The organism is Paraburkholderia ginsengiterrae (assembly GCF_001645125.1).
GTDB lineage: Bacteria > Pseudomonadota > Gammaproteobacteria > Burkholderiales > Burkholderiaceae > Paraburkholderia > Paraburkholderia ginsengiterrae.
The window spans coordinates 1-55,951 of sequence record NZ_LXKA01000143.1 but is presented as its reverse complement, the minus strand read 5'-3'; the positions used below and the strand labels follow the sequence as shown (position 1 = coordinate 55,951).

The following is a 55,951-nucleotide window of genomic DNA, read 5'->3' as shown; positions in this document are numbered from 1 at the left end:
GCTCTTCAGTGATCTCTTCAATTGGCGAAAAGGCATACACGCCCGAGTTGTTCACGAGAATGTCCAGCCGGCCATACGTTTCGATCGCCGCGTCGACAATGCCTTGTGCGTCCGCTGCTTTGGAGACGTCGCCCGCCACGGCCACTGCCTTGCCGCCCGCCGCGGTGATATCCGCGACCACGCCGTCGGCGCCCGACCTGCTCGACGCGTAATTCACCACCACCGAGGCGCCTTGCGCAGCCAATGCCTTTGCAATCGCCGCGCCGATGCCTTTCGATGCACCGGTGACCACCGCGACCTTACCTGTGAGCTTGCTCATCATCGTTTCCTTTCAAATGGATTCGCGCCGACGTGCGGGCGCACTACCGCCGAAGACAATGTAAGCATCTCGGGGGCACGGATAAAGTGGTCGAAAGCGAACAGATACGTTACGTGAGCCGAACAATCGGTCGCCCTCGCCCCTCAATTCACCGCATCGAAGTGAAGCCGTTGAAAAACGAGCGCGCATTCGCGTCGAGCGTCTCGATGTGATAGCCGCCTTCCTGCACGATCAAGGTCGGGAGTTTCTGCGCGCCGAGCCGGCCGCCGAGCGTGCCGAAACCTTCGGTCGTCACGGCTACCAGCGCTTGCGGATCGTCCTTGTAGATGTCGAAGCCCAGTGCCACCACGAGCGCCTCGGGCTGAAAACGCGCGACCACGCGCAGCGCCGCATCGAGTTGCTCGAAGAACACCTCTTCCGATGAACCGTGCGGCATCGGCAGATTGACGTTGTAACCCTCGCCCTGCGCCACGCCGCGCTCGTCCTCGAAGCCCGCCACCGCCGGATAGAAATTCGTAGGGTCGCCATGGATCGACACGTACAACACATCGTCGCGCCCGTAGAAAATTTCCTGAATGCCCTGGCCGTGATGCATGTCGGTGTCGAGTATCGCCACGCGTGCGTATTTCCCGCGCAAGGCCTGCGCGGCCACCGCAGCGTTGTTCAGATAGCAGAAACCGCCGGCGGCTTCGGCGCGCGCATGGTGGCCCGGCGGGCGGCATAGCGCGTAGGCCTCGCCAGCACCGTCGAGAAGCGCCTGCGCGCCGGCCAGCGCGCTTTGGGCGGACCAGTACGCGGATTCATACGTATCGGCGCCGATCGGGCAACTGCCGTCGGCCTGATAGCGCCCGGCCTGCGCGAGTATGCCGCGCAGCGGATTGTTCTCGCGGATATACACGTTCGACATCACTTCGTCGCCCCAGTCCGCGGGCATCTTTTTCCACTCGCGGTGCGCTTCCTCGAGGAAGCGCAGATAGTTCATGCCGTGCACTTCGGCGAGCGGCGCCGTGCCGAAATCCGCGGGTTCGCGCACGTCGAAGTCGAGTTTCCTGACCGCTTCCACGAGCCGCAACGCACGCTCGGGCACTTCTTGCGCCGTGCGCATCTGGCCGCGCGAAAAATAGCTGCGCGGATGGTGCTTCAATTGCGCGGGATGAAAAAACGTCTGCATGTTCTGCTTCCTTTGCTTCAAGCTTCAAGCTTCAAGCTTCAAGCGTGCGCCGGTGCGACCACTGTGGCACGCGCCAGCACCGCATTGATCAACACGTTCGCGCCGGCGGTTACGTCGTCGGGTAGCGCGTCTTCGGCTTCGTTGTGCGAGAGTCCGTTCACACAGGGAATGAACACCATGGCGCTCGGCACGTGCCGCGCCAGATGAATCGCATCATGCCCCGCACCGCTGACAATACGCTTATAGGCATAACCCAGCCGGCGCGTCGCGTTGAGTGGATTCAGCGCTTAAGCAGCAGCTTGATCTGCACCGTCACGCTGGCCAGCACCGCCAGCGCGCCGAGTGTATCGAGAATAACGGGCCACATGACTTTGCCCTCCTTGTTCGCTCACGTCACGGATTAAACGAATGCGCGCGCCGACAATTCCACGCCCAGTGCGAGCAGGCAAACAAAAAAACATCGGCGAAAAGTGATCCCGCTAATGCACCCGCGCACGCGCTGTCCGATCCACATGCCCACGAGCGCCGGCACCACGGCGAAGAGCGATGCGCGCAGATCGTCGATCGCAAACGCGTGCTCCCGTGCGAGGCCGATCGCGAGCGCAATGGTGGAGACGGTGAATGAAAGCCCGAGCGCCTGCACCAGTTCTTCTTTCTGCAACGCCAGCCCTTGCAGATAAGGCACCGCCGGCACGACGAACACGCCGGTGCCCCCGGTCACGACGCCCGTGACCGCGCCGATCACCGGCGACAACCAGCGTTCGTGCCGCGCGGGCACCGGCAAGTGCCACGCGAGCAAGCCGGCCGCTGCGTAAAGCATCAATGCGGCGCCGAGGCCGGCCACCGCCCAAACGCCGCCCCCGCCGGCGATGAACGACGCGGCCGCGACCGTTCCGGCAGTAATGCCTGCCATCATCGGCCACAGCCGTCTGGACAGCGCCCGCACGTCCGGCCCCGCGAACAGTTGCCAGACGTTCGTCACGAACGACGGCACCAGCAGCATCGCGGCGGCCTGCGCGGGCAGCATGAGCGTGCCGAGCACGCCCATCGCGACAGTCGGCAGGCCCATGCCGGTCACGCCCTTGACGAAACCGGCCACCACGAAGGTCGCGCCGATCACGCCGGCGTTCATCGCAAGCGAAGAGATCATCGGATCGGTGTTGTTGATGTGATGTCAGCGATTTTCGATCGCCGCAAGGCAGGCCACAATGCGTAAGATACGTACTGTGCCTTAGGCTGGGACGAAGGCTCAAACCCAGGCTCAAACCCAGGCTTAAACCCAACCTTAAACGCAGGCTGCAACCTGGCCCGTAACCGAGGCAGACAACCCACTACCGGCTCCCGCTCAAACGGTCCTCCATGCGCTTCGACCTCGTCGATCTACGGCTCTTTCTGCACATTCTCGATACCGGCAGCATCACGCACGGCGCGGCGCGCGCGAACCTGTCGCTGCCCTCGGCGAGCGCGCGGCTGCGCGGCATGGAAGACACCTTGGGCATGCCGCTGCTCGAACGTGGCCGCCGCGGTGTCGAATCCACGCCGACCGGCGACACGCTCGCGCATCATGCGCGGCTCGTGTTGGGGCAGATAGAAAGAATGCAGGGCGAACTTGGCGAGCATCAGGAAGGCCGCAAGGCCTGCATCCGCCTGTGGACCAACACGGCGGCGATTACCGAATTCCTGCCTTCCGCGATCGGCCTCTTTCTGCGCAATCATCCCAACGTGCAGATCGATCTGAAGGAGCGCCAAAGCAGCGAAACGGTCAAGGCCGTGCTTACCGGCGCAGCGGAAATCGGCATCATTTCAGACGCGGTCGAGCACGGCGCATTGCAGACCCTGCCCTTTGCCGTCGACAAACTGGTGCTCATCACGAGCCGTGACGATGCGCTCGCGACTCGCCGCCGCGCCACGCTCGCGGAGGTGGCCGAGCGCGAATTCATCGGCCTGAGCGCGGATAGCGCGCTGACGGCCTATCTGGGTGAGCGGGCGCTGCTCGCCGGCCAGAGCCTGCGTGTGCGAACCCATGTGCGGACTTTCGACGCGATCTGCTGCATGGTCGAGCAAGGTGCCGGCGTCGGCATCGTGCCGGCCACGGCGGCGAAGCGCTATCGCGGCACGCCGGGTATCCGCACGATCGAGCTGACCGATAGCTGGGCCACGCGGCAGTTGCTGATCTGCATGCGCGAGCTGAATGCGATGGCGCGTCCGGAAAAGGCGTTGGTGCGCCATCTGGCGGGAGTCTGACCGCGGCGCGGGCAGCGCTGCGACGCAGTTGTAGGGCATGGCGTCACGGTCGCTTGCGTTCACGCCGCGCTTTGACAAGGTGCCGCCTGCGCGGCACCTTCAGCCTGCTGCCGCGCCTACCGGTCGTCGTCCCGAATCGACGATGCGTGCCGGCACAACGCGCGCACTTCAACCGCCATATACGGAAAGAGCGGCAACTGGCTCAGCACATCATGCAGATGTGCGGGGCTCTCCACGTCGAACACGCTGATATTCGCGTAGCGCCCGGCAATGCGCCACAGGTGCCGCCATACACCCTCCCGTTGCAACTTTTGCGACATCGCCTTCTCGTCGGCCTTCAGGCGCGCGGCACGTTCGGCGTCCATGTCGGGCGGCAGGTTGACGGTCATCTCAACGTGAAACAGCATACTGGTTCTCCTTTCTGATCATTGGGCCACGCATCAGGCCGCGGCGCGCAAGCGCTCGATTTCGGCGCCCGGCAGGTTCTCGCGCTCCTTGAACAGCGTGAAGTCGAAATCGATCAGCGCGAAGTTGCCGTCCACGCCATACGGTTTGCCTTCGGCGCCCTCGGCCTGCTTGACCGCCGGCACGAGGCCGTCGCGCGTGGCGAACGCGAAGTCGTCCCACAGGTACGGATCGCCGTCGATGTTGATCTGCGTGGTCAGCTTGCGGAAGCCCGGCGAGGACACGAAGAAGTGAATATGCGCCGGACGATGCCCGTGACGGCCAAGCTGATCGAGCAACTGTTGCGTCTTGCCTTGCGGCGGCACGCTGTAGCCGACCGGCACGACGCTGCGGAAGCTGTACCGGCCTTCCGCATCGGTGCGGATCGAGCGGCGCAGATTGAAGGCCGGCTGCGACTGGTCGAAGTACGAGTAATTGCCGAGATGGTTCGCGTGCCACACTTCCACCAGCGCATGCGCCAACGGCTTGCCGTCTTCGCCAAGCACGCGACCGCGCATCACCAGCGTCTGGCCCGGATCGGTGCCGTCGTCGAGCCGTGCATGCCCGTCGGACAGCGGCGCACCGGCCACATACAGCGGACCTTCGATCGTGCGCGGCGTGCCGCCTTCAATGCCTGCCTTTGCCTCCGCTTCATCCAGGCGCAGATCGAGAAAATGTTCGAAACCGAGCCCCGCAGCCAGCAAACCCAGCTCGCCGCTCTTGCCGGCGTCTCCGAGATAGTTCAGCGCGGTCCAGAATTCAGCGGGCTGCACGTCGAGGTCTTCGATCGTATAGAACAGGTCCTGCACGATCCGGTTGACGATCTCCTTGGTGCGCGGATTGCCTTCGCTGGTGGCGCTGTCGTTGATTTTCTGGAGCAGCGCGTCGATAGCTTGCTTGTTCACGGGGTATCTCCTTCGTTTGATGTTCTGGATGACTAATGGATCACGGTTCAGAGTGTGGTAACGCTGGCGCCCTTGCGCGTGTCGCGCCGCAGGCGATCGATCTTGTCCCAGTCGAGCGTGATGCCCAGACCCGGACCTTCAGGCAGATGCAGGGAGAAGTTCTCGTAACGCAGCGGTTCGGTGAGAATTTCTTCGGTGAGCAGCAGCGGGCCGAACAGCTCGGTGCCCCACTTCAACTCGCCGAACGTGCTGAAGAGTTGCGCCGAGGCGATCGTGCCCACCGCGCCTTCGAGCATCGTGCCGCCGTACAGATCGAGATTCGCGGCCGCCGCGATCGCCGCCACGTGCGCGGCGCCCGCGAGGCCGCCGGATTGGGCGATCTTCACGGCGAACACATCCGCGGTGCGCGCACTGGCGATGGCGAAAGCGTCCGCCGGTCCGTGCAGCGCCTCGTCGGCCATGATCGGCACGAGTGCCAGGTCGGTCAGACGCTTGAGGCCCGCGCGGTTGTCCGCCGCAATCGGCTGCTCGATCAGCGTTACGCCGGCGTCGGCGAAACGCCGGCCGGCCCAGATCGACTCGGACTCGGTCCATGCCTGATTCACGTCGACCCGCACCTCGCCACGGCCGTCCAGCGCCTTTCTGATCGCGACGACATGCGCCACGTCGTCCGCCACCGCGCGCGCGCCGATCTTCAGCTTGAAGACACGGTGACGCTTCATCTCGAGCACCTGCGCGGCTTCGTCGATATCGCGCTGGGTTTCGCCGCTCGCGAGCGTCCACGCCACCTCCACCGAATCGCGCACGCGGCCGCCGAACAGCTCCGAGAGCGGCACGCCGACGCGCTGCGCCTGAGCGTCGAACAAGGCGGTTTCGAGCGCGGATCGGGCAAACCGGTTGCCCTGAAACAGTTCGCGCAGCTTTGCCATGGCGGCGCCCGGACGGGTCGCGTCCATGCCTTTGAGCAGCGGCGCGAAATATGTGTCGATATTGACCTTGATGCTTTCCGGGCTTTCCTCGCCGTAGGCGAGGCCGCCGATCGTGGTGCCCTCGCCCACGCCGACGATGCCGTCGGCGCACCGGATGCGCACCAGCACCAGCGTCTGACAGTTCATCGTTGCGACCGAGAGGCGGTGCGGACGGATCGTCGGGACGTCGACGAGAATCGTCTCCACGCTTTCGATCTTCACGGGTGTTGCTATCATTCGTTGCGCTCCTGAACTGCTTGACCGGGAGCCCCCATAGTAGAAACAAACCCGCGAAGCAGTCCAACACCGATTCAGACTACTTCCATACCTTGGAGGTATGCATGGAACTTCGCCAACTGCGCTACTTCATCGCGGTCGCGGAAGAAATGAACATCACGCGAGCGGCCAACCGTCTGCATATGACGCAGCCGCCGCTCAGCCGCCAGATCCAGCAGATCGAAGAAAGCATCGGCCTGGCGCTGTTCGAGCGCGGTTCGCGGCCGTTGCGCCTGACCGAGGCCGGGCGCATTTTCTATGCGCAGGCCAAGCGCCTCGTCGATGAAGCCGAAGAGCTCGCGCCACTGACACGCCGCCTTGCGCAACTGGCTGAGCGCGTCGTGATCGGCTTCGTGCCGTCCACGCTGTATGGCGCGCTGCCCGCTGTGATCCGGGCGTTTCGCGAGGCCGCGCCGCATATCGAGTTGTCGCTGATTGAAATGTTTACGATCGAACAGCTCGCGGCCCTCAAAGGCGGCCGTATCGATGTGGGCTTCGGCCGCCTGCGTTTCGACGACGCGCAACTCGCACGCGAAGTGCTCGTCGAAGAACGGATGATCGCCGCGCTGCCGCAAGACCATCCGCTCGCGCGCCAGAAGAAGCCGCTCACGCTGGCCGCGCTCGCGCAGGAAACCCTGATCGTCTACCCCAGCACGCCGCGTCCGAGCTACGCCGACCAGCAGCTATCCGCGATGCACGATCACGCGCTGGAGCCGAAGGCGATTCATGAAGTCAGGGAATTGCAGACCGCGCTGGGCCTCGTGGCGGCGCAAGTGGGTGTGTGTCTCGTGCCGGAAAGCGTGGAGGGATTGCGCGCGCACGGCGTGGTGTACCGGCCGATTCCGGCGGCCAAGGTGGCCTCGCCGATCATCATGAGCCACCGCTTGCAGGATGAATCGCCGACTACGGCGCTGCTGTGTTCACTCGCGCGGGATATTTTCATGCGGAGTTGACACGCTCGCGAGCGGGCGGCGTGCGATTGCCGCCCTGAAGGACGCGGGCTCGCATCCAATGATGTCCGTGAACCCCACGCGCCTCAGCATGATGCGCGACACCATCGCCGATGGATGCCGCCGCGCATCACCACTTCGGACTACTTTACGTCGAACTTGTAGTCGCCGTGCGTGCGATGCCCGTCTGAGGCCACCGCCACCCAATGCACCGTGTAGCGGCCGGCGGCAAGCGGCGGCAACGGCACTGAGATCACCGCCGGCTGATGCTCGTCGACGGCGGATTTCTGCGCGTTGACCTGCTTGCCGCTCGCGTCGGTCACCGTCAGCGAACTGAATGCCGGTTCAAGCGGCCCGTCGAACAGCACCCGCACCTGCGCGGGCGATGCCACCGTCGCGCCCGCACCAGGTTCCTGCTTCTGCGGAAACACATGTGCGAGAGCCGCGCCCGCGAATGCGAGGCCCGCGAGCAGCGTGGCCAGTTTCGTGGCGGCGCTCGTGCGTCTCGCGCGGCTGTTCTTCATCATGTCGTTCATTGTGTTTCTCCTGCGTTACTGGAACAGGGGTTTGCCGATCGTGGTGGGCGCAACGTCGTCGAAGAATACGTGCGCCTGGACCAGGATGCCCACGTGCGAACCGCTCGCGCGATTGATCGGCACCTGCGCTTCCACGCCGAACTGCCCGTACCGGTTGATCCAGATAAAGCCCGGATTGACCGTGCCGGTTGTCTGCCCCTGGCTGCGCGACAGCGGGATTTCCACCAGCGGGATCAGGTTCGCGAACGGCTGCGGCAGACCGGCATCGTGCACGTGCTGCTGCAGATACGGCAAGCTGTACTGCACCGTGAAGCCGTAGTTGAACGCGTTCGGCTGTCCTGCGCCGGTGGTGAGCGCCGGCGCCGCCTCCGCCGTGATGGCAACCGGGCGCAAATACGCGAGAGAATCAGGCAGATCGCCCATGCCCTTGCCGACATACACGGTCGGCGAGATCGTCGAGAAGTTGTCGGCGACCGCACGGCTGCCGGTCCCGCCGAGTTCGGCGTTGACCCCGACCGACGTCATGAATTCGTGCGCGTCGTTGACATACAACAGGTACTTCAAGCCGACGCCAAAGTTGCCAAAACCGCGCGCCGTCGGATTGTTTTGCATCTGATAGTTGCCGTCGACGGACACCGCGAGCCGTGACGTGATCAGTTTGTCGTACTCGAAGCTGAACGTGTTGATGCTCTGATCACCGTTGTCTCCGGGCACGCGTTGATGGCCGTACTCGAGGTTGGCTTCGTCGCCGACGCCGGGGTCGTCGACGGCCAGCGTCGAGGGAAAGACGCGATCGCCCGCAATCGCGTGGGCGCTAGCGAGCGTGGGCGCGCACAACAACACGGAAGCGGCGGCCGCGGTGAGCGACGCCGCGCGCAGCGATTTGCCGCTGCGCTTTGCCTGACTTTCCAGGCTTTGCTGGATTTGCATGGTTGATCCTGTTTCATCGAGAGTGACTATGCCGGCGCGCACGCCTCGAACGGACGTGCGGCGTCAGCCGCGATGCACTCGTGGCATCGCGCCTTGGTGACTCGAATCAGGATGGGAACGGTGGCGCGCGGGGCTGGGCGAAGGTGAGCGGTTCGGCCCGGCGAACGCTTTCGAAACGGGTCGCGACAGTGTGCTGCAGCGTCCGTACGGCGACGACGAACAAGCCCTCGACGCTCGGCATGACGGGCATGTGGGCGAGCAGGCTGCAATAGCCGCAGGCGTCGCTGTCTGAGGTCGCGGAGTGTTGGGCGGATTTGCCCAGGGACTGCCCGGGCGCGCCGGAAGTGAGCGCTGCTGCATCGGCCTGTACCGCCGCCAGCGGCGGCATCCCGCAGTACGCGCCGAGGATAGCGCCGGCTTCGTTGCGCGCAGCGAGCGTGTGCGAGATCGTCGGGGCGAGCGTGGCCATCAGGATCGCAAACAATCCCAGCCAACTGCCGATCTTCCGATAGAAACGACTCACGATGCGCGCGGCGACACGATGAAAAGCTGCGGAGAATTATGCCACGGCGAACCACACCTTTCGTGTGCTGGAGCGCTCGTTATGCCGGACATTCCGAAATACCCCGCCCCGGCCGCCCATGCTGCCCATCCTGCCCGCTGTGCCGTACGGCAAGGCGTTTCCCGCCCACCCGGTCAATAGAGCATACTGCCGACGCCAAACCCGCCGCCAACGGTACACAATGCGATCATCCAGGCATCCCGCACGGAGTGTCCATGAAAGCACCGCGCCCGCGTCCCCCGCATTTTCCCGGCGACCCGCACCATGCCGAATGGCGCGATCACACCGTGGCTTATGTGGTGGTGGCCGCGATCGTCGTGATCGTCGTCGGACTGATCGTCTGGCTAATCGATCCGGCGCCGCCCAGGACGATCACCATGAGCGCCGGCCCGCACGACAGCTCGTTTCTCGTCACCGCCGAGCAGTACAGGAAGATTCTCGCGCGCAACGGCATCACACTGAATGTGCTGGAGTCCGACGGCTCCGTGCAGAACCTGAAGCGCCTGCTGGACCCCGAGCAGCGCGTCGATATTGCATTGGTGCAAGGCGGCATAGCCGGCGGGCTCGACACCTCGTCGCTCATGTCGCTCGGCAGCGTTTTCTATATTCCGGTGGTGGTGTTCTACCGCGGCGCGGGCCTGAACCAGCTTTCGCAACTGGAAGGCAAACGGATCGCGGTGGGCCGCGAAGGCAGCGGTACGCGCATGCTGGCGCTTGCGCTGCTGAAGGCAAACGGCATTGTGCCGGGCGGCAGCTCGGTGCTGGTGCCGAGCGACGGTATGCAGGCCGCCACCCAACTGATAGCGGGCGACGTTGACGCGGCCATCCTGAACGGCGACTCGGCCACGCGTGACCTGATGCTGCGTCTGCTCAGGGTGCCGGGTATTTCGGTGATGGATTTCTCGGAAGCGAGCGCCTATACGCGCATCTTTCCCTATCTGAACGAGATCGACCTGCCGCCCGGCGTGCTGGATTTGCAGCATACGATACCGCCTGAAACGATCCATCTGATCAGCCCGACGGTTGAACTCGTGGCCCGGACCAGTCTGCATCCGGCCATCTCCGACCTGCTGATCGAAGCGGCGCAGGAAGTGCATGGCACGCCGGGTCTGTTGCAGCATGCGGGCGAATTCCCGAGTCCGGTCGCGCATGAATACCAGATCGGCGCGGACGCGCAGCGCTACTACAAGACCGGCAAGAGCTTTCTGTACCGCACGCTGCCGTTCTGGCTCGCAAGCATCGCCGACCGCACGCTGTTTCTGCTGCTGCCGGTGGCCGTGCTGCTGGTCCCGGCCATGCGCCTGATCCCCGCACTGTACGGCTGGCGGGTGCGCTCGCGCATCTATCGCTACTATGGTTCGCTGATCGCGATCGAACGCGCGGCCATGGCCGACACGACCGCCGAGGAGCGCAAACGGCTCTTCGCGGAACTGGATCAGATCGAGGGGACGTTGAACCGCCTGCGCATGCCGCTCGCCTATGCCGACGCCTTCTATGTGCTGCGTGAACACGTCGGATTTGTGCGCAGCCGCCTCGCGGCCGGCGCGCTGCAAGGCAGCCACCCCTAGCCGGGGTGGCGGTTCGCTTACGCTTCGCCGGTGGCCGGCGGGCTCGCCGGTTCGGCAGGGGCTTGCTGGTTGGTCGGCGCCGGCGCTGACGTCGCCGCCGGGGCGGCCTGCGGCTCGCTGTGTGCGCCGTCTGCCGAAGCCGTTGCGGCTTCAGCCTGTGCATTCGCGGCCTCGGCTGTCGCCTCAGCGCCTTCAGCGCTCGCCGGCGCAGTTGCTGCGGTCGCGCTCGCCGCGCCAGCCGCCGCTTTCTGTGCGCTCCGGTTCGCGCGATGCGCCTGCAGACGCTGCGCGCCGGCGGCTTCCTGCGCCGTGACCTTGCCGGCCTCGGCGCCGGTCAGATCGACGCGCGCCGCGCCTTCGACGAGACATTTCCAGTAGCGGCTGCCACGGCACCACGTCTTGATCGCCTCGCGCAACTCGGCTTCGCTCAGCGACAGTTCCTTCGCATGCACCACCAGGTCTTCGAAAATACCGACCTTCAGCGGCAGCTTGGGCGCCGGATTCTTCGGGAAAGCAATGGGGAAGCGTTTCTGCAAGCGCCCGATCGATTTCACCACGGGGTCGACGGGCTTCGCATCCACAGCCGGCTTCGTGCTGGCCGGGTTGGCACCCTCGGCCGAAGGCGCCGATGCGGGCGCGGCACGGCGCGGCGGCGCGGGCTTGCGGGCAGGCCTCGGGCCCGACTTCGCACCGGCGTTGGCGCCAGCCGAACCAGGCTTGGCGCCCGGTTTTGCGTGCGATTCCGCGCCAGTCTTGGAAGCGTCCTTTGAAGCAGGCTTGCCGCCACCGGAGCGCGCGGCAGGTGCGGCCGCGGCGCGGGCCGCTGCCAGTTGCTTCTTCAGTTCAGCGAGTTGTTCGAAACCCATAGCGCACAATCGATCGAGAAAGACGAGATTGTAGCAGCGTGTGGAAACACGCTCGTGTCCGCGCCATAAGGCGGGCAGCAAATAGAGTATTTCGTCGCGCCATGTCAGGGCGATGTACCCGCCGTTCTGACCCCGTCAACTCTTGATGGCGGCCGGCGCAATGGCCTCAAGGGCCTCATGCGCTTTCAGGCCGGACAACGACACGCACAGGCCTGGGCGGCCTTCATTGTTGCGCAGGGCGAGTCGCAACTGATGCCGCTCGGCGATCCGCGACACGATCGCGAGCCCAAGCCCGCTGCCCTCGCCTTGAGCCTCGTCCCCGCGATAGAAACGGTCGAACACGCGTTCGAGCTCGGGTGCCGGGATGCCCGAGCCGGTATCGACGACCTCGAAATTCACGCGCGTGCCGGCACGCCGCAAAATCACGTCGACGCGGCCGCCGCGCGGCGTATGGCGGATCGCATTGTTGATCAGATTGCCCAGCAGCACGCTCATGCCGTGCGGCTCGGCCAGCACGGCGTACGTATCGCCGGCCGAGCGCGCGCCTTCGCACTCCAGACCGAGGTCGATCTCCTTGGTCTCGGCGAGCAGCGACAGATCGCCCACAGCCTGCTCGCCGATGCGGCGCAAGCTGACCGGCACCATCGACGTCACCGGATGCGCGTCCTCACGCGCCAGCGTCAGCAATTGCTGCACGAGGTGAATGATCCGGTTGACGCGCCCTTCGACGCGCTCGAGCGTCTGCCCTTCGCCCTTGAGCGAGCCGTCGCGCGACGCCGCTTGCAATTGCAGCTTCAGCGCGGCGAGCGGCGAGCGCAATTCGTGCGCGGCGTCGGCGATAAACGTACGCTGCGCCTGCGACGCCGTGTGCAGCCGCTGCAGCAGATCGTTGAGCGCTTCCACCAGCGGCTTGATCTCGACCGGCACGCTGCCGTCCAGGCGCAGCGGCTCGAGCGAATCGATCGAACGGGTGGACAGCGCGCGCGACAGGCCGCCGATCGGCGCCAGCCCGCGGGCCACTACCAGCAGCACCAGCCCGATCGTGACCGGCACCAGCGCGGCGAGCGGCCACAGCGTGTGCAGCGCCAGTTTCATCGCCAGGTCCTCGCGCACGGAGATGGGCTGCGCCACCTGGATATAGCGCCCCGCCTGCTGCACGCCGAACGTGCGCCAGTGGTACTCGCCGCGCTCCACCGTGCTGAAGCCCGCGGGCTGGCGCGGGAATACCGGCGCCTGGCGCGAGTGATAGATGAGCTGGCCGGCCGTGTCCCAGATGTCGATGACGACCCGGTCGTCCGCCAGATCGCCCAGGTCCGGGCTATGGTGTTCACCGTCACCCGCGCCGGCGAGGTTCGACGGCAACGACAGCGCGACGGTGCGCAGTTCGTAGTCGAACAGTTCGCTCGCTTCTTCGCGCGCCGTATGAAATATGCCGAAGCCGGCCACACCCGAGGCCGCCGCCAGGCCAAATATCAGCCAGCCCAGCAGCCAGCGGCGAATCGAGGTCATCAGCACCTCTTCAGACGGTAGCCCACGCCGCGCACGGTCACCACCTGGTCCGCGCCGATCTTGCGCCGCAAGCTATGAACGTGCACTTCGATCGTGTTGCTGCCCACCTCTTCGCCCCAGCCATACAGCTTCTCTTCCAGCTCGGACTTGGTGAACACACGGGTCGGTTCTTCGATCAGCGCCTGCAGCAACGCGAATTCGCGCGGCACGAGCGGCAGCGGCTCGCCGGACTTGGTGACTTCGTGCGCCGCCGGGTCGAGCGTGAGTTCGCCGTGCGCATAGACCGGCTGCTTCTGGCCGGTGCGCCGGCGCAGCAGCGCACGCACGCGGGCGGCCAGTTCGTCGAGGTCGAATGGCTTGATCAGGTAGTCGTCGGCGCCGGCGTCGAGGCCGCGGATGCGTTCGTCCACCGCGTCGCGCGCGGTCAGGATGATGACCGGCGCGGCGCCGCCGCCCTTGCGATAGGCGTTGAGCACGTCGATGCCGTCTTTCTTCGGCAAGCCCAGATCGAGCAGCACGAGGTCGTACACGCCGTTGCCCAGCGACAGCTCCGCCGCGCGGCCGTCTTCGGCCCAGTCGATCGCGTAGCCGGCCCGGCGCATGGCGCCTTGCACCGTTTCCGCAATCATCTCGTCGTCTTCGACCAATAGCAGACGCATGGCTTCTCCTCTGTCCGGTTTGCCCGCATTGTCCCGTCCGTTAGCTTAACGCTTCCTTAGGTTTGCCTTATGTTTCGCTGAAGTTTCGCTGAACGGAGGCTGATGGGACGCTTAAATGGCAGTTAAGCGTGTCTTAAGCAGCCGCTGCGCAGAATCGGCTCCTGTTATTCGGCACCCACTCGCGGTTGCCACCCCTCTTTGCTCAGGAGCCGGATTTTGCCTGTTTTCAAACCCGCAGCGGCGGCGGCATCGACGCGGCTGCGTGCGCTCGTGCCGCTCTGCGCGCTGCTGCTGGGCGGCTGCGCGTGGTATCACCGCGAGCCGCTCGCGCCGCAGGATACGTCCACCTCCGCCCGCTCGCTCGAACGCATCCGCATCGATCCGTCGAGCATGCCGCTGCCGGAACTGGCCGCGCATCGCTTCGATCCGTCCGACGGGCTCGATATCGACGAGGTCGCGATGCTCGCGGTCGCCAACAACCCGGACCTCAAGCTGGCGCGCGACGACCTCGGCATCGCCCGAGCTCAAGCCTACTCGGCGGGCTTGCTGCCCGACCCGCAACTGAGCGTGTCGAGCGATTATCCCGGCGCGGCCGGCGCCACGCGTGCGTTCAACTACGGGCTGAGCATCGACGTGATGGCGATCGTGCTGCGCAGCGCGAACAAGCAATCCGCCGACGCCACGGTGGCCAAGACCGATCTCGGCCTGCTGTGGCAGGAATGGCAGATCGTCGCGCAGGCGCGGCAGCTGTTCATCAAGTCGCGCTTCCAGCAGGACACGCTGCCGCTCCTGCAACAACAGCGCGATCTGGCGCGCACGCGCTACGAACGCATGGCCGAAGCGCGCCGCGACGGCAATCTGACCGACGACACGCTGACCGCCGCGCTCACTGCCTACAGCGACGCGCGCAAGCAATACACGGACGCCGAGCGCACCGCCGAGCAGACGCATCACGATCTGAACGCGCTGCTCGGCCTCGCGCCGGAGGTGCAGTTGCCGCTCACCGGCAGCGACGCCATCGAGCCGTTGTCCGACACCACGCTCGACGCCGCGCTCGCCCATCTGGCGCAGCGCCGCCCGGATCTGATCGCACTTCAGGCGGGTTACGAGGCGCAGGAGCAGAAATATCGCGCGGCGATTCTGAGCCAGTTTCCGAGTCTCTCGGTGGGTTTCGTGCGGGCGCGCGACACTTCGAACATCTACACGAGCGGCTTCCAGATCAACCTGAGCCTGCCGATCTTCAACCGCAACCAGGGCAACGTCGCGATTGAAAAAGCAACCCGTCAGCGGCTGCGCGACGAGTATCAGACGCGCCTGAACCAGGCTTACGCGGACGTCGCGCATCTGCGCGCGGACAACGCGATCCTCACGCGGCAATTGCAGCAAACCGAGGCGGCGCTGCCCGAGGTCGAGCTCGCCGCGCAACATGCCAGCGCGGCCTACGCGGACCACAATCTTGCACTCGGCGCTTACACCGACGCGCAGAGCGCCGCGCTCACCAAACGCATCGACGTCGCCACCGTGCGCGAATCGCTCGCCGAACAACGCGTCGGCTTGCAGGCGCTCCTCGGCAGCGCGATTCCCGATGCCTTCTCCTCAGCCCAGACTGACACCGACACTCATGCGAAATAGTCCATTCCTGGCGGCACGACCGCGTCTCGCCGTGCTGGCGGTTGGCGTCGCCTGCGCCACGCTTCTCTACCTGGGCGTTCATGCGGCCCGCGCGGCCGGCGCCGCCACGCCTGATAGCAGTGCCGACGACAGCGCCGCTCAGCCCGTCGTCGCCGTCCAGACCGTGCGCGTGCAGCGCGCCGCTATCGCGCAGCCGGTGCGGGCGTATGGGATCGTCGCGGCATCCGCGTCGAACCTCACCACGGTCAATCTGCCGTACACCGCGCGCATCGTGCAGATGCGCGTGCAGGCCGGACAGACCGTGACGCGCGGCGCGCCGCTCTTCGTCGTGCAGGCCGATCCAGCCGTCGTGCTCGCCGCCACCCAGGCAAAAAGCGCCGTGACGCTCGCGCAAGGCGAGCTGGCGCGCACGCAATCGCTGTATGACAAGGGACTCGCCACGCAGTCACAACTCGCAACCGCCCGCAAGGCCGCTGAAGACGCGCAACAGGCGCTCGCCGCGCAGAATCAGAGCGGCGTGGCGGGCGGCAACAAGGTCGTGACCGCGCCGCTCGACGGCGTGGTGCTGCAAGTGTCGGCGGCTCAGGGCGATCAGGTGCAGCCCGGCGCCGCGATCCTGCAACTCGCCGGCGGCAGCGGCAAGGACACGCGCGCCAATGTGTCGCTCGGCGTCGAGCCCTCGGATGCCGCCGCGATTCACGCCGGCGACAGCGTCACGCTGCATGGCCTGTCCACCGCATTGGCGAACACCTCGGCACAAGGCCGCGTGACGCTGGTCGGCGCTTCCATCGACCCGCAGAGCCAGCTTGTCGACATCGGCGCGAACGTGCCGCGCGCTCAGACGCCGTTCATCCCCGGCACGCGCGTGAGCGCCGACATCGCCACGCAAACCGGCGTTCACTGGATCGTGCCGCGCGCCGCCGTGTTGAAAGACGATCAAGGCGCTTACGTGTTCCAGATCACCCCGCAGAACAAGGCACGCCGCGTGGCCGTGACGACGCAGGTCGAGAACGGCGGGCGCTACGGCGTGGACGGTCCGATCGACGCAGCGCTGGGCCTCGTGGTGAGCGGCAACTATGAATTGAAGGACGGCATGGCGGTGCAGACCGGCAAAGGCGCGCCGCGATGAATTTCGGTCAATGGATGCAGATGCATCGGCGCTCGCTGCTGTTCGTGATTGCGCTGCTGGCGATCGCGGGCGTGCTGAGCGCGTTCCGTCTGCCGATCTCGCTGTTCCCGAACGTCGCGTTCCCACGCGCCGTGGTCTCGCTCGACGCCGGCGACCGCCCCGCCGAGCAGATGGCCACGCTCGTCACCATGCCCGTCGAGGAAGCGCTGCGGCGCGTGCCGAATGTGCGCGACGTCGAATCGACCACGAGCCGCGGCTCGGCGGAAATTTCGATCAACTTCGACTGGGGCACCGACATGGCGCAGGCCACGTTGCAGGCACAGTCGGCCATCAGCGAAATTCTCGCGACGCTGCCGCAAGGCACCTCGATGCAGGTCCGCCGCATGGACCCCACCGTGTTTCCGGTGCTGGCATACAGCCTGACTTCGAAACAGCAGACGCTTTCCGCGCTGCACGATCTCGCGCAGTTCCAGATGCGGCCTCTGCTCTCGTCGGTGGAAGGCGTGGCGCGAGTGGAGGTGACGGGCGGCGCGCAGGACGAACTGGAAGTCGCCATCGATCCCGCCCGCCTCGCCGCCTACAAGCTCTCGCTCGCCGACGTCTCGAAGGCGGTCGGCGCGAGCAACGTGCTGATGGCCAATGGGCGCATCGAAGATCACGACAAGCTGTATCTCGTGATCGCCAACAGCACCATCACGCAACTGGATGAGCTTCGCAACGTGGTGGTATCGGCCACCGGCGCCACGCAGATTCGCCTTGGCGACGTCGCGACGGTAAGCGCGGGCGTCGTGCCGCAATGGATGCGCGTCACCGCCGACGGCCAGGATGCCGTGCTCATCAACGTCTATCAGCAGCCTGGCGCGAACAGCGTGGCGATGGCCAAGGCGATCCGCGCGAAGCTGGCCGGTTTCCAGAGCCAGATGCCGGCGGGCGTGCATCTGTCGAACTGGTACGATCAGAGCGAACTGGTGATCGCGTCGGCCACCAGCGTGCGCGACGCAATCATGATCGGCGTGGTGCTGGCCGCGTTGACTCTGTTCGCATTCCTGCGCAACTGGAAGATCACCGCGATCGCCGTCGCGCTGGTGCCGGTGGTGATGGCCGCGACGATTCTGCTGCTCGACGTGTTCGGCATGGGCTTCAACATCATGACGCTCGGCGGCATGGCCGCCGCGGTCGGCCTCGTGATCGACGACGCGATCGTGATGATCGAACACATCGTGCGGCGTATGCGCGAAGGCGGAGCCCACGCGTTTCATGGCCGTGTGCTGGCGGCGGCGCTCGAATTCACGCGGCCGCTGGCCGGGTCGTCGGCGGCGACGCTGATCATTTTCGTGCCGCTGGCGTTTCTGTCTGGCGTGACCGGCGCGTTCTTCAAGGCGCTGTCCGTCACGATGGCGAGCGCGCTGTTCATTTCGTTTCTGGTCACGTGGCTCGCGGTGCCGATTCTGTGCGACCGCTGGCTGAAACCGAAAGATGCCGAGGAGCATCAGGAAACGCGCTTCGCGTCGTGGATGAACCGGCGCTACGCGTTTCTGGTCGAGCGCGTCACCACACGGCCGGTGCTCGTGCTGCTCGGCGTGCTGCCGCCGATCGTGGTGGCTGCGTTCGCCTTCACGCGGGTCGGCAGCGGCTTCATGCCGACCATGGACGAAGGCGGCTTCGTGCTCGACTATCACACCGAGCCCGGCACCTCGATCACCGAGACCGACCGGCTGATGAAGCAGATTGAAGGCATCATCCGCGCAAATCCGAATGTCCTGACCTATTCGCGCCGCACCGGCGCCGGTCTCGGCGGCGATCTGAACGAACCCAACAAGGGCGACTTCTTCGTGCGGCTGAAGTCGGGCAACCGTGAGCCGATCGAGACGGTGATGGAAGAAATCCGCTCGAAGATCGAGACCCAGGTGCCGGGCGTGAACATCGAACTCGCGCAGTTGATGGAGGATCTGATCGGCGACCTGACGGCGGTGCCGCAGCCGGTCCAGATCAAGATCTACTCCGACGATCAGACCACGCTCGACACGACCGCGCGCAAGGTCGCGGCGCAGATCGGCAAGATTCGGGGCGTGGTGGACGTGAACGACGGCATCAACCCGGCCGGCGACGCGCTCGAATTGCATATCCGGCCGGAAGCGGCAGCCGCCGAAGGCATGGACCCGCAGTCGATCGCGCAGGCGGTCTCCGACATGGTCGAAGGCAACGTAGCGACGCAGTTCCAGAGCGGACCGAAAACGGTCGGCGTCCGCGTGCGTGTAGCCGGTGCGCTGACGCTGACGGATACGCAACTGGGCCAGTTGCAGATTCGCGCGCCCGACGGGCATCTCTTCGCGCTCAAGCGCGTGGCCGATCCGGTCACGGTGACCGGCCAGCCAGAAATCAGCCGCGACAACCTGAAACGGATGGTGGCGGTGACCGCGCGCATCGACGGCCGCGATCTCGGCTCGACCATCGCCGACGTGCAGAAGGCGCTCAGCGATCAGAACCTGCTGCCCGCCGGGGTGTACTACGAACTGGGCGGCCTGTATCAGCAACAGCAGATCGCTTTCAAGGGCCTGCTGATCGTGTTCGGCGCGGCGATTGCGCTGGTGTTCGGCCTGCTGCTGTTTCTCTACGAGCGCTTTCGCGTCGCCATCGCGGTCATGGCCATGCCCTTGCTGGCGGCGGGCGCCGTGTTCATCGGCTTATGGGTGACCGGCATCGAGTTGAACATCTCGGCGATGATGGGGATGACGATGATCATCGGCATCGTGACCGAGGTGGCGATTTTCTATGTGTCGGAGTTGCAGGCGCTGGTGCGCGACGACGAGATGCCGTTCGAGGAGGCCCTGCTGACCGCCGGCCGCAATCGCCTGCGCCCTATTGCGATGACGACGATCGCCGCGATTCTGGCGCTGCTGCCGCTCGCTTTCGCGCTAGGGCAAGGCTCGGCGATGCAGCAGCCGCTCGCGATCGCAATTATTTCCGGGCTGATCGTGCAGCTGCCGCTGGTGTTGCTGCTGCTGCCGGTGTTGTTGAAGTTGCTGATGAAGAAGCAGGCGATTTGAGCGGCGCGGCGGCGGCCCTGCCCCCGCCCCCTGCGACCAGCAAGCTAGTGGCCCGTGAGCAACGCAACACAAAGGGCCACTCCGAACCCGTAGGTTCCCAGCGCCCCGATTGCCCGGGCCGGATTAGGCTTCGACATGGTGGGCCAGGCGAGCAGCGCGATGACCAGCAGCACGCGGCAAACCGTTGCGCCTACCATGCACCAGAGCTGCCAGTCAGTCGGATTCCGGGAGCCGAGGTACAGGAACAGCACCGCGAAGAACGGCGCGTACTCGGCTGTGTTGCCGTGAGCGCGAACCAGTTTGGTGAGCAGCCGGTCAGGCTCGGGCGCGGGGCCCGTCAGCGTGCGGTCGTGCGTGCGCACGACCGAGATGGCGAGTCCGAGCAGAAAAAGGAGCAAACCGAGGACAGCGGTACAGACGAGCGCCGTACTGTTCATTCAACACCTCCGTGCCTGGCGGTTGAAACCAGCCGACGCTCGGGCTGCCCACTCGCAACTATATCTAGCGCCGTGACGCAAAACGTCTTAGCACCGAAACCAGAGCGTCGACTTCATCGCAGGTATTGTAGAACGCGAGCGACGGTCTCACCGTGGCTTCGAGGCCGAACCAGATAATTTCCATTTCTAAAGAAGCACCGGTTCGGTCGCTCGGGCTAGCCGGTTCGCAAAGCCGGCAGATATTTCTCGAACAGATAGCCAGGCGGCTCGTCCTCGCCAAAATCATGCGCCGACAGGAGCGTATAGCCGCTCGTCTGGTAGAGCGCGATGGCCTCGGGCTGGCGGGGCCCCGTGCCGAGGTACACGCGCGTATAGCGTTGGCGCACCGCCTGCGCTTCCAGTTCGGCGAGCAAGCGGCGCGCAAGCCCTTGACGACGATGCTCGCGGCTGACCCAAATGCGCTTGAATTCGGCCGTGCCGGCTTCGGCATGACGCATGAACGCGCCGCCCGCAATCGCCTGCCCGTCGCGCAGCAACAGCACGAACGCGCCGTGCGGTGGAGCGAATGCGTCGTCCGGATAGCGTTGCAGTTCGTTCGAGATTTCCGCGGGATCGATCAGGCCGGCATAGCGGCTGCCGTACTCGTAGGCTAATTCTTCAAACAACGGACGGGCCAGCGGGTCATGAACCGTGACGTAAGCGAAACGGTCTTCCGACGCCACTGCCGGAAATACAGCTGCCATGCGTGACCCCTTGAATATGCGGCTGGGCTCCAGAACCAAGCACGTTGCGTGAACAGATTCAATGAAGCTTCGGGAATCCGTGCCGCTCGGCCAGCAGCGCAAGAATCCGTTTGCTTTCAGTGACGAAGTACTTGTCACCGAGTGTTTGCGCATCGTAAGGCAGAGGATGCTCGTCACCCAGCACGAGGACCGGCAAACCCTGGTGCGCTTCGTCGAGCACGGCAACCACATCCTGTCTTGGACGCGCGAACGGTACGCGTTTCACGTCGAGTTGCGCGGCGCGTTCGGCGTCGCTCGCGAGCAGTCCTTCTATCGCCACGCCGTGCGGGCACACAAAGCGCTCGCCGGGATGCGCGGGATCGGTAAAGCCTGGTTCCAGCAACAACCAATAGATCTCGGCTCATGGTGAGCAATCCTTCCAAGGTGGGTAAGTAAAACGAATCCGGATACGCTAGGCGGCCGCGGCCTCGCGCTCCACTTCAGGCCGCCAGCCCAGTTCGGGCGCGATGCGCTTGACGACATCTTCGAGAATCTGCTGATAATTCTCGAACGGCAGGTCATAGGGCAGTTCGAGTCGTAGTTCGCGAACCTGCGCGACGACGGGGTCCTTCAGCAGGCGGCTGACGATCTCGTCGGCGGTGCCCACGAGATCGGGCGCGAACAGCGTGCGCCGCTCGCCATGCGGCGTCAGCGTGCGCGCGTGGCGCTCTTCGACAAACGCACGGTAGCGCTGCCGCGTGCGGGCGTCGGCGCCGTCGAGCGGCACGATCACGCGGCCGAGTGCGATACGCGGCGCGCGCGCTTCGCTCCAGTGCGACCGGAACAGATCGATCTGGCGTAACTGCGCGTCGCGATAGTCGTCGGTGCCCTCTCCCGTCGTGATATTGCCGATAAGAAGATTGAAACCGTTGCGGCCTGCCCATTCGATGGAGCGCCGCGAACCGCCGCCATACCAGAGCCGTTCGGTCAGGCCCGGCGCATGCGGCGTCACTCGCGGCCGCACGCGGCCCGCGGCCGATTCGACGAAGGTATCCTCGTCGCCCAGCCACTCTTCCGCGAGATTGCGGCGCAGGCGCTCGACGCGAGCGTGCGAGAAGTCGATCAGCTCGGGATTGGCATCGAAAAGCCGCTCGCCGAGCAGAATGCCGTGCGCGGGCGCGCCCGCACTCAGACCGATATTCAGGCATCCTTTTGATAAAACGTCGACGGTGGCGAGATCCTCGGCAAGCCGGAATGGATTCTCGTAACCCATCTGAATCACGGCCGCGCCGAGCCCGATGCGTGTTGTGCGCTGGCTCGCCGCAGCAAGAAAAGTCGCGGCGGACGACACCGCCCGTTCGAGGTGACGCTGGCGCACCCACGCGCTGTCGTAGCCGAGCGCCTCGCCGGTGCTAAAGAGTTCGAGCGTCCGTTCGAATCCCGCGAGCGGCGCGCCTTCCGGATAGTTGCCGGGCGTCAGGAAAGCAAGATGATCAATGCGGACAGCACACATACAGGACCTCGTGGTTACTCCGGCAATGCGATAGCGTCCGGCGGACAGCAATGTCCGCCAGTGTCGGCAAATCGTGTGTCGAATAGTTTTTGTTCAGGTGTCCGGATAGCCGGGCGGATTGGTCTCCGAACGCGCCACCGCTTCCGATTGCAAACCCCAACGGGCCAGCGCAGTGCGATATTGCCCGCCACGGATCAGGTTATTGGTCGCGAGTGTCAGCGCCTGTGCGAGGCCGCTGCCCTTGCGGGTTGCGATCGCGACATCGGCGTTGAACGGCCAGCCCGCGTTGACCGTGCCCACCAGCCGAATCTCCCCCTGCGTCGCGGCTTCATAGGCAAGCGGCGCGTGCGGGTTGAAGATGGCATCGGCGCGGCCCGACAGCAATGCAAGGCGCTCCGACGCGCGGTCGTCGTAGTACTGCAGCGTGCCCCCCTTCAGTCCGTTTGCTGCGTTGCGCCGGTTCCATTCGAGCAGAATGCGCTCCTGGATCGTGCCCGAGCCGGTGATGACGCGCAGCCCGGCGATATCGCGCGGCTCGCCGATCGATTTGACCGGACTGTCGTCACGCACGTAGAACCCGTGCAAACCCAGCCGGTAGGTTGTGAAATCGAATTTCTGCTTGCGCTTCTCGGTTACGCCGACGTTCGAAATCACCGCGTCGTAGCGGCCCGACGCAAGACCGAGCGGCCAGTCCGGCCACGCGACGGGCACGAGTTGCAGCCGTAGGCCGAGGGCGTCGGCGATCAGTTGCGCGTAGTCGGGATCGGAGCCCACGATGCTGCGGGCATCGGTCGCGTACGTGGCGATTGGCGCGGCGAATGGCGCTACCGCTACCGTGAACACCCCGGGCGTGACGAAGCGATAGCCAGTGATCTGACGCAATGCGTCGGAATCTTTTGGCGCACGCACGCGCCCTTGCTGTTGCGGGCTGAAATCGTAAGACTGCGTGGCAGTGGCGGCCTGAGCGAGCCCGGCAGACCACGCAATCGGCACGGCGGCCAGCGCCGTTATATTGGCAAGGAACGTCCGGCGTGCGGTCATCGATTGATCCGGGTGATGGGGTTTTCCGTGCGCCATGCTTGTCAGAGCACCTTCGAGAGGAACTCGCGAGTGCGCGGATGAGCTGGCGCGCCGAGCACGCTCGACGGTGATCCGGACTCCACGATCCGGCCGCCATCCATGAACACGATCGTATCGGCGACTTCGCGCGCAAAGCCGATCTCGTGCGTGACCACGATCAGTGTCGTGCCGGAACGCGCCAGTTGACGTATCACGTCGAGCACCTCGTTGACGAGTTCGGGATCGAGTGCCGAAGTCGGTTCGTCGAACAGCAAGACCTTGGGCTTTAGCGCGAGCGCTCGCGCGATCGCGACGCGCTGCTGCTGCCCCCCGGATAGCTGACGCGGCCACGCGTCGGCCTTACCTGAAAGACCGACGCGCGCGAGCAGAGCGCGTGCCTCCGATTCCGCCTGTGCGCGTGGCACGCCCGCCGCAAGCGGCGCCTCGATGACGTTGTCGAGCACGGTCAAGTGCGGAAACAGATTGAAGCTCTGGAATACCATCCCGACGTCGTCGCGGCGGCGTTGAAGCACCTCCCGCTCCTTGAGCTCGTATAGCGTGCGCCCTTCGCGGCGATACCCGACAAGTTCGCCGTCGATGTCGATGAAGCCGTCGTCGACGCGTTCGAGGTGATTGATCGAGCGCAGCAACGTCGACTTGCCCGAACCCGACTGGCCGAGAATCACCGTGACGCTGCCCGACGGGAACGACAATGAGACGTTATCGAGCACCTTCAGCGTGCCAAAGCTTTTCGACACGTTGTGGATGCCGACCCTGCCGCCCACGCGCCGCTGAGCCCAGCCGGCTGCTTCCGCTTCTTTTTGCGTGCTATCGCGACGCGTCGGCTGAGCGGCACCGGTTTCGCCGCGCGCGGCGCGCGCGGCACGCCACCGCCTGACGAGCGCGCTCAGCGGCGACACCGCCACCTGCTCGCGCGTCGCGCCGCGTGCGTAGTACCGCTCGATGTGAATCTGAATCGCCGACAGCACGGTCAGGATGATCAGATACCAGACTGTCGCGACCATCAGCAACGGAATCACCTCCAGGTTGCGGTGATAGATGATCTGCACCGTGTAGAACAGGTCCGGCATCGCGAGGATATAGACAACCGAGGTGCCCTTCGCCAGGCCGATCACGTCATTGAAGGCAGTCGGCAGGATCGAGCGCATCGCCTGCGGCAGAACGATGCGCCGCACCTGGCGGGCGCCAGGCAAACCGAGCGCGGCGGCCGCTTCACGCTGCCCGTGGTCGACGGACAGAATCCCGCCGCGAATCGCCTCGGCCGAAAACGCGGCGTGGTTCAGCGTGAGCCCAAGCACTGCCGCGAAAAATGGGCTGATCAGGTTGGTGGTCGATTCGTTCAGCAGCACGAAGTGCGTGAACGGCATACCGATCCAGATCGTCTCGTACAGGTAGCCGAGGTTGTTCAGCAGGAGCAGCAGGACGATCGGAGGAATCGACCGGAACAGCCAGATAAAGGCCCACGCGAAGCCAGCCAGCAGCGGAGAACGCGAGACCCGCGCGAGTGCCAGCGGCGTTGCCAGTGCGAAACCGAACAGCGCACCGAGCGCCGTGAGCACAAGCGTGCGCGCAAGCCCCGACAGTACCGGTTCGGCGAAAAACCACTCCGCAAAGACGCCCCAGCCCCAACGCGGATTGCCGAGTATCGAGTTCAGCACGATCCCGATCAGGACAATGGCCAGCACGGTTGCGGCCGTGCGCGCGTGATGCCGCGCCGGCACGATGCGGTAGTGCGCATATTGACGATCGTCGTCGCCGCCAGTCGCGTGTCCGGTGCGACTCGCCTGTCCCACGTGAGCAGGACCGGCAAGGTGGGTAGTGTCGCTCATGATGCTGTACTCCTGCGTTGCACGCTGTTCGTCAGGCCGTTTCCGCGGCCGCGTAGCGGCTTTCGCGGCGCGGCAAGCCCAGGTGATCGCGCAGCGTCGTCCCGGCCAGCGTACGGCTGTAACGCCCGCGCGCCTCCAGCACCGGGATCACGTAGCGGACGAAATCGTCGAGCCCTTCAGCCTGCACCGGAAAGCCGAGGATGAATCCGTCGGCCGCTCCGGCGTCGAACCAGCGGATCAGCTCGTCAGCAATCTGCTCGCCGGTGCCGATGAACTGGGGTTTCGGCGTCGCCACTTCCAGCGCGACCTCGCGCAGCGTCGCGCCGCTGCGCTTTGCGTCGGACTTGATGCGGTCGGTTGTGGAACGGAAGCTGTTCGATCCGAGATCGCCCAGTTCGGGGAATGGCGCGTCGAGCGGATATTGCGTGAAGTCATGATGCTCGAAGAAGCGCCCCAGATAAGCGAGCGCATCGTCGATGGTCAGCAGGTCGCGGATCGCGCGATACTTCGCTTCGGCTTCCTCCGGCGTCGCGCCGACAATGGGTCCGATGCCGGGGAAAATCTTCACGTCGGTTGCAGCGCGCCCGTATTCGACTGCGCTCTGTCGCACCTGGTCGGTGAACACCTTGGTTTCTTCAAGCGACGGCGAGTGCGTGAACACCGCGTCCGCGTATTTGCCGGCCAGCGCAATGCCCGAATCCGACGAACCCGCCTGGAAGATCACCGGCTGCCCCTGCTTTGAGCGCTGGATGTTCAACGGTCCAGCGACTTCGAAGAAGCGCCCCTTGTGATCGAGCGTATGCAGCTTCTCATGGTCGAAGAAGCGGCCGCTCTCGCGCTCCCGAACGAAGGCGTCGTCGTCCCAGCTATCCCATAGCCCCTGCACCACTTGCAGATACTCGTCGGCGATCTCGTAGCGCAGCTCGTGGTCCGGATGCTGGCCGCCATAGTTTTTCGCGGAACCTTCGAGCGGCGACGTCACGACATTCCATCCCGCACGCCCGCCGCTGATCAGGTCAAGCGACGCGAACTGTCGCGCCACCGTAAACGGATGGCTGTACGAGGTCGACAGCGTGCCGGCAAGGCCGATCTTCGTGGTCGAGGTAGCGAGTGCCGAGAGGATCGAAATAGGCTCGAAGCGGTTCAGGAAATGCGGAATCGACTTCTCATTGATATACAGTCCGTCGGCCACGAACGCGAACGCGACGCCGTTGGCCTCCGCCTTCTGCGCGATGCCGGTGATGAAATCGAGGTTGACGCTGGCATCCGCGGGTCCGGCCGGATGCTTCCACGCATTCATGTGCCCGCCTGCACCGTGCAGCATGATGCCGAATGTGAGATTTCGCTGAGTCATAGTCTGGTCCGTAAAGAGGATGAACTGAAGTCAGACGCGTGCGGTCTGTTCCGCGCCGGCCAACGCTTCGACTGAAGCGAGCCGCTGCGCGTAGTCGGTTATCGGCGTGTCGATCACGAACTCCTCGACGCCGAAGCGTTCATGCAGTATGTCGAGTTCGCGGCGCACATCGTCCGCTGTGCCGGCGATCACATGAGGATGCAGTTCGTCGAGCCGGTAGTCGGTCACGCCGGTTTGCCGCGCGAATTCCGCCGCCGCTTCGGGACTCGGGAGATTGACGCTCTGCCCCGTTGCCAACTGCAGCTTGAAGATGCGCAGCGCGCCGACCTGGCGCTGAGCTTCAGCGCGCGACTGCGCCGCGAACGCATAAAGCGCGAGCAGCGGTGTGCGTCCTGTCGCGCTGCGATAGGTGTCGAGAGACCGTTCGATATTGGCCTCGTCGCCGTTGAAATGGCCGGCGTAGCAAAACTGCCAGCCGTGTTGTGCGGCCAGCGTCGCGCTCTCGGTGCTGGCGCCAAGCAGAATGCGCTCGGGAGCCTCGGGCGGCGTCGGCAGCGCAATTGCGCCTGCCAGCGGATGATCTTCGGCCACGCCCCACTTCAGGAACGCGTCGAGTTCCGCGAACTGGTGCGCGAAATCGGGTTTCTTCCCCTTGTCGTGAAACCATTGCAGTGCGCGCGTGGTCAGCGGCAGTCCACCGGGCGCCTTGCCGATGCCCAGATCGACACGCCCGGGCGCGAGCGACGCGAGCACCCGGAACGTCTCCGCCACCTTGAACGGGCTGTAGTGCTGCAGCATTACGCCGCCCGAACCGACCCGAATACGCGAGGTATGCGCGAGCAGATGCGCCACGACGATCTCCGGCGCGGAACTTGCGGGCCCCGGGGCGCCATGATGTTCGGCGATCCAGTAACGCTTGTAGCCGAGCGCCTCCGCGCGCTGCGCGAGCCGTACGGTAAAACGCAGCGCATCGTGAGCGCTCTTTCCGTCGGCGATCGGACTCTTGTCGAGAATCGAAAGTGAGTAGGACATAATGAATCCCACCCATGCACCGCGCGGTGCACGGGAAAATATTTAGAGAGGGTCGCCGAACGATTTCGTTAATCCCATTATCGCTACCGGGCTGCGAATTCGTTCGAGGTATTTTTCCTATGCATATCAGGAAAACATCAAAACACGTAGCGGGCACGCGCGTAGTAGAAGCCGCCGTTCACGCCGATAGTCGACGCGAAGGCGTCGTATTGCGCGCCTTCGAGTTGCGTGACGTAAGGCAGCTTGCTCGGATAGACGTCGAAGAGATTGTTGGCCCCTACCGCGATCTGGAACTTCTTGGTCACGTCATAGCGAACCTCGACGTCGGTGATGTACCTGGCGGCATTCTCGAAATGGAGAAACTGCGTGGTCGAGAACGCATTGGGCCCGACGATGTAGGTCTCCTCACTCGACGTCGAGCCAAAGCGCGTCTCGTGCAGGCTCACGCCCCACTTGTCGAGATGCCACGTGCCGCCAATGATGATCTTGTTCTTCGGCGTGGACGTGGAGAGCCAGGCGACCTGTTGCGCGTTGAGTTCCGGCGCGCCGTTTGCGCCGGTCGCCACATGCGTGACCGAGGTCGTGTTGATATTCACGCCCAGATCCCAGTCCACCTGCCCGAAGCTGCCGAAGCTCGTGTGGTAGGTGCCGGTCAGATCGAGCCCGCGGGTCCGCGTGCTGGCTCCGTTCGTGAAGTAGCTCGCGGATACCGCGGAAGCCGGCACCGAACTGGGTATAGACAGTCCCGCCGCCTGCAGCGCGGCGATCGCGGCTGCGCCGGACGCCGTGCCGCCCTCGACGATCCGGTTGCGAATGTCGATCTGGTACGCATCGAGCGTCAAATGCAGGCCCTGGACCGGCGTCAGCAGGAAGCCGACGTTGTAGTTGGTCGATTTTTCCGACTGCAGCGGCTGGGCGCCGATTAGCTTTGCCGCCGACGAGTTGGCCGCCAGAAGCCCCTGGACAGAGGCCGGCGATTCGTTGATGTTGCTGTAGTACTCCTCGGCCAGCGACGGCGCACGGAACCCGGTGCTGACACTGCCGCGCACGGCGAATGCCGGCGTGAAGTCATAGCGCGTCGCTACTTTGCCGTTCGCCGTACTGCCGACGTCGCTGTAATGCTCGAAGCGTCCAGCCAGATCGACCGTCCATTTCGGCGTCAGATGGGTCGACAGATCGATATACGTGCCGACCACGTTGCGCGAGTTGTCGCTCGCGCTGACTGGCGCAAGACCTGGCAGCGCCTGGGAGCCGCCGTCGATATACGACGCGTAGTCACCCGGGCCCACCGTATAGGTCTCGCGGCGCTGCTCCACGCCCCAGGAAACATTCACCGGCGCGGGCAGCACCGGCAACTGGAACGCGCGCGAGAAGTCGAGGTTGTTCGTCAGTTGCGTGTTGCTGACGGTGGAGAGGTGAAACGTGGTCGGCGTATAGCCCTGCGCCGCATACAACCCTGTGTTGGCCGAGTTGCGCATGCCGATGACGTCATGGTCGCCCCCGTAAGTCGAACTCAGATCCCATGACCAGCCGAACAGATTCTTGCCCTTGATTCCTGTCGTCACCGAGAAGTCGTTCTCGTTGACGGTTTCCACCGGCACGAAGCCGTTCGGATAGATTGCCGGCAATACAAAAGGCGGACGATAGTTCTGATAGGCCTCCGCATTACGATGCGCATACGTGCCGAAGCCATACAACTCGACGTCGTCGCCGAGGTAGTAGCCGGCGTTATATCCGACCGATTCACGCGTGCTCGCCGGATCGCCCTCGATCGGGTTGTAGTAGCCATGCCCCGGCGGGAACGTGCCGAAGTAGTCGTCGGGGCCCGTGCGGACCGTATGGTTCTGACGGTTGTACTCCGCGCTGAGGTCGAGAAAGCCCTTGCCGCCGAGATCAAGCCCGATGTTGGCCGACTCGCTGTTCTTGAAGCCATCGCCCGCATAGGTCTGGCCGTTGGTCGTCTGAACTTCTCCGCCGTGCGAACTGCGCTTCAGGATAATGTTGATGACCCCCGCGATGGCGTCCGAACCATACTGCGCCGCCGCCCCATCACGTAGCACCTCAATGTGATCGATCAGTGCGACCGGGATCATGTCGATATCGACGCCGGTCGAGCCCTGGTTCAAACCTCCGTCGAGCGAGATGTTCGCAGTGGTGTGGCGGCGCTTGCCGTTCACCAGCACGAGCACGTGGTCCGGACTCAGGCCGTGCAGTGTCAGCGCGTCGGTCAGAACGCCTGCATCGCCTGCGTAGGTCTCGCGCGAGATCGACGGCGAGAGTTGCACGAGTGCATCGCGCAGATTGCTCTGCCCAGTGGCGCGCAACTGCGCGCCACTGATCACGTCAACGGGTGTCAGGCTTTGGCTTGCTTTCGTGTTGGTGCGCGTACCTGTGACGACCACCGTATCCTGTTGCACGGTATTGACCGCCCCAGGCTTCGCGGTGGACGACGCAGCCGTTGGCTGCGCAGCGGCCGGCACGACGGCAGCGGCATCGCTCGCTTCGGCAGGCGCGGCTGCGCCCTGCGCCCATGCCACGCCGTTGCAAGTGATGGCCAGCACGGCAACCGACAACGCTTTTCTGCGAACCCCGATTACGGGCTGATCGGCCCTATTCTTCCTGTTTTTACCGCGCATCGCCTGTTCCGTTAGTTATTAGCATTACTTACTATTTGTAGGACAACCGATCAGGGCGATCTCGACCGCCCCGCTGATTTAGCTCTTGGGGAGCCCCGGCGGATTCGTTTTGGCCTGATCGATCGCTTCGGAGCCGAGGTTCCAACGGTCGAGCACCTGCGTATATTTGCCGCTGCGGATGAGGTCGTTCAGCAATAGCGTGAGCGGCGCAGCAAGGCCGCTACCCTTGCGTGTCGTGACCGCAAGATCCGCCGTAATGGGCCAGCCGCCGCTGATGGAGCCCACTGCGCGTAAGTCTCCTTTCTGCGCCGCCGCGTACGCGAGCGCCGAGTTCACGCTCAGAATTGCATCAGCGCGCCCCGACTCCAGCGCGACGAAGCGCGCGCTAGGATCGCCGTAATACTGCACCTGCACCGGCTTCAGACCATGCGCGACGTTTTCCTTGTCCCATTCGAGCAGGATCTTTTCCTGATTCGTTCCCGAATCGGTAATGATACGAAGCCCCGCGATATCCTTCGGTTCGCGAATCGCCTTGATCGGGCTTGTGTTGCGCACGTAGAAACCGAGCACATCGCGCCGATAGCTGGAGAAGTCGAATTTCTCCTTGCGCGCCTCAGTCACCGTCACGTTCGACAGAACCGCGTCGACCTTGCCTGATTGCACCGCAAGCGGCCAGTCTTCCCACGCGAGGACGACGATTTTCAGCTTGCGTCCCAGACCGTCAGCAACCAGTTGCGCCAGGTCCGGGTCGAAGCCGACTACGGTCTTCTCATCGGTCGCATAGGTGCTAAGCGGCGGCCACGCGACGGTCATGCCGACGACGAGTTCGTCTTTCGCGACAAACGGATAGTTGGCCGGTATGGTCTTGATGGCTGCCGCGTCGGGCGTGGTCCGGACCTGGCCTTGTTGATCCGGGCTTAGGTTGAAAGTGGTGCCGGCCGCGAGGGCGGTGCCTGCCGCCCCCATTGCCAATGCAGCAAACGTTCCGGCCACCGCTGCGCGGATTCTCCTGTTGTGTTTCATGACTTGATAGACCTTGTAAGATGAACGAATTGATCGAGGCGCGAAGCGCATGACTACCGCTGGCCGAGCGGCTCGGGATGCACCAGATCGTGAAGCGAATCGACGCGGCCCGGCTCCAGCAAATCCTTGCCGAACGGAAGGCGAAAATGGACCTCCGGTGCGATCGACTGGTCGAACAGAGGTTCGTAGCCCGAATCGATATACAGGCCTGCTGCTTCCGGCTGCCTGAATCCGGTGGTCAGATAGACACGGCGATATCCCTGGCGCAACGCGCGCGCCTCCAGTTCCTGCACGACGCGGCGGGCCAGTCCTTGCCGGCGCTGACTGGCGTGCGTCCAGATACGTTTGAGTTCTGCAGTCGTCGCGTCGTAACGCTTGAACGCGCCGCCACCGACCGTCTCCCCATCGCGCAAGACGACGATGAAAGCACCCTCGGGTGGCGCGAATAACTCGGCCGGATAACGCGACATCTCTTCACTGACCGATGCCGCGCTATCCGGGCGAAACTCGCGATAACGCGTGGTGTACTCGATATTGAGTGCGTCCAGCAAAGGTCGCGCAATGGGATCCAGCGGCGTGGCGTCGATAATCTCGTAGGTCATGGTGGAAACGGGATAGCAATCATCCCTGTCGCTCCTGTCGTTGAATCTTTACCCGGGCGGCTTTGACCGCCGTCGGTCTATAGGAAAGATAACAGGCGACTCATTCCGAATGAACCAAACATTTAACGGATCGTTATTCCGCTGAATTCATATATTCAATTCACGCGATTGGTCATCGCTATAACGACGGAATATCCGCTGGAAGCAAAATGCGTTAATTCACGGGAGAGTGGTCGCGCGATTTTTTTACTAATAGAGCACGCAAATTTCCAGGGTAACCGCGGCGAACCAATTTCGCGCCGGCGTCAAACCGGCTCGGCGAGATGGAACAGACAATCGCCGCGCTCCACGTTGGCCGGCACGCGTTTGCAGACCACCTCGCCGGTGCTCGCAAAGTAGGTGGTAACGGGCTCACGTAGCGGCGTGTCGGGGAAATGAATGCGCGCCGCGGGCTGCCCCGCCACCACCTGATCGCCCAGTTCGACGAGCGGCTCGTACACGCCACGATCGTAGGCATAGACGTAGTGCTTCGTGCCGGACACGGTGAAGAAGCGCGTCCGCGCGGGCGGGCCATCGGGTACGAGTGGTCCGATCAGGAGTCCAATGAAGCCAAGCAGATTCAACAGTCCGTGCCGCGCATCGCGCAGCAGGTTTGCCTGCACGGTGCCGCCGCCACCGAGTTCCGCGAGAATGGAAATCGCGCCCTGCCGCCGCGCGGCAGTCGCCGCGTGGACCGGGTTAGGCCGATGCAGAAACGCGCGCGGCAAGCCGAACGCGGCGAGCAGCGCCTTGAGCCGTTCGTCCTCCGCGGGGTCACGCGGCTCGATAGCCAACATATTGGCGCCGTCGTAGAGCAGCGAACTTCCACCCGAATGCAGATCGATCAGATATTGCGCGCGCGCGAGCAGCGTGTGCTCGATGTAGTGGGCGATCGCCGCTGTCGGTGCGCCTAGTGGATCGCCGGGAAAACTGCGGTTCAGGTTGCCGCCGTCGAGCGGCGAAGTCCTCAGGCCCGCGGCCGCGGCGGGATAATTCGCCATCGGCAGAAAGATCAATTGTCCGCGCACCCATTGTGGTTCGATTTCTCGAATCAGGCTGGAAACCAGTACCTGTCCTTCGTATTCGTCGCCGTGATTGCCGCCCATCAGCAGCACGACGGGACCGTCGCCATTGCGCACCGAAGCGATTGGAATCGGAATCCAGCCATACGCGGACCGATGAACCGAGTGCGGCAGACGCAGGTAGCCCACGTGACGTCCGTCGGCATCCAGATCGATTTCGTTGTGGACGGTGCTCATGGGATCTCCTTCATGACGGCGGGCCGCCGCGCTCTCACTGCATGTATTGTTCGTTGCCGATGAGCCCGATCTTCGTCGCCCCTTCGCGCTGCGCGGCGGCCAGCACTGCGGCTACGTCCTTATAGGGCGCAAGCTTGTTCGGCAGCAGATGGATTTCCGGCTGGTCCGCCTGAGCCGCGACCTCAACCAGATGTTTCTCCAGATCGGCGCCGGTTGCAAGCGGCGCGCCGTTCCAGCTGATCGTGCCGTCGAAATCAATGTCGACCTGCACGACCGGAGGCGGGGCGGCCGGCGGCGGATTGCCGACCGGCAGGTTCATATTCACGGAATGCATCTGGATTGGAATGGTGATGATCAGCATGATCAGCAACACCAGCATCACGTCGATCAGCGGCGTGGTGTTGATGTCGACCATCACCTCCGGTTCGCTGCCGCCACCCGAAGATACGTTCATTCCCATTGTCCGATCCCATGCAAAGTTAGCCGCCGCGCGCCGGCGGCTGAGTAATAAACGACACCTTCGAAATCCCGGCGCGCTCGCAGGCAGTGATCACGCGCCCGATGAATTCGTAGCGTGTGGTCTGATCGCCGCGCACATGCACCTCGGGCTGCGGCTGCTTCACGGACGCCGTCTTCAACCGCGCGAGCAGCGTCGGCCCATCGACCAGCTTGTCGTTCCAGAACAGGTCGCCGTCCTTGTTGACCGCGATCTCGATGCTATCCGGCCTGGTCTGCAGCGGATTGACTGTCTCCTTCGGCAACTGCACGGGCACCGTGTGCGTGACGACCGGAATCGTGATCAGGAAGATGATCAGCAGCACCAGCATTACGTCGACGAGCGGCGTGGTGTTGATGGCGGCAATGACCTCGTCCTCGGGGCCGTCCTGTCCAACGTTCATCGCCATGACTTCTTGCTCCGCGTGATGGTTGGTTTAATTCGCGTTCACCACGGCGCGCACCTGGCGCTTCGTGCCCGGCAGCAGGACCGTATGCAGCTGCGCGCCGAATGCACGCACGCGCTCCATCACCGACTTGTTGCGACGCACGAGGAAGTTATAGCCCAACACGGCCGGCACTGCGACCGCGAGGCCGATCGCCGTCATGATCAGCGCCTCGCCGACCGGGCCGGCCACCTTGTCGATCGACGCCTGACCGGCGATGCCGATTGCGGTCAGCGCGTGATAAATGCCCCACACCGTGCCGAACAGGCCGACGAACGGCGCAGTGGAACCGACAGTGCCGAGGAACGCCAGACCGTCCTGCAGGCGGTTCGACACGTTGGTGATGGCACGTTCGATCGACACGTCGATCCACGTGTTGCGATCCACGGCTTCGAGCAAGGCTTCGTCATGGTGCGCGCCAGCTTCGATCCCCACCTGGGCGATAAAACGGAACGGCGAATTCTCGTCGAGCTGCGCCGCGCCCTGCGCGAGCGAGGGCGCGCTCCACAGTTGCTCGTCGGCCGATTTCGCGCGACGGCTCGCCCGCAGTTGCTCGAAGAACTTGGTGATCATGATGTACCAGCTTCCCATCGACATGAGCACGAGCAGAATCAGCACGAAACGCGCGACGAAGTCGCCGTTCGCCCATAGCGCGCCAAGGCCGTAGGGGTTCGTCACTTCGGTGCTCGCTTGTGCCCAGGCCGCTTGCGGCACGACGAGAGAGCTGCCGCCTGCGGCCAGGATCAGCAGGCTCGCCGCAGCGGCGGTAAAGGAATGCTTCTTCATACATGCTCCAGATGAGTCAGTCATTGATTTGAAATGGATCTGCGTCAAAGCGATCCAGGACCGGGGGCGAGGCGCTCAGCTCAGTTTGAACGAGAACGGCACCTGTACGCGAACCGGCTGTCCTTGCGAAATGCAGTTGAACATCTTGACCGCAACGAAAGCCGCTCGATCGAGGATCGGATCTGCGGACTGCTCGACCTTCTCATCGGTCACGTGTCCTTGCGGGTCGACAACGAAAGAGATCATCACGTCACCCGTAATTTCGTTATCCTGCGCTTCCTGCGGATAGCCCATCGAGTGGCGAACGTCGTCCGAGTTCGGACACACGACACCGATCGCATGACTCACCGGCTTGGCGGGTGCCGGCGGCGTGACCGGCGCGGGCGGCTGCACAACCGACGTTGGCTCCGGCGTGGCCTGATGCGTGATCGTCGGCGTGGACGGCGCCGTGACCGCCACTTCAGGCGGTGGCACGAATGGCCGCGGCCGCGGTGGCGGCGTGAACTTCGGCGGCGGCAGCTTGACTGTTGGGATCGGCGGAGGCGGCGGTGGCGTTACCGGTTGGATGATTCTGGTTTCGATCGGCTTCTGCGCGATCTGAACGACTTTGTTCGCGAGACCATTCATCAGCGCCCAGATGAAGAAGAGGTGCAGCACCAGGACCAGCGCGATTCCGGCATAACGGCGAAGCGGATTATGCTGACGACGCCCGTATTGGCGTGGACGCGCGCTCGGCGGCGCCAGTCTGGAAATCAGCTCTGTTGACATGCATCACTCCGGAAGCCGTAGCTTGTGCTGTTCACGACCGAGGTCCTGAAATCTTGCACAAAGATGGGCCGGCGTTTTACGCCGTGCCGCAACTGGGAAGTGACCTACGTTATCCGACAGGGGCTGTCCGCGTGAACGAAGAATTCCATATTTGGATTTCTCCTCACGCATAAGAAAGATTGGAGTCGACCGGCTCACACCGCGCTACCGGGTCAGTCCTGTTGCCGATCTCGGACGGACTCGTGGCTATATCGGGGGATAGGGGGAGACTGGAAATGAGGGGGGGCGTTGTACTCGATGGATCGGCCGTTCGTGGCGTGAACTACTGTCCCAGCACGTCACCAAACCCGCCGACCCGCAGCCCTGCGGCGCGAATCGCCATGGCGACTTTGGGCGACAGCAGCGCGTGCAGCTCGTCCGCGTGCCGGTAATCCCGCATCCCGTCGCTCAGCGCCCGCTCTCCCGCCACCGCGGGATGGCAATAGATCTCCGCGATCCCTTGCGGCAGATCGGCCAGCGCCGCGAGCCACACGGCCTCGTCCATCCGCCCGGTATCGGCGATCCCGACGACGTAGTCGTTATGCGCGATGCCGGCGCGATTCAGGCGCGCTCTCACGTGGGCAATCCACGGCCGCAACCACAGCGGCGCGTTCGGCTCGAACGGCAAGCGCATGGCCTTCATGCCGTACTCGCGGCCGATGTCGATAATCAATCCGAGCACCGTCGGGTGCAGATGAAAATGCTTGTGAGTGTTGACGTGGTCGAGCGTCAAACCCGTCTTCGCGAAGGCCTCGAACTGCGCGCGAATCTCACGCGCGAGTTGCTTGCGCACATGCGGCAGAAAGAAGAACCGCACCCCGTCGCGCACCATGTTGTCGCCGAAGCGGCCATGTTCATCGAGCAAGGCCGCAATCCGCGCACGCGGCGTGACCGCGTCGCCGTCGGCCAGCACCAGATGCAGGCCGACCCGCAGTTGCGGCAACGTGCGGGCGCGCGCCACCGCGTCCGCGGCGGCCGGCGCGCCGATCATCAGGCTGGCGGCGCTCAGCACGCCGTCGCGATGCGCCCGCTCGACTGCCTCGTTCACCCGGGGATGCAGGCCGAAGTCGTCCGCGGTCACGATCAGCCCGCGTCGTTCAACGGCCATCCGACGCCTCCGCGACATCCATCACGTTCAACGCGCCTTTACGCGCCGTCGTCTGCGTAGCGGGCCCGACCGGCACGCGCGCGCCACGCCACACGACATGCGAGCCGAACGCGCCCGCGAACCACTGCAGCGCCAGCAATCCATCGCGCAGCGGCACGAGCGGTAAATCCCGCCAGAAAGTCCGCTCATGACGCGCGGAGCGCAGATGCATCAGCAGACGGGCCGCCAGTCCGAGCGCGGTACTAGCCGCGCCTATGAGCACGGCGCCCAGGTGGGCAGCGGGCGAACTCGCCGCCGCGCTGGCGGTGAGCCACGCCCCCGCGAGAATCCAAGGCGTCGGAAAAGTGATGAAGAGGAACGAGAACCCGAGCGGATTGATCGAGCGGATCGTGCGCAGCCAGCGCGTTTCGCGCTGCCATAACGCGGAAAACGTCGGCTCGATGACGTCGGTGGCCACCATCACGCGCGACAGCACGGTTTGCAAACCAAGGGTGCGCACGTGCTCGGCCAGCCAGTAGTCGTCCGCGAGACAGTTTTTCAGCGCCTCGAAACCGCCGATCCGCTCGAGCGTCTCGCGCCGCAACGCGAGCGTCGCGCCGAAGCCGAAGCGGCGCGAACCGGCCGCATGCGCGACGCGCACCGACGGCGCGAACCATTCGTTGATGAAGAGCGCGCCGACGCGCGGCCAGAAGCCGCCAACGCCCTGCGCCACGTAAAGGCAGGTGACCACGCCCACGCGCGGGTCCGCAAGCGGCGCGGCGACGCTGTCGAGATAATCGGCTTCGACCGCGATGTCGCTGTCGGCAATCACGATCACCTCATAGCGCGCCCGCTCAGCCATGTTAATGAGATTGCTCACCTTGAGATTGCTGCCGTGCACGCGCGTGTCGATTGCGAGTTCGATGTCGTGCTGCGGATAGACGGCCTGCAAACGGCGCACCACGGCAATGGCGGGATCCTCCGGCGACGACACGCCGAGCACCAGTTGAAAGCGCCCGTGGCGCTGCTCGCAAAAGGTCCGCAGATTTTCATAGAGACGCGGCTCAGCGCCGCAAAGCGGCTTGAGCACGCTGACGCCGACATGCGCGAAGTCAGGCTGCGCGTGCACACCCGCCGTCGCGGCAAGGCCAGTGTGGCCGGCGAAATCGTGATGAGTTGACGTGCCGCGGCGCGATGCGAAGAACGGCATCGCCACCGCTGCCACCATCGCGTAAAGTGAAGCGCCGGCGCACCCGGCCAGCAGGAGCCATTGGCATGCCGTCAATACGTGCGCTACCATCGTCCGGTTCCGTTAGTGCTGAGCCAGCACGAACGGCCTGCCCGTCAAGCGCAGATGAAGAATCACGAGCCAGCGCCGTGGGCAGCTCGCCGCGACCGCAACGGGCCATGCGCGACGGCCGCCTGGCGTGGCCTGCGTGGCATAGTGGCCCTGAAGCGCGAGCTCGAACGCAGCCTGCGCGAACTCGCGTGTGACGATTACACCACTGATGATCAGAGCAACGGCGAGCATCCGGAACGGCGCGGAGCTGAAGGCGTGCGGGGGAACCGGCAGCACCAGTAGCGCGAGGCACACGAGCACCTCGGCGCCCATGGCCGTGAGCGAGGCCACCATCAGGTGGGCCCTCAGCATGTCGACGGTGACTGGCTTCATGGCTTGGTCTCGAGACCTGACGAAAGGCGCGGCGCCCTGCATCGGCGCCGCTCTCCGGCGTGATACTGCGCCGGCCGGCCATTTCGGCGATGTGCTTACGATTAGGTTGCAATGTCTCACAGCAGGCCCCTATAGCGTGCCCGCAATGGTACCGCGACAGCGACCTGCTGAGGGGCGATAGTATCGATTCAAGCTGAAGGTAACCTTAAGATAGCAAGCGTACAAAGCAGGTATTGAACAGGCTGGTTAAACTTCCGGAGTGCAGTTTAAAGCCTATTTAAAATGCCTGCTGCCAAGCTGTAAATATCGAACGGAATGAATTGACTCATGCGCGTACTCCTCGTTGAAGACGATGAACTGATAGGCTGCGGTGTCGAAGCGGGACTGCGCCAGTCCGGCTTCACCGTAGACTGGGCGCGCGACGGCCACAAGGCCAGCCTCGCGCTCGACACCACGGCCTACGCTCTCGTGCTGCTCGATCTCGGCCTGCCCCGGGTGTCGGGGCTGGACCTGCTGAAACGGCTGCGCGATGCGGGCAAGGACGTGCCGGTGCTGGTGCTGACCGCGCGCGGCACGGTGGTCGACCGGGTTGGCGGCCTCGAAGCGGGCGCCGACGACTATCTCGGCAAGCCGTTCGATCTGACCGAACTGATTGCCCGTTGCCGGGCCTTGCTGCGCCGTGCACAAGGCCGCAGCGTCGAGCTGATCCGCTATCGGGACCTGACCGTCAATCCGGCCGCTCAGACCGTCGAAATCGGCTCGACGCGCGTCGCCCTCACCTCGCGCGAGTGGGCGATCCTGATGCAGTTGCTGACCAATCAGGGGATTCCTCAATCGCGCTCACGGCTGGAAGAAAGCCTGTACGGGTGGCAGGAGGAAATCGAAAGCAATGCGATCGAGGTGCACGTCTCCAATCTGCGCAAAAAGCTCGGCGCCAAGCTGATCAGGACCGTGCGCAATATCGGCTATGTAGTGGAGAAGGCTTGATGGGCGCGTCGATTCGCCGGCGCCTCGCGTTGCTGGTGCTCGCCAGCATCCTGCTGGTGTGGGGCGTGGCGCTGGTAACGAGCTATCGCCAGGCCGAGCGCGAAGTCAGCGAGTGGGAAGAGGCCCGCCTCGCGGAACTGGCCCAGATACTTGCTTTGCTCGATCAGCGCAATCTCACGACGCTCGCCAACGCGCGCATCGACGTGCGCGAGGAAGAAAGAGGCGGCGAGGCCGGCGCCAACGACAGCGATGACGACGACTCCCTGCCGCGCGACGCGCTCTTTCAGGTGCGCACCGCGAACGGCGACGTGCTGGCGGGCAGCCCGGCATTGCAAACGCTCAAAGCATGGGATTTGCCGGTGCCCGCCGTCACCGGCGCGCAGACCCTCACGCTCGGCGGTCAGATGTATCACTCGTTCACGCTGCGTGACACCTCGCTCGGCCACATCGTGCGCGTGTTCGAGCCGGCCAATACGCGCAGCGACCTGGTGAGCGGCATCGCGAGCCGGATCGCCCGCCCCACGCTGATGGCCCTGCCGGTGCTCGCGATCCTGGTGTGGCTCAGCATCGGCTGGAGTCTGGAGCCGCTCAGGGTGCTCTCGGAGGCGATCCGGTCGCGCGACATCAACCGGATGGAGCCGATCGATATCGGCCACGCGCCAATCGAGGTACGGCCGCTCGTCGATGCGATCAATCAGATGCTGTCGCGCCTGCTGCGCTCACTGGAGCGCGAGCGTGCATTTACCGCCGACGCCGCTCATGAACTGAAAACACCGCTCGCCGCGATCAAGGTGCAGGCCCAGGTCGCGCTGGCCGAACCGGACAAGGCGCGGCAGCGCCTCGCCATGGAGCGTGTGGTGCAAGGCGTGGACCGCAGCGCGCGGCTCGCCGAGCAATTGCTGCTGCTCGCGCGCCTGGACGTGCATGAAACCATGTTGAGCGCGCCGCTCAAGCCGGCCACGCTGGCTAAAGACGCGTTGCTTGCCAACGAACGCAACGCGCAGCAGAAAAACATTCGTGTGGTGCTAACGGGCGACATGCGCGCCGAGATCAACGCGGAGCCCGTGCTGATCGGCATCCTGTTCGACAATCTGCTCGACAACGCGATCAAGTACGGGCGTGCCGGGGGCAGCATCGAGGTCGCGGTGCGGCACATGGACGACCGCGTGCAAGTGACCGTGCGCGACGACGGCCCTGGCGTCGCACCGGGCGACATGGCCCGCCTGACGCATCGTTTTTTCCGCGCGACCGGCAATCAGGCCACCGGCAGCGGCCTGGGACTTTCGATTGTTGCGCGGATCGCGGAGCATTTCGGCGCGAGCCTGCATCTCAGCACCGGTATCGGCGAGCAAGGTCTCGCCGTCGAAGTATCGTTTCCCGCTTATGCGCAGGCCCGCTGAAGGCGCGGCCGGCGCATATGTGCTGTCCCTTAGCGCTGGCCCGTATCGCCCACGACTGAACCCTCGGCGAGCGCCACGCGCCCTGCCCGCTCGTCGTGCTTGCCGCGCTTGTGCAGGCGATTCGGCGACTCGGCGAACTGCCACGCCACGAGCCCCGGCACGAACATCACCAGATCGCGAATACGCCGCGCGCCGGCCAGTGCGAGACAGGTGGCCGGATCGATGCCCAGCGCGCCGCCGATCAGAATGAAGCCGCCTTCCTGCACCCCGAGGCCGCCCGGCACGAAGAACGCCGCGCTGCTGATCGCCTGGATCAGCGACTCAATCACGACAGCTTCGACCAGCGTGACGTGCACGCCGAGAAAATACAGCGCGATCCAGATTTCCAGCGACGTGAGGAAACACTGCAGCGGCTGCCAGAAGAACAGATAGCGCAGTATCGGGCCACGCCGGCGCCAGATCAGCTTGATGGACTGATCGATCTGCGCCGACTGGCCGACAAGTGCGGCGAGCTTGCCGCTCGTGATGTGATTGAGGGCGCGCGTCATGCGCTCGAACGGGCTTGCGTGCTGCACGAGTGCGAACAGCACGAGGAGCGGCGTGAGCACCACCACGCCCCACGCCAGCTGACCGGCCAGCCGCAGCGTGCCGGAGTGCGCATGCGCGAACAGAAAGCCGATGCCGACCATGGTGAAGAGCAGCTGGCTGATCACCGTAAGCTGCATATCGACGATGATGCTGCCTACCGCCGTGGACGGCCGCACGCCCCAACGCTTGAGCATGCGGAACGACACCACCTCGCCGCCGATGCGCGCCACCGGCAACATGCAATTGACCGACTCGCGCACCCACACCAGGTGCAGCATCCTGAGCACGCTGGGCCGGTTCGCGCCGCGAATCAGCGAGCGCCAGTCGCAGGCGTTGGCGAGCATGGGCAGCACGTGCGCCAGTGCGGCCAGCAGGAGGCCCGCGCCGGCTGCCCGCAGCGCGTCGAGCACCGCGCCAGGATTGTCCTGCCAGACGAGCCAGAGCGACGCCAGCAAGCCGGCGAGCGCGGCGAAACGGCCGAGATGCTTCATCACGCTGCCACCTCGTACGTGCGCTCCGTGCCGGTTGCCCGGCCTTCAATGCTTTCGTTGGAAAACTTGCCCATCATTACCGATCCAGACTGCCCTTTATTCGTCATTCGTCCTGCGCCGCCGACAACAGACCGTCGCCGTCCACCTTGAAGCTGAAGCCGCGCCAGATGACACGCGACGACCGGAAGCTCGCGACAAAAATCGCGAACGATACGATATCCCACAACGGCAGCAGCCACAGGTCGCGGTGCGCCTGCCGCAACGCGCGGTCGGACAGTACCTTGAGCGCGAGCCGCGCGCACATGGCCGTCAGCGCGAGCGCACACGCCCACCAAGCACCACCGGAAAACAGCACGGCGAGCGAGGCAAACGCGAGGGGATGAATCAACGCCGAGCCGAGATGGCCGAGCGGATCGATACTGCGGATCGTGCGGCTCCACCGCAGTTCATGCGCGATCAATTGCCTCGCGCTCGCTTCGACGCAGGCATGCGAGATCGTGAACGGCGGAATCGCCACCTTCTCGCCAACCATGCGCACCGCTTCGCCGATTGCGTGATCCTCGGCCAGGTGCCGCACGAACGGCGTAAAGCCGCCGATTTTTTCGAACGTATCGCGCCGCATCACGATGGTCTGCCCGAAGCACGGCCGCGCGAGTCCGAGCGCGAGACCGGTCACGACGCCGGGCAGGAATTGATAGTTGGTGGCCTTGGCCGACAGGCGCGGCCAGAAACCCGGATCGGGCTGCCCACGGTACACGCAGGTGACGAGCCCCACGCCGGGCTTCTGCAATTCGCCGATCACGTTACGCAGATAGTTCGGCGCGACGCTCACGTCGCTGTCGGCAAACGCCAGCACGTCGTGCCGCGCTTGCGGAAGCATATTGAGGATATTGCTGATCTTGCGGTTCGGACCGTACAGACGCGCATCCGCGACCACGGTGATGTCCGCTTCGGGAAAGAGCCGCCGCAGATCGTCGACGGTTTGCAGCGCGGGATCGGCCGAGTCGTGCACGCCAAACACGAACTGTACAGGCCCGGGGTAATCCTGCCGGCAGAAGCTCGACAGATTGTCGAGCAACGCCCATTCATTGCCGTGCAACGGCTTGAGGATCGTAACCGGCGGAAAGCTGGTCGGCTCGGACACCGGGCGCGCGAAGAACCGTCCGATCAGCACACTCGCGAGCAGGGTGTAACCGATGCCGAAAATGGCGCCCGCCGCGCACGCATAGGCTAGCGTGACGGCGAGCAGGTGCGCGGCGTTCACGCTTGGTGAGCGCGCAGGAAGCGGAAAAACTCGACGCCTTCACGCAGACGCCGTTTCATCATGTCCCAGCTCGTCAACATCTCGCGGAGGATTTCCCAGATCTTCGACGGGCGGAAATAGAACCGCTTGTAGAAGTTCTCGAGCTGATGATAGATCTCGTCGCGCGACAGATGCGGATAGCCGATCGCCGCGAGCTGCACGCCTTCCTTGCTGACGAGGTTGATCACCTTGTTCTCTTCGAGCCAGCCGTTTTCCACCGCCTGGTTGTAGAGCGTCGTGCCGGGGTACGGCGCGGCGAGCGAAACCTGGATGGTGTGCGGATTGATCTCTTTCGCGTACTCGATGGTCTTCTGGATCGTGTCCTGCGTTTCGCCCGGCAGACCGAGAATGAAGGTGCCGTGAATCTTGATGCCGAGCTTGCGGCAGTCGTCGCTGAAGCGGCGCGCGATATCCGTGCGCAGGCCCTTCTTGATGTTCAGCAGGATCTGGTCGTCGCCGGATTCGTAGCCGACCAGCAGCAGGCGCAGGCCGTTTTCCTTCATGATCTTCAGCGTGGAGTACGGCACGTTCGCCTTCGCGTTGCACGACCACGTCACGCCGAGCTTGCCCAGGCCGCGGGCAATTTCCTCGACGCGCGGCTTGAAGTCGGTGAAGGTGTCGTCGTCGAACATGATCTCCTTGACTTCAGGCATGTTGTCGCGAATCCACTTCACTTCTTCCAGCACGTTCTCGACCGAGCGCGTACGGTAGCGGTGCCCGCCCACGGTTTGCGGCCACAGGCAGAAGGTGCACTTGGAGCGGCAGCCGCGGCCCGTGTAGATCGACACGTACGGGTGCTTCAGGTAGCCGATGAAGTAGTTGTTGATCGTCAGGTCGCGCTTGTACACCGGCGCGACGAACGGCAGCTCGTCCATGTTCTCGAGGATCGGACGCGCTTCGTTGTGCTCGATCGAACCGTCGGCCGCGCGGTAGCTAAGACCCTTGATCTGCGCGAGCGGTTTGCCTTCGGCAACTTCCTGGCAGGTGAAGTCGAATTCCTCGCGGCAGACGAAGTCGATCGCCTCGCTCGCGGTGAGCGAGTTGTGCGGGTCGACCGCGACCTTCGCGCCGACCATGCCGACCAGCAGCGATGCCTTGCGCTTTTTCAGGTCTTCGGCAAACAGTGCGTCGGTGGGGAAAGACGGGGTGCTGGTGTGGATGACCACCAGATCATATTGCTGCGCAATATCGAGCGTGGCTTCGACGGACAGTCCGTCGGCGGGGGCGTCGAGTACACGGCTGTCGGGTACCAGTGCGGCGGGCTGCGCGAGCCACGTGGGATACCAGAATGAGCGGACTTCACGCTTGGCCTGATAGCGCGAACCCGCGCCACCATCGAAGCCGTCGTACGACGGCGCCTGCAAGAACAGGGTTTTCATGGATGCTCCAGCAAGCCTTTAATCGGCGCTTTCAGTTCTCTGTCAAAAACTATTGGAACTCTTGCCCGCGAGGATGCAGGTAATCGCGCAGATACTACGGAGCAAAGCTGAAGGAAACCTTAAGAAAAATACTCGGTAACCTGCGGCTCCGCTGCGCGGAAATCGCCTGCACGAATCTCACCCCGCCTTTCATGTCAAGAGTGTGAAAGTGCGCACCGGCAGCCGAATCAACGCAGATTCGCCGCCGCGACGCCCCGCAAGCATAACGCATGCCGCGCACCATTGCAGCGCCGCCCGCCGGTGCGCTCGCCCACAATCAGATAAGATAATTGGTATCGGCAGTCCATCCATGGCCGCGCGGGCCCAGCCCAATGATTCAAGACCGCGCGGCCTGCCTTTTCTGTCTTTCCCACCTACAGGAAACCCCAGCATGGCCACCTCGAACTATACAGATACGCGACTTCTGATCAACGGCGAATGGTGCGACGCAGCCAGCGGCAAGACCCTCGACGTCATCAACCCCGCCACCGGCCAGGCGATCGGCAAGGTGGCGCATGCCGGCATTGCGGATCTGGACCGGGCGCTGGCCGCCGCGCAGCGCGGCTTCGAGGCCTGGCGCAAGGTGCCCGCCAACGAGCGAGCCACCACCATGCGCAAGGCCGCCGCGCTGGTGCGCGAGCGCGCCTCGGACATCGCCCGGCTGATGACGCTCGAACAGGGCAAGCCGTTTGCCGAAGCACGCGTGGAAGTGCTGTCGGCGGCCGATATCATCGAATGGTTCGCCGACGAGGGCCGCCGTGTCTACGGCCGGGTCGTGCCGTCGCGCAACCTGGCGGTCCACCAGCAGGTGCTCAAGGAGCCGATCGGCCCGGTGGCGGCGTTCACGCCGTGGAACTTCCCGGTCAACCAGGTGGTGCGCAAGCTGAGCGCGGCGCTCGCCTGCGGCTGCTCGTTCCTCGTCAAGGCCCCGGAAGAAACCCCGGCGTCGCCGGCGGCGCTGCTGCAGGCGTTCGTCGAAGCGGGCGTGCCGGCGGGCACGGTCGGCCTCGTGTACGGCGACCCGGCGGAGATTTCCGGCTACCTGATCCCGCATCCGGTGATCCGCAAGGTGACGTTTACCGGCTCGACGCCGGTCGGCAAGCAGCTGGCGGCGCTGGCCGGTACGCACATGAAGCGCGCGACGATGGAACTGGGCGGCCATGCGCCGGTGATCGTGGCTGAAGACGCCGACGTGGCCCTCGCCGTTAAGGCGGCCGGCGGCGCGAAATTCCGCAATGCGGGCCAGGTCTGCATCTCGCCGACGCGTTTCCTGGTGCACAACAGCATCCGCGAGGAATTCGCCGCGGCGCTCGTCAAGCATGCTGAAAGCCTCAAGCTGGGTGACGGCCTCGCCGAGGGCACGACGCTCGGGCCGCTCGCCAACGCGCGCCGCCTCACGGCGATGAGCAAGGTGCTGGACGATGCGCGCAAGACCGGCGCCACGGTCGCGACGGGTGGCGAGCGGGTGGGCTCGGAGGGCAACTTTTTCGCGCCGACCGTGCTGACCAACGTGTCGCTCGAAGCGGACGTGTTCAACAACGAGCCGTTCGGCCCGATCGCCGCGATTCGCGGCTTCGACAAGCTCGAGGAGGCGATCGCCGAATCCAACCGTCTGCCGTTCGGCCTCGCGGGCTATGCGTTCACGAAGTCGTTCAGCAACGTGCATCTGCTGTCGCAGCAACTGGAAGTCGGCATGCTGTGGATCAACCAGCCGGCTACGCCTTGGCCGGAAATGCCGTTTGGCGGCGTGAAGGACTCCGGCTACGGCTCGGAAGGCGGACCGGAAGCGATGGAAGCTTATCTGGTGACCAAGTCGGTGTCGGTGACCGCGGTTTAAGGCGGATTGCGGCGGCGCGCTCCTGAGTTCCTGAATTATTGAGCCGCCGGCGATTCCTGCCGTATCCGCACCGGGTCCGCGAGCTGCCGCTCGCGGACCCTTTTTCATTCTGACGACCCGTAAATTAACGTTGACCCATGCAACCCACACTGACCGGCAAGACCGTGGAGCTCAGGCCGCTTCAATTGGACGACGCGCAAGGTTTGCTCGACGCCGCCGCGGACGGGCAACTCTGGAACATGAAGCTGACCGTCGTGCCGGGACCGGACACCATCGGCGGCTATATCGCGGCCGCACTGGACGGCCGTGCGGCTGGCACCGTGATGCCGTTCGTGATCGTGCGGCGCGATACCGGTGCGATAGTCGGCAGTACGCGGTTCTGGAAAATCGACCGGGCAAATCGCAAGCTGGAGATCGGCCACACGTGGTTGAGCGAATCGGTACAGCGCTCGGCGGTGAACACCGAGGCGAAGTATCTGCTGCTGTGCCACGCATTCGACGTCATGCAATGCGTGCGCGTGCAGTTCACCACGGACGAACTCAACGAGAAATCGCGCGCCGCGATTCAGCGGATCGGCGCGAAGCTGGAAGGCGTGGTCCGGCACGAGCGGATCATGCCGGACGGACGCAAGCGCAATTCGGTGCGCTTTAGCATCATCGACGATGAATGGCCCGAGGTGAAGGCGATGCTGGAAGACAAGCTGGCGCGGTGATATGCCGTCCGTGATTCACGGCTGGCGCTTCCCCGAGATACGCTGACAAGCCGACCCACCACGCCGCGCCCGCCTCACCCGGCCTTCTCAAACATGCACGTCCCGCTCGTTGAGCGGCGCCGCCGCCACCCCAGCCGGTTCTTCGCGCAGCACATCACGCGCGTTATGCCGGCGCACCCACAGCGCGGTGAGAATCGGCACCAGAATCGCCGTCACGAGACAGGACGTCGCCACCATCGCCGTCGCCGCCGGCACCAGTGGCTTGAAGCTCGGAATCATCTCGCCAATGATCGCCGGATTCGCCACCGCGGCGCCCGCCGTCGACGATGCCGCCAGCCCCGCCGCCCCATTACCCCCGGCGATCCAGCGGTCGGCGAGAATCAGCGGAATGCCCGTCACGACGATCACCGCGAGGCCGAGCACGACGCCCGGAATGCCGCTCTTCACAATCACGTTCAGGTCGATGCCGTTGCCGAGCGCGAAGCCGAAAAACGGAATCAGCGGATGCACGCAGCGTCCGAAGAACTCGCGCAGATCGCTGTCGATATTGCCCAGCGTGAAGCCGATCAGGAACGGCAGCACCGCGCCGACGAACAGTCGCGGCTCGAAGAACGCCACACCCGCCGCGCCGAGAATGATCATGCTGACGAGCGGGCCCGATTCGACCGACATCAGCACGAACGCGCCCGCCTCCTCCTTGCTGCCGTATTGCTGCATCACGGCCGCATAGAGACCGCCGTTGGTCATGTCCATCGAGGTCGTGATCGCCAGCACCGAGAGACCCGCGAAGAGCCCCGCCTTGATGCCGTCGACGGGAATGAAATGCGAGGCGATCAGCGTCGCTATCCACGCCACCGCCATTTTGGTCACCAGCAGCGTGCCCGACTTGCGCAGCACCGTGCCGGTCGCGCGCAGGTTGATCGTCGCGCCCATGCAGAAGAACCACACCGCCAGAATCGGCACGGTGCCGGCGATCAAACCATTGGTGAACGACCCGAAGTACTTGCCCGCGCCCGGCGCGAACGTGTGAACACAGGCGCCGAGCAGCAACGGCACCAGCATCAGGCCGCCAGGAATGCGGTCGATGGCCTTCTTGAGCTTCATGCCTCCTCCATGGACTTCGCGTCCAGTTAGCGGGTGGAATCGGATGGTTCCCCCGGGGGTAATGTCCCGTTCTCGCGCCGGGTTGCTCCCTTTCGGCGCAATATAGCACCCGAAAAGGAACGTCGTTCCGATTCAATCGCATATCTCGCTCATCGTTTACCCTTTCAACACCACAAAGCCTTGCTAGCTATCGTGTGGCGGTGCAATATTTTCGGACCATCGTTCCACTATTTGATTTTTGCGTTACAGTCGAGCCCGAAACGGCGCTGTCATCGCGTGACGACATGCCGCCGCAACCGCCTGGAGAAAGAACCATGGAAGTGAGACAGGCCATCAGCAGCGATCATGCAAGGACGCTGGATACCGCGGGGTTGCGCAAGGCGTTTCTGGTCGAGCAGGTGTTCGAGCCCGATGCGCTGAAACTCACCTATAGCCATATCGACCGGATCATCGTCGGCGGCGCGTGCCCGGTGGTGCGCGCGGTCGAGGTGCCCGCCGCGCTCGGCAAGGCGATCGGCGTGAACACGCTGCTCGAGCGGCGCGAACTCGGCGCGATCAACATCGGCGGCGACGGCTGGGTCGACGTGGACGGCACGCGCCACACCGTGCGCAACGAAGAGGCGATCTATATCGGCCAGGGTGCGCAAGCGATCGCGTTCGGCAGCGACAACGCCACGCGCCCGGCGAAGTTCTACCTGAATTGCGCGCCGGCCCACACGTCCTACCCCACCCGCACGATCTCGCTCACGCAGGCCGCGCCGCAAACGCTCGGCGACGCCGCCACGAGCAACCGCCGCACCATCTACAAGTTCATCGTTCCCGAGGTGCTGCCCACCTGCCAGTTGTCGATGGGCATGACGAAACTCGAACCCGGCAGCCTCTGGAACACCATGCCCTGCCATACGCACGAGCGCCGCATGGAGGTGTACTTCTATTTCAACGTTGCCGGCGACGCCGCCGTCTTCCACATGATGGGCGAGCCGAACGAGACGCGGCATATCCTCGTGCACAACGAGCAGGCCGTGATCTCGCCGAGCTGGTCGATTCACTCGGGCGTCGGCACGCAGGCGTACACGTTCATCTGGGGCATGGTCGGCGAAAACCAGGTGTTCGGCGACATGGATCACCTCGCGGTGCGGGACCTGCGCTGATGGCCCGCTTCTTTTGCATCCACCACTCCTCGCGCGCGCCATGGGCCTGAATACCGTGAATCCCTTCGACCTCACCGGCCGCGTCGCCATCGTCACCGGCAGCAATACGGGACTCGGCGCCGGCATGGCGGTGGCGCTCGCCGCCGCCGGTTGCGATATCGTCGGCGTGAGCCGCACCGACGCCGGCGACACGCCCGCGCGGGTCGAGGCGAGCGGCCGCCGTTTCGCGGACGTGCGCGCCGATCTCGGCTCGCCCGCGCCGGCCGGCGACATCGTACGCGCGGCCGTGGAAGCGTTCGGCCGCATCGACGTGCTGGTCAACAACGCCGGCATCATCCGCCGCGACAATGCGCTCGATTTCACCGAAGCCGACTGGGACGACGTCATGGACGTCAATCTGAAGAGCCTCTTCTTTCTCTCGCAGGCCGCCGCGCGGCAGTTCGTCAAGCAGCAAGGCGGCGGCAAGATCATCAACGTCGCGTCGATGCTGTCGTTTCAGGGCGGTATACGGGTCGCCTCGTACACGGCGTCGAAGAGCGGCGTGCTCGGGCTCACGCGCCTGCTCGCGAACGAATGGGCGGCGCACGGCATCAACGTGAACGCGATCGCGCCGGGCTACATGGCAACGGCAAACACGGCGGCGCTGCGCGACGACACGCGACGCAACGGGGAAATTCTCGGCCGCATTCCCGCGGCTCGCTGGGGCACGCCGGACGATCTCGCGGGACCGGTGGTGTTCCTTGCGTCGTCCGCTTCCGACTACGTGCATGGGCATACACTGGCGGTCGACGGCGGCTGGCTCGCGCGCTGACTCGGCAGAGCGCGCGCGGCACGGTATGCTCTCGGCGGCTCGCCAACGCACGCGTTGGCATCGCGGGATCGCACGAACAGGGATGACGGAAATGGCAGCAATGGGCAAACATCGCAAGGACGATGCGGAACACGCCGACAGCGGCGGCATGGCTGACGAGCGCGCCGATGAACGAGGCAATGAAAGGGGCAATGAGCGGGGTGAGTCGGCCTCGTCGATCGGCCGGGTCTTCGCGATTCTCGGCGCGATCGGCGACAGCGGACAGATCGGCATCAGCGAATTGTCGCAACGGCTCGGCATGTCGAAGACAACCGTGCACCGCGTGATCCAGACGCTCAAGGCGCTCGGCTACGTGACGCAGGAAATCGAAACCGAACGCTACCGGCTCACGATCCGCTTATTCGAACTCGGCGCGAAGGCGCTGGAAAGCGTCGATCTCGTGCGCGAAGCCGACGTCGAGATGCGCCGCATCGGCGAGGCGACCCGCGAGGCGGTCCACCTCGGCGCATTCGATGAAGACGCCATCATCTACATCCACAAGATCGACGCCGATTACGGGCTGCGCATGCAGTCGCGCATCGGCCGCCGCAATCCGCTGCACAGCACGGCGATCGGCAAGGTGCTGCTCGCGTGGATGGACCCGGCCGACGCGCGCGAGGTGCTCTCTCACGTGGAATTTCGCAAGTCGACGGCCAAATCGCTCAGCTCCGCCGAAGCGGTGCTCAGCATCTTGCCGCGTGTGCGCGCGCAAGGTTACGGGGAGGACAACGAGGAACAGGAAGAAGGTCTGCAGTGTCTCGCGGTGCCGGTGTTCGACCGCTTCGGCCGCGTGATCGCCGGCCTGTCGATTTCGTTTCCGACCATGCGCTGCGGCGCCGACACGAAGTCGCATTATGTGACGCTGCTCACGCGTGCGGGTCTCGCGATCTCAACGCGGCTCGGTTATCGCGAGCCGACTACGGCAGCACCGGCGCCTCTACCCGCCGAACAGGGCCGGGCAAAGTGACGCACGCCGACGCGCCGACGGTTCAAGGCAGCATCCGCTCCAGCACCCGGTCCTTCAGGACGAAGCGATGAAAGAGCGCCCCGGCAATATGCAGTGCGATCAGCGCGAACAACACCCAGGCCAGAACGCCGTGGATGTCGCCCATGGCGTGACCGACCGGCGAGATGGCCGGATAAGGCAACACGCCAAACAGCTTCACCGACCAGCCGCGCGAGGACGCATTGGCCCACCCGAGTACGGGTACGGCCACCAGCGTCACATAGAGAAGCCCATGCGTGATGTGCGACACGGCGCTGAGCAAAGGCGATAGCGGCGCAGGCGTGGGCCGGTGCGTGAGGCGCCAGACTATTCTCAGCAATACCGCGGCGATCAGCGCGGCACCCACGCCGAGATGCCAGGCGATCAAGCCATCGGGCCGCGTGCCCTTGTGGATATCCGGCATGACCCAGCCGATCACGAACTGGGCGGCGATCAGCAGGACCACCAGCCAGTGAAAAAACTTTGCCACGCCGTCATAGCCCGCGGCGTTGCGGCTCGCACTGAATTCGTTGGAACGCGTCGTCATGTGAGGTTCTTGGCCGTTGTCCGGTGGTGGATAGAAAGCAGCGTTTGTGTCGGCGCACAGGAATACCGGGCGCAAAACCGGAAATATGCTACGGATTAAATCTTAAGAAAAGCTGATGCGAAACGGCGGTCATTTTCGCTCATTCCTGAGACGGATACGCATGCGCATACGCCGCTCGGGTGCCGAATCGTGCAAACACGACCGGCGGCGCTCCTAGTCTGCAACTGAATGTATCCGTTAGGCATGACTGCCGCGAATTGCCATGCCGCCCACTTCCCGACCCTGGTTACGCCCGCCGCTGCGCGCGCGGCGACCGGCACGACGCTCGTAGAGGGCGTTTTTTCAGCTGCGTGCTCAATAGCTTGCCCGCCTGCCTCCCGTTCGCGCACCGGCTCCTCATAAGGCGCCGGTACACGGGCCCTGCGTTACGCGTCACGAGCCCGCACGCGTGGCCAGCGACACGTCCTGTTACACACAAACACACCGGTAATGCAGCCTCTCAGTAGAGTTCGGGTCACAAGGTTATGAGAGCAATCTCATGGGAGCAACGCCATGAAAAAACTTCTCGCGCTGGTCATTTTGGCCGTATCGCTCGGCAGTGCATTGAGCGGCTGCATCGTCGTCCCGGAGGGCGGGGGCTACGGTTACCACTATCACGATCACGATCGTTACTGATCACACGCCTGTCCACACTCAATCATAAAACCCGAGAATAGAACATGAACAATTCACGAAACCGCTGGCTGTCGATGGCGATCGTCGCAGGTCTTGGGATCGGCGCATCGTCGGCCGCGCTGGCCCACGTCGATGTGGGCGTGAACATCGGCATTCCAGGCGTCGCTGTTGCGCCTGTCCCGGTGTACGCACCGCCGCCTCCGGTCTACGCTCCGGCGCCGCCGGTGGTTGTGGTAAGCCCGGGCTGGTATGGCGAACGTTATTACGACGGCCACCGTTACTGGGAGCGGCGCGAGTGGGAAGAACGCCACCGCGATCGCGAATGGCATGACGCGCGTGGTCCGCACGGCGACTGGCATGACAACGGCTGGCATGGCCATGGTGACGATCACGACCACGGCTGGCATGGCGACGATCACGGTCACGGCGACCATTGATGCCTGGTCCGGCCGCGCCGATGACGCGGCCCGGACACGCACGCATTCGCGCCACACCTTTTGCAGGAGCGACGATTTGCTAAGCAGCGATCCAAGACGAGTAACGGCGTATATCGACGACACGGTCGTTTGCGCCGAATACAGCGAGCAGACCGGCCAACTATGTTTGCGGCAAGATGGGGCGTTATTGCGCGAATGGTTTCCACCGCATTCGTGGATCGCCATTGGGTCGGTGGCGGGGGCGCGCCATTGGGGCACGCGGCCTACTGATGAAGACCTGCTGGCACTGCTGCGCAACGAGATGACGCTGTTGCGCACGCCTTAGAAGAGATTCCGCTCGCGCGGCGCATTGAGCGCCGCGCATGTTGCAACGCGCTTAACGCACGTTGTAAATCGGCGGCGAGTAGGAGCTGACTACCGTCTCGCCACCGCGGCCGGCTTGCGACGTGCCGTGGCTGCCCGAACCAAAACCGCTGTTGTCGGCCTGAGCCGGGTTTTGCTGAGTTTGGGTCTGCGCTTGCGCGGCCTGAGCGCCCTGCGAAGCGGACTGATTCGACGACTGGGCAAACGACACTACTGGCGCGGCCAGAACAGCGGCGATAGCAACGGCTTTAATGAGCGACTTCATGGAACCACCTCCAAAGATTGTCCTTTCACATCCTGCGCATGCTGCGTGTGATGCAGCTGTGAAAGCAGTGTAGGTGTCCGGCGGGACGGGATAAATCCGCCAATCCTGAATTCACTGTTCCGGAATCGACAATGGAGGGCGGCGGTTCATCGATTGTCGAATGGCGGCCACGCTGATTGGCGCGAAATCCGCCCTACCCCTGACAGTCAGTCACCGACTGTTCGGAGCTGACCACATAATCGCGTTGCCCCTGACTGGTGCGTTTTCCGACTGTTGTTCGCGGTTATCGACCAGCTTCTAAAAAAACGAACGCCCCAACATGATGTCAATCTCAATTGATTAAACATCAATTGCTTACGATTACCTTGTTCGTTTTTTGCACCATGCTCTTTTTTGAGCACACTAATGCGCGCGCCGCGACCCGCGCAATCGCGCACACGTCCGTCCAGTTCGACATCAGCGGCCAGCCATTTACGATGCCTGTTGCACCAAATCGCCGGTGGCCCACGTTCCCGCGTATGGCCCAAAAAATTTGTCTGTTGTAGGATCAAGACCGCTGTTTCGCCATGCCATCCGACACACGCGCCAACCTGCTTGCACGTCCGTCCGTTCTGGAATCGCACCGCGCCCTGTCAATGAACTCAAGTCCACCTCTGCATGACGCTGCATCGGCACCGGAACAGGCCTTCGCCGGTCAGGGCAAACGGGCTGGGGTGTTGCTGCCCGGCATGTCGCCAGCACAGGCGTTCTCGACTCTGGCCGCGCCATTGGCCGCGCAGGTGGCGCAGCGCGCCGGCACCCTGGCGGCCAGTGCCGACCCCGAACATCTCCACAAGCTTCGGGTTGCGCTGCGGCGTCTGCGTTCGTTGTGGTGGGCTTACGATCCGCTGATCGACAGGCGGCAGGCAAAACTGCAACAGTGCGAATTCAAGGCCCTGGCTGACTCCGTCGGTCAAACACGTGACTGGGATATTCTGAAGCACTTACTGGCGGACGACACCCTCATGCCGGGCGCTTTCGCTGCGCTCGTCGAGCGTATCGAGCCCTTGCGCGCCGATGCGCTATTGCGCAGCCGCGCAACGATTGCGGTCGCGAATGTCGACGCGACACTGCAACAGCAGATCGCCAGTGTGCTGCAGCAACTCGACGCGGCCTCCTTCGACGAACCGCTCGCGAGTTTCGCCGCCAACCGGATTGCCGCGGCACAGAAAGCGCTGCAAAAAAGGCTGAAGCGCGTGCTTGCCGGTCCTGCCCCGAAGTACGACGCGCTTCACGACGTCCGGATAGCAGGCAAGAAACTGCGCTACCTGCAGGAGTTTTTCGCGCCGTTGATCGATAGCGGGAGCGAGGTAGGCGTCGTCCAGCTCACACGATTGCAGGATGAGTTAGGAACCCTCAATGACATCGTGACGAGTGAAGCGTTGCTTCTGGCGCATGCCGGTCGACTTGGCGAACACGCTGCCGCGCAGGCCGCGATGACCAGCCTGAAGTGTTCCAGGGACGATTCGCGGCAACGCGTCGATACGCTGCTGCGTGCGATGAGCGGGATGCTCGTCAACGAGTATCCCGGCATCGGAATTAACTGACTGCCGCCGGCAACCCGCGTGGGTCAGAACGGCCGTGTCAACAGCGCTGGGCGGGGCGCACACGGCGATGGGCCCACACGCTCCCCGGGGAGACTTTGGACACAAACGGTATATACTGTTTATACCGTTTGTGTCCCGGAGATCAATATGAACGCACCTATTACCAAAAAACCCAGCAAGAAAGCATTTCACTTCCCGAAGAATTCAACTGCTCCTGAGTCTGACGACGACAAGACCATCGCACCGCCGGTGAAAACGAAGCCGGCAGCAAAGAAGTCCGCTGCGAAGAAGTCGACTGCAAAGAAAGCTACAGCAAAGAAGCCTGCCAGCACGGAAAAGGTTGCGAAGGCGAAGCGCCCGGCCGCGGCCGAGACGGCGCCGGCCAGCGCTCCGGTGCAAGTCAAGGCCAAGCGTGCGAAGAAAGACAAGGTCGTGCGCGACAGCTTCACCATGCCGAAATCCGACTACGACAAAATAGCCGCCCTGAAGAAAAAGTGCCTGGAAGCGGGCGTCTCCGTCAAGAAGAGCGAGCTGTTGCGCGCCGGCCTGCTGATGCTTGAATCCGCCTCGCCCAAGCGCCTTGTCGCCGCGGTCTCGTCGGTGGAAGCCGTGAAGACGGGCCGTCCGGCGCAGGAATAAACCCACCGCCTTTAGGGGGCAGCGGCCTCCCCGGCCGCGGCCCTGCCACCCCTTCCCCTTCGGCTTCCTGAATGCGCC

54 protein-coding genes and 2 pseudogenes (1 of these 56 cut by a window edge) are annotated in these 55,951 nt (G+C 64.2%); 18 read left to right on the top strand and 38 right to left on the bottom strand.

Features of this window, described 5'->3' with window-relative positions; genetic code table 11:
- The 4 genes and pseudogenes from A6V37_RS11955 to A6V37_RS11945 form a co-directional block, all read right to left on the bottom strand.
- A protein-coding gene (locus A6V37_RS11955) for an SDR family NAD(P)-dependent oxidoreductase (protein ID WP_064267261.1) crosses the window boundary here: on the bottom strand, window positions 1-319 show its 5' portion. It extends 428 nt beyond the left edge of the window; the window shows 319 of its 747 coding nt (coding positions 1-319); it begins with the start codon at window positions 317-319; its stop codon lies off the left edge, out of view.
- 148 nt (window positions 320-467) lie between these two features.
- Window positions 468-1,490 (bottom strand): histone deacetylase family protein, encoded by a 1,023-nt coding sequence (locus tag A6V37_RS11950; protein WP_064267260.1) that lies wholly within the window; start codon window positions 1,488-1,490, stop codon window positions 468-470.
- A gap of 38 nt (window positions 1,491-1,528) precedes the next feature.
- Window positions 1,529-1,759: pseudogene (locus A6V37_RS39050) on the bottom strand (M20/M25/M40 family metallo-hydrolase); the annotation flags it as partial.
- A gap of 131 nt (window positions 1,760-1,890) precedes the next feature.
- A complete protein-coding gene (locus A6V37_RS11945) occupies window positions 1,891-2,640 on the bottom strand; it encodes a sulfite exporter TauE/SafE family protein (RefSeq protein ID WP_242665777.1) in 750 nt (249 codons plus the stop codon).
- A gap of 209 nt (window positions 2,641-2,849) precedes the next feature.
- On the opposite strand from A6V37_RS11945, the gene A6V37_RS11940 reads away from it, so the two are divergent.
- Complete coding sequence (locus A6V37_RS11940; RefSeq protein ID WP_064267259.1) at window positions 2,850-3,734, top strand: LysR family transcriptional regulator; 885 nt, start codon at window positions 2,850-2,852, stop codon at window positions 3,732-3,734.
- Between the two features lie 116 nt (window positions 3,735-3,850).
- Here the strand turns inward: A6V37_RS11940 and catC are convergent, their stop codons facing one another.
- Genes catC through A6V37_RS11925 form a run of 3 tightly spaced genes read right to left on the bottom strand, consistent with a single transcriptional unit; the run spans window position 3,851 to window position 6,288 of the window.
- Window positions 3,851-4,141, bottom strand: coding sequence for a muconolactone Delta-isomerase (catC, locus tag A6V37_RS11935; protein WP_064267258.1), 291 nt, complete (start codon window positions 4,139-4,141; stop codon window positions 3,851-3,853).
- Window positions 4,142-4,174: 33 nt separating this feature from the next.
- Window positions 4,175-5,083 carry a catechol 1,2-dioxygenase gene (gene catA / locus A6V37_RS11930; protein WP_064267257.1) on the bottom strand — a complete coding sequence of 303 codons (909 nt, stop codon included), beginning with the start codon at window positions 5,081-5,083 and terminating at the stop codon, window positions 4,175-4,177.
- Between the two features lie 47 nt (window positions 5,084-5,130).
- The gene (locus A6V37_RS11925; RefSeq protein ID WP_064267256.1) at window positions 5,131-6,288 is read right to left on the bottom strand and encodes a muconate/chloromuconate family cycloisomerase; all 1,158 of its coding nucleotides are present in this window, start codon (window positions 6,286-6,288) and stop codon (window positions 5,131-5,133) included.
- A 104-nt stretch (window positions 6,289-6,392) separates the two neighbouring features.
- Between A6V37_RS11925 and A6V37_RS11920 the strand changes: the two genes are divergently transcribed.
- Entirely contained in the window at window positions 6,393-7,280 is an 888-nt protein-coding gene (locus tag A6V37_RS11920) for a LysR family transcriptional regulator (RefSeq protein ID WP_064267255.1), read from the top strand.
- A 140-nt stretch (window positions 7,281-7,420) separates the two neighbouring features.
- Here A6V37_RS11920 and A6V37_RS11915 read toward each other — a convergent pair whose 3' ends face one another.
- The 3 genes from A6V37_RS11915 to A6V37_RS11905 form a co-directional block, all read right to left on the bottom strand.
- Window positions 7,421-7,813: a copper resistance CopC family protein gene (locus A6V37_RS11915; protein WP_064267254.1), complete on the bottom strand. Its 393-nt coding sequence runs from the start codon at window positions 7,811-7,813 to the stop codon at window positions 7,421-7,423.
- A 15-nt stretch (window positions 7,814-7,828) separates the two neighbouring features.
- The gene (locus tag A6V37_RS11910; RefSeq protein ID WP_242665776.1) at window positions 7,829-8,743 is read right to left on the bottom strand and encodes a hypothetical protein; all 915 of its coding nucleotides are present in this window, start codon (window positions 8,741-8,743) and stop codon (window positions 7,829-7,831) included.
- A gap of 106 nt (window positions 8,744-8,849) precedes the next feature.
- A complete protein-coding gene (locus A6V37_RS11905) occupies window positions 8,850-9,266 on the bottom strand; it encodes a DUF2946 domain-containing protein (RefSeq protein ID WP_423213109.1) in 417 nt (138 codons plus the stop codon).
- A 254-nt stretch (window positions 9,267-9,520) separates the two neighbouring features.
- Between A6V37_RS11905 and A6V37_RS11900 the strand changes: the two genes are divergently transcribed.
- Entirely contained in the window at window positions 9,521-10,873 is a 1,353-nt protein-coding gene (locus A6V37_RS11900; RefSeq protein ID WP_064267252.1) for a TAXI family TRAP transporter solute-binding subunit, read from the top strand.
- Between the two features lie 17 nt (window positions 10,874-10,890).
- Here A6V37_RS11900 and A6V37_RS11895 read toward each other — a convergent pair whose 3' ends face one another.
- From A6V37_RS11895 to A6V37_RS11885, 3 genes are all read right to left on the bottom strand, one after another.
- A complete protein-coding gene (locus A6V37_RS11895) occupies window positions 10,891-11,739 on the bottom strand; it encodes a ProQ/FinO family protein (protein WP_064267251.1) in 849 nt (282 codons plus the stop codon).
- 135 nt (window positions 11,740-11,874) lie between these two features.
- A complete protein-coding gene (locus A6V37_RS11890) occupies window positions 11,875-13,248 on the bottom strand; it encodes an ATP-binding protein (RefSeq protein WP_064286011.1) in 1,374 nt (457 codons plus the stop codon).
- Window positions 13,248-13,907: a response regulator gene (locus A6V37_RS11885; RefSeq protein WP_064267249.1), complete on the bottom strand. Its 660-nt coding sequence runs from the start codon at window positions 13,905-13,907 to the stop codon at window positions 13,248-13,250. The genes A6V37_RS11890 and A6V37_RS11885 overlap by 1 nt, the downstream gene beginning before the upstream one ends.
- Window positions 13,908-14,123: 216 nt before the next feature.
- Here A6V37_RS11885 and A6V37_RS11880 point away from each other — a divergent pair, with 216 nt between their 5' ends.
- From A6V37_RS11880 to A6V37_RS11870, 3 genes are read left to right on the top strand one after another with little or no spacing between them, the layout of a single operon-like run.
- Window positions 14,124-15,539, top strand: coding sequence for a TolC family protein (locus tag A6V37_RS11880; RefSeq protein ID WP_064286010.1), 1,416 nt, complete (start codon window positions 14,124-14,126; stop codon window positions 15,537-15,539).
- Window positions 15,529-16,668 (top strand): efflux RND transporter periplasmic adaptor subunit, encoded by a 1,140-nt coding sequence (locus A6V37_RS11875; protein ID WP_082902657.1) that lies wholly within the window; start codon window positions 15,529-15,531, stop codon window positions 16,666-16,668. The genes A6V37_RS11880 and A6V37_RS11875 overlap by 11 nt, the downstream gene beginning before the upstream one ends.
- Window positions 16,665-19,715: an efflux RND transporter permease subunit gene (locus A6V37_RS11870; protein WP_064286009.1), complete on the top strand. Its 3,051-nt coding sequence runs from the start codon at window positions 16,665-16,667 to the stop codon at window positions 19,713-19,715. The genes A6V37_RS11875 and A6V37_RS11870 overlap by 4 nt, the downstream gene beginning before the upstream one ends.
- Window positions 19,716-19,759: 44 nt before the next feature.
- Here A6V37_RS11870 and A6V37_RS11865 read toward each other — a convergent pair whose 3' ends face one another.
- The 19 genes and pseudogenes from A6V37_RS11865 to A6V37_RS11770 form a co-directional block, all read right to left on the bottom strand.
- Window positions 19,760-20,152 (bottom strand): MAPEG family protein, encoded by a 393-nt coding sequence (locus tag A6V37_RS11865; RefSeq protein ID WP_064267246.1) that lies wholly within the window; start codon window positions 20,150-20,152, stop codon window positions 19,760-19,762.
- 215 nt (window positions 20,153-20,367) lie between these two features.
- Complete coding sequence (locus A6V37_RS11860; protein WP_064267245.1) at window positions 20,368-20,895, bottom strand: GNAT family N-acetyltransferase; 528 nt, start codon at window positions 20,893-20,895, stop codon at window positions 20,368-20,370.
- 58 nt (window positions 20,896-20,953) lie between these two features.
- Window positions 20,954-21,299: pseudogene (locus A6V37_RS11855) on the bottom strand (DUF3088 domain-containing protein).
- Window positions 21,300-21,346: 47 nt separating this feature from the next.
- A complete protein-coding gene (locus A6V37_RS11850; RefSeq protein WP_064286008.1) occupies window positions 21,347-22,387 on the bottom strand; it encodes an LLM class flavin-dependent oxidoreductase in 1,041 nt (346 codons plus the stop codon).
- Between the two features lie 93 nt (window positions 22,388-22,480).
- Window positions 22,481-23,428, bottom strand: a complete 948-nt coding sequence (locus A6V37_RS11845) for an ABC transporter substrate-binding protein (RefSeq protein WP_064267243.1) — start codon at window positions 23,426-23,428, stop codon at window positions 22,481-22,483.
- Between the two features lie 41 nt (window positions 23,429-23,469).
- A complete protein-coding gene (locus A6V37_RS42800) occupies window positions 23,470-25,296 on the bottom strand; it encodes an amino acid ABC transporter permease/ATP-binding protein (RefSeq protein WP_075643471.1) in 1,827 nt (608 codons plus the stop codon).
- Window positions 25,297-25,327: 31 nt separating this feature from the next.
- Complete coding sequence (locus A6V37_RS11830) at window positions 25,328-26,650, bottom strand: LLM class flavin-dependent oxidoreductase (RefSeq protein ID WP_064267242.1); 1,323 nt, start codon at window positions 26,648-26,650, stop codon at window positions 25,328-25,330.
- Between the two features lie 30 nt (window positions 26,651-26,680).
- Window positions 26,681-27,682, bottom strand: a complete 1,002-nt coding sequence (locus A6V37_RS11825) for an LLM class flavin-dependent oxidoreductase (RefSeq protein ID WP_064267241.1) — start codon at window positions 27,680-27,682, stop codon at window positions 26,681-26,683.
- A 137-nt stretch (window positions 27,683-27,819) separates the two neighbouring features.
- A complete protein-coding gene (locus tag A6V37_RS11820) occupies window positions 27,820-30,318 on the bottom strand; it encodes a TonB-dependent receptor plug domain-containing protein (protein WP_064267240.1) in 2,499 nt (832 codons plus the stop codon).
- 78 nt (window positions 30,319-30,396) lie between these two features.
- Window positions 30,397-31,392: an ABC transporter substrate-binding protein gene (locus A6V37_RS11815; RefSeq protein ID WP_423213107.1), complete on the bottom strand. Its 996-nt coding sequence runs from the start codon at window positions 31,390-31,392 to the stop codon at window positions 30,397-30,399.
- Window positions 31,393-31,394: 2 nt separating this feature from the next.
- Entirely contained in the window at window positions 31,395-31,943 is a 549-nt protein-coding gene (locus tag A6V37_RS11810; protein WP_064267238.1) for a GNAT family N-acetyltransferase, read from the bottom strand.
- 305 nt (window positions 31,944-32,248) lie between these two features.
- The gene (locus A6V37_RS11805; RefSeq protein ID WP_064267237.1) at window positions 32,249-33,241 is read right to left on the bottom strand and encodes a succinylglutamate desuccinylase/aspartoacylase family protein; all 993 of its coding nucleotides are present in this window, start codon (window positions 33,239-33,241) and stop codon (window positions 32,249-32,251) included.
- A gap of 34 nt (window positions 33,242-33,275) precedes the next feature.
- The gene (locus A6V37_RS11800) at window positions 33,276-33,701 is read right to left on the bottom strand and encodes an ExbD/TolR family protein (protein WP_064286007.1); all 426 of its coding nucleotides are present in this window, start codon (window positions 33,699-33,701) and stop codon (window positions 33,276-33,278) included.
- A gap of 19 nt (window positions 33,702-33,720) precedes the next feature.
- Window positions 33,721-34,146: an ExbD/TolR family protein gene (locus A6V37_RS11795; protein ID WP_064286006.1), complete on the bottom strand. Its 426-nt coding sequence runs from the start codon at window positions 34,144-34,146 to the stop codon at window positions 33,721-33,723.
- Between the two features lie 27 nt (window positions 34,147-34,173).
- Window positions 34,174-34,968, bottom strand: coding sequence for a MotA/TolQ/ExbB proton channel family protein (locus A6V37_RS11790; protein WP_064267234.1), 795 nt, complete (start codon window positions 34,966-34,968; stop codon window positions 34,174-34,176).
- A gap of 75 nt (window positions 34,969-35,043) precedes the next feature.
- A complete protein-coding gene (locus A6V37_RS11785) occupies window positions 35,044-35,736 on the bottom strand; it encodes an energy transducer TonB (RefSeq protein ID WP_064267233.1) in 693 nt (230 codons plus the stop codon).
- Between the two features lie 322 nt (window positions 35,737-36,058).
- A complete protein-coding gene (hpnK, locus tag A6V37_RS11780; protein ID WP_242665775.1) occupies window positions 36,059-36,883 on the bottom strand; it encodes a hopanoid biosynthesis-associated protein HpnK in 825 nt (274 codons plus the stop codon).
- Complete coding sequence (gene hpnI / locus A6V37_RS11775; RefSeq protein WP_064267231.1) at window positions 36,873-38,162, bottom strand: bacteriohopanetetrol glucosamine biosynthesis glycosyltransferase HpnI; 1,290 nt, start codon at window positions 38,160-38,162, stop codon at window positions 36,873-36,875. The genes hpnK and hpnI (A6V37_RS11775) overlap by 11 nt, the downstream gene beginning before the upstream one ends.
- Before the next feature lie 12 nt (window positions 38,163-38,174).
- A complete protein-coding gene (locus tag A6V37_RS11770) occupies window positions 38,175-38,534 on the bottom strand; it encodes a hypothetical protein (protein WP_064267230.1) in 360 nt (119 codons plus the stop codon).
- Between the two features lie 327 nt (window positions 38,535-38,861).
- On the opposite strand from A6V37_RS11770, the gene A6V37_RS11765 reads away from it, so the two are divergent.
- Window positions 38,862-39,521 (top strand): response regulator, encoded by a 660-nt coding sequence (locus A6V37_RS11765; protein ID WP_064267229.1) that lies wholly within the window; start codon window positions 38,862-38,864, stop codon window positions 39,519-39,521.
- Window positions 39,518-40,921: an ATP-binding protein gene (locus A6V37_RS11760; RefSeq protein ID WP_064267228.1), complete on the top strand. Its 1,404-nt coding sequence runs from the start codon at window positions 39,518-39,520 to the stop codon at window positions 40,919-40,921. The genes A6V37_RS11765 and A6V37_RS11760 overlap by 4 nt, the downstream gene beginning before the upstream one ends.
- A 29-nt stretch (window positions 40,922-40,950) precedes the next feature.
- Here the strand turns inward: A6V37_RS11760 and A6V37_RS11755 are convergent, their stop codons facing one another.
- From A6V37_RS11755 to hpnJ, 3 genes are all read right to left on the bottom strand, one after another.
- Window positions 40,951-42,000 carry a lysylphosphatidylglycerol synthase domain-containing protein gene (locus A6V37_RS11755; RefSeq protein WP_242665779.1) on the bottom strand — a complete coding sequence of 350 codons (1,050 nt, stop codon included), beginning with the start codon at window positions 41,998-42,000 and terminating at the stop codon, window positions 40,951-40,953.
- A 103-nt stretch (window positions 42,001-42,103) separates the two neighbouring features.
- Window positions 42,104-43,264 carry a bacteriohopanetetrol glucosamine biosynthesis glycosyltransferase HpnI gene (hpnI, locus tag A6V37_RS11750; RefSeq protein ID WP_064286005.1) on the bottom strand — a complete coding sequence of 387 codons (1,161 nt, stop codon included), beginning with the start codon at window positions 43,262-43,264 and terminating at the stop codon, window positions 42,104-42,106.
- On the bottom strand, window positions 43,261-44,682 hold the full coding sequence (hpnJ, locus tag A6V37_RS11745) for a hopanoid biosynthesis associated radical SAM protein HpnJ (protein ID WP_064267225.1): 1,422 nt from the start codon (window positions 44,680-44,682) through the stop codon (window positions 43,261-43,263). The genes hpnI (A6V37_RS11750) and hpnJ overlap by 4 nt, the downstream gene beginning before the upstream one ends.
- Before the next feature lie 430 nt (window positions 44,683-45,112).
- On the opposite strand from hpnJ, the gene A6V37_RS11740 reads away from it, so the two are divergent.
- Entirely contained in the window at window positions 45,113-46,558 is a 1,446-nt protein-coding gene (locus A6V37_RS11740; RefSeq protein ID WP_064267224.1) for an NAD-dependent succinate-semialdehyde dehydrogenase, read from the top strand.
- Window positions 46,559-46,695: 137 nt separating this feature from the next.
- Window positions 46,696-47,271 (top strand): GNAT family N-acetyltransferase, encoded by a 576-nt coding sequence (locus A6V37_RS11735; protein ID WP_064286004.1) that lies wholly within the window; start codon window positions 46,696-46,698, stop codon window positions 47,269-47,271.
- An 87-nt stretch (window positions 47,272-47,358) separates the two neighbouring features.
- Here A6V37_RS11735 and kdgT read toward each other — a convergent pair whose 3' ends face one another.
- Complete coding sequence (gene kdgT / locus A6V37_RS11730) at window positions 47,359-48,375, bottom strand: 2-keto-3-deoxygluconate transporter (protein WP_064286003.1); 1,017 nt, start codon at window positions 48,373-48,375, stop codon at window positions 47,359-47,361.
- A 314-nt stretch (window positions 48,376-48,689) separates the two neighbouring features.
- Here kdgT and kduI point away from each other — a divergent pair, with 314 nt between their 5' ends.
- From kduI to kdgR, 3 genes are all read left to right on the top strand, one after another.
- The gene (gene kduI, locus A6V37_RS11725) at window positions 48,690-49,526 is read left to right on the top strand and encodes a 5-dehydro-4-deoxy-D-glucuronate isomerase (protein ID WP_064267221.1); all 837 of its coding nucleotides are present in this window, start codon (window positions 48,690-48,692) and stop codon (window positions 49,524-49,526) included.
- 40 nt (window positions 49,527-49,566) lie between these two features.
- Window positions 49,567-50,337, top strand: a complete 771-nt coding sequence (gene kduD / locus A6V37_RS11720; RefSeq protein WP_064267220.1) for a 2-dehydro-3-deoxy-D-gluconate 5-dehydrogenase KduD — start codon at window positions 49,567-49,569, stop codon at window positions 50,335-50,337.
- Window positions 50,338-50,428: 91 nt separating this feature from the next.
- Window positions 50,429-51,343, top strand: a complete 915-nt coding sequence (gene kdgR / locus A6V37_RS11715; RefSeq protein WP_208607863.1) for a DNA-binding transcriptional regulator KdgR — start codon at window positions 50,429-50,431, stop codon at window positions 51,341-51,343.
- A 22-nt stretch (window positions 51,344-51,365) separates the two neighbouring features.
- On the opposite strand, the gene A6V37_RS11710 is transcribed toward kdgR, so the two are convergent.
- Window positions 51,366-51,908, bottom strand: coding sequence for a cytochrome b (locus tag A6V37_RS11710; RefSeq protein WP_064286001.1), 543 nt, complete (start codon window positions 51,906-51,908; stop codon window positions 51,366-51,368).
- A 552-nt stretch (window positions 51,909-52,460) separates the two neighbouring features.
- Between A6V37_RS11710 and A6V37_RS42795 the strand changes: the two genes are divergently transcribed.
- The 3 genes from A6V37_RS42795 (at window position 52,461) to A6V37_RS11700 (ending at window position 53,345) form a co-directional block, all read left to right on the top strand.
- Entirely contained in the window at window positions 52,461-52,583 is a 123-nt protein-coding gene (locus A6V37_RS42795; protein WP_278185272.1) for a hypothetical protein, read from the top strand.
- Window positions 52,584-52,627: 44 nt separating this feature from the next.
- On the top strand, window positions 52,628-53,020 hold the full coding sequence (locus tag A6V37_RS11705) for a hypothetical protein (RefSeq protein WP_064267218.1): 393 nt from the start codon (window positions 52,628-52,630) through the stop codon (window positions 53,018-53,020).
- Between the two features lie 76 nt (window positions 53,021-53,096).
- A complete protein-coding gene (locus tag A6V37_RS11700; RefSeq protein WP_064286020.1) occupies window positions 53,097-53,345 on the top strand; it encodes a hypothetical protein in 249 nt (82 codons plus the stop codon).
- Window positions 53,346-53,396: 51 nt separating this feature from the next.
- Here the strand turns inward: A6V37_RS11700 and A6V37_RS11695 are convergent, their stop codons facing one another.
- Window positions 53,397-53,648 carry a hypothetical protein gene (locus tag A6V37_RS11695; RefSeq protein WP_064267217.1) on the bottom strand — a complete coding sequence of 84 codons (252 nt, stop codon included), beginning with the start codon at window positions 53,646-53,648 and terminating at the stop codon, window positions 53,397-53,399.
- Window positions 53,649-54,361: 713 nt separating this feature from the next.
- Between A6V37_RS11695 and A6V37_RS11690 the strand changes: the two genes are divergently transcribed.
- Window positions 54,362-55,234, top strand: a complete 873-nt coding sequence (locus A6V37_RS11690) for a CHAD domain-containing protein (protein WP_242665774.1) — start codon at window positions 54,362-54,364, stop codon at window positions 55,232-55,234.
- Between the two features lie 147 nt (window positions 55,235-55,381).
- A complete protein-coding gene (locus tag A6V37_RS11685; protein ID WP_064267216.1) occupies window positions 55,382-55,873 on the top strand; it encodes a hypothetical protein in 492 nt (163 codons plus the stop codon).
- Window positions 55,874-55,951: the final 78 nt, after the last annotated feature.

What these genes read in the sequence shown, in the direction of transcription:
- A6V37_RS11950 (WP_064267260.1), bottom strand. Translation starts at nt 1,490, where the DNA reads ATGCAGACGTTTTTTCATCCCGCGCAATTGAAGCACCATCCGCGCAGC.
- A6V37_RS11945 (WP_242665777.1), bottom strand. Translation starts at nt 2,640, where the DNA reads ATGATCTCTTCGCTTGCGATGAACGCCGGCGTGATCGGCGCGACCTTC.
- A6V37_RS11940 (WP_064267259.1), top strand. Translation starts at nt 2,850, where the DNA reads ATGCGCTTCGACCTCGTCGATCTACGGCTCTTTCTGCACATTCTCGAT.
- catC (WP_064267258.1), bottom strand. Translation starts at nt 4,141, where the DNA reads ATGCTGTTTCACGTTGAGATGACCGTCAACCTGCCGCCCGACATGGAC.
- A6V37_RS11925 (WP_064267256.1), bottom strand. Translation starts at nt 6,288, where the DNA reads ATGATAGCAACACCCGTGAAGATCGAAAGCGTGGAGACGATTCTCGTC.
- A6V37_RS11920 (WP_064267255.1), top strand. Translation starts at nt 6,393, where the DNA reads ATGGAACTTCGCCAACTGCGCTACTTCATCGCGGTCGCGGAAGAAATG.
- A6V37_RS11915 (WP_064267254.1), bottom strand. Translation starts at nt 7,813, where the DNA reads ATGAACGACATGATGAAGAACAGCCGCGCGAGACGCACGAGCGCCGCC.
- A6V37_RS11910 (WP_242665776.1), bottom strand. Translation starts at nt 8,743, where the DNA reads ATGCAAATCCAGCAAAGCCTGGAAAGTCAGGCAAAGCGCAGCGGCAAA.
- A6V37_RS11900 (WP_064267252.1), top strand. Translation starts at nt 9,521, where the DNA reads ATGAAAGCACCGCGCCCGCGTCCCCCGCATTTTCCCGGCGACCCGCAC.
- A6V37_RS11895 (WP_064267251.1), bottom strand. Translation starts at nt 11,739, where the DNA reads ATGGGTTTCGAACAACTCGCTGAACTGAAGAAGCAACTGGCAGCGGCC.
- A6V37_RS11890 (WP_064286011.1), bottom strand. Translation starts at nt 13,248, where the DNA reads ATGACCTCGATTCGCCGCTGGCTGCTGGGCTGGCTGATATTTGGCCTG.
- A6V37_RS11885 (WP_064267249.1), bottom strand. Translation starts at nt 13,907, where the DNA reads ATGCGTCTGCTATTGGTCGAAGACGACGAGATGATTGCGGAAACGGTG.
- A6V37_RS11875 (WP_082902657.1), top strand. Translation starts at nt 15,529, where the DNA reads ATGCGAAATAGTCCATTCCTGGCGGCACGACCGCGTCTCGCCGTGCTG.
- A6V37_RS11870 (WP_064286009.1), top strand. Translation starts at nt 16,665, where the DNA reads ATGAATTTCGGTCAATGGATGCAGATGCATCGGCGCTCGCTGCTGTTC.
- A6V37_RS11865 (WP_064267246.1), bottom strand. Translation starts at nt 20,152, where the DNA reads ATGAACAGTACGGCGCTCGTCTGTACCGCTGTCCTCGGTTTGCTCCTT.
- A6V37_RS11860 (WP_064267245.1), bottom strand. Translation starts at nt 20,895, where the DNA reads ATGGCAGCTGTATTTCCGGCAGTGGCGTCGGAAGACCGTTTCGCTTAC.
- A6V37_RS11850 (WP_064286008.1), bottom strand. Translation starts at nt 22,387, where the DNA reads ATGTGTGCTGTCCGCATTGATCATCTTGCTTTCCTGACGCCCGGCAAC.
- A6V37_RS11845 (WP_064267243.1), bottom strand. Translation starts at nt 23,428, where the DNA reads ATGACCGCACGCCGGACGTTCCTTGCCAATATAACGGCGCTGGCCGCC.
- A6V37_RS42800 (WP_075643471.1), bottom strand. Translation starts at nt 25,296, where the DNA reads ATGAGCGACACTACCCACCTTGCCGGTCCTGCTCACGTGGGACAGGCG.
- A6V37_RS11830 (WP_064267242.1), bottom strand. Translation starts at nt 26,650, where the DNA reads ATGACTCAGCGAAATCTCACATTCGGCATCATGCTGCACGGTGCAGGC.
- A6V37_RS11825 (WP_064267241.1), bottom strand. Translation starts at nt 27,682, where the DNA reads ATGTCCTACTCACTTTCGATTCTCGACAAGAGTCCGATCGCCGACGGA.
- A6V37_RS11820 (WP_064267240.1), bottom strand. Translation starts at nt 30,318, where the DNA reads ATGCGCGGTAAAAACAGGAAGAATAGGGCCGATCAGCCCGTAATCGGG.
- A6V37_RS11815 (WP_423213107.1), bottom strand. Translation starts at nt 31,392, where the DNA reads ATGCGCTTCGCGCCTCGATCAATTCGTTCATCTTACAAGGTCTATCAA.
- A6V37_RS11810 (WP_064267238.1), bottom strand. Translation starts at nt 31,943, where the DNA reads ATGACCTACGAGATTATCGACGCCACGCCGCTGGATCCCATTGCGCGA.
- A6V37_RS11805 (WP_064267237.1), bottom strand. Translation starts at nt 33,241, where the DNA reads ATGAGCACCGTCCACAACGAAATCGATCTGGATGCCGACGGACGTCAC.
- A6V37_RS11800 (WP_064286007.1), bottom strand. Translation starts at nt 33,701, where the DNA reads ATGGGAATGAACGTATCTTCGGGTGGCGGCAGCGAACCGGAGGTGATG.
- A6V37_RS11795 (WP_064286006.1), bottom strand. Translation starts at nt 34,146, where the DNA reads ATGGCGATGAACGTTGGACAGGACGGCCCCGAGGACGAGGTCATTGCC.
- A6V37_RS11790 (WP_064267234.1), bottom strand. Translation starts at nt 34,968, where the DNA reads ATGAAGAAGCATTCCTTTACCGCCGCTGCGGCGAGCCTGCTGATCCTG.
- A6V37_RS11785 (WP_064267233.1), bottom strand. Translation starts at nt 35,736, where the DNA reads ATGTCAACAGAGCTGATTTCCAGACTGGCGCCGCCGAGCGCGCGTCCA.
- hpnK (WP_242665775.1), bottom strand. Translation starts at nt 36,883, where the DNA reads ATGGCCGTTGAACGACGCGGGCTGATCGTGACCGCGGACGACTTCGGC.
- hpnI (WP_064267231.1), bottom strand. Translation starts at nt 38,162, where the DNA reads ATGGTAGCGCACGTATTGACGGCATGCCAATGGCTCCTGCTGGCCGGG.
- A6V37_RS11770 (WP_064267230.1), bottom strand. Translation starts at nt 38,534, where the DNA reads ATGAAGCCAGTCACCGTCGACATGCTGAGGGCCCACCTGATGGTGGCC.
- A6V37_RS11765 (WP_064267229.1), top strand. Translation starts at nt 38,862, where the DNA reads ATGCGCGTACTCCTCGTTGAAGACGATGAACTGATAGGCTGCGGTGTC.
- A6V37_RS11755 (WP_242665779.1), bottom strand. Translation starts at nt 42,000, where the DNA reads ATGAAGCATCTCGGCCGTTTCGCCGCGCTCGCCGGCTTGCTGGCGTCG.
- hpnJ (WP_064267225.1), bottom strand. Translation starts at nt 44,682, where the DNA reads ATGAAAACCCTGTTCTTGCAGGCGCCGTCGTACGACGGCTTCGATGGT.
- A6V37_RS11740 (WP_064267224.1), top strand. Translation starts at nt 45,113, where the DNA reads ATGGCCACCTCGAACTATACAGATACGCGACTTCTGATCAACGGCGAA.
- A6V37_RS11735 (WP_064286004.1), top strand. Translation starts at nt 46,696, where the DNA reads ATGCAACCCACACTGACCGGCAAGACCGTGGAGCTCAGGCCGCTTCAA.
- kdgT (WP_064286003.1), bottom strand. Translation starts at nt 48,375, where the DNA reads ATGAAGCTCAAGAAGGCCATCGACCGCATTCCTGGCGGCCTGATGCTG.
- kduI (WP_064267221.1), top strand. Translation starts at nt 48,690, where the DNA reads ATGGAAGTGAGACAGGCCATCAGCAGCGATCATGCAAGGACGCTGGAT.
- kduD (WP_064267220.1), top strand. Translation starts at nt 49,567, where the DNA reads ATGGGCCTGAATACCGTGAATCCCTTCGACCTCACCGGCCGCGTCGCC.
- kdgR (WP_208607863.1), top strand. Translation starts at nt 50,429, where the DNA reads ATGGCAGCAATGGGCAAACATCGCAAGGACGATGCGGAACACGCCGAC.
- A6V37_RS11710 (WP_064286001.1), bottom strand. Translation starts at nt 51,908, where the DNA reads ATGACGACGCGTTCCAACGAATTCAGTGCGAGCCGCAACGCCGCGGGC.
- A6V37_RS42795 (WP_278185272.1), top strand. Translation starts at nt 52,461, where the DNA reads ATGAAAAAACTTCTCGCGCTGGTCATTTTGGCCGTATCGCTCGGCAGT.
- A6V37_RS11705 (WP_064267218.1), top strand. Translation starts at nt 52,628, where the DNA reads ATGAACAATTCACGAAACCGCTGGCTGTCGATGGCGATCGTCGCAGGT.
- A6V37_RS11695 (WP_064267217.1), bottom strand. Translation starts at nt 53,648, where the DNA reads ATGAAGTCGCTCATTAAAGCCGTTGCTATCGCCGCTGTTCTGGCCGCG.
- A6V37_RS11685 (WP_064267216.1), top strand. Translation starts at nt 55,382, where the DNA reads ATGAACGCACCTATTACCAAAAAACCCAGCAAGAAAGCATTTCACTTC.